This is a genomic window from Ruegeria sp. SATB045 (genome assembly GCF_059613525.1).
Window position 1 is genome coordinate 55506 of the sequence record NZ_JBXWSR010000034.1, and the last position, 57671, is coordinate 113176.

At 56.6% G+C, this 57671-nt stretch carries 51 protein-coding genes, 1 tRNA gene and 1 pseudogene (2 of these 53 cut by a window edge); 16 read left to right on the forward strand and 37 right to left on the reverse strand.

The window, feature by feature from the left end:
• Positions 1-276 carry the 3' end of a 4-hydroxythreonine-4-phosphate dehydrogenase PdxA gene (locus AC2FNR_RS18225; protein ID WP_496850575.1) on the forward strand. It extends 720 nt beyond the left edge of the window, so 276 of the gene's 996 nt are visible here — the last part of the coding sequence; its start codon lies off the left edge, out of view; its stop codon occupies positions 274-276.
• A gap of 3 nt (positions 277-279) precedes the next feature.
• Positions 280-1788: an aldehyde dehydrogenase (NADP(+)) gene (locus AC2FNR_RS18230; protein ID WP_496850577.1), complete on the forward strand. Its 1509-nt coding sequence runs from the start codon at positions 280-282 to the stop codon at positions 1786-1788.
• Between the two features lie 951 nt (positions 1789-2739).
• Here the strand turns inward: AC2FNR_RS18230 and AC2FNR_RS18235 are convergent.
• The 18 genes and pseudogenes from AC2FNR_RS18235 to AC2FNR_RS18320 form a co-directional block, all read right to left on the reverse strand.
• Positions 2740-3636 carry an FAD:protein FMN transferase gene (locus AC2FNR_RS18235; RefSeq protein ID WP_496850578.1) on the reverse strand — a complete coding sequence of 299 codons (897 nt, stop codon included), beginning with the start codon at positions 3634-3636 and terminating at the stop codon, positions 2740-2742.
• Complete coding sequence (locus tag AC2FNR_RS18240; RefSeq protein ID WP_496850580.1) at positions 3633-4148, reverse strand: nitrous oxide reductase accessory protein NosL; 516 nt, start codon at positions 4146-4148, stop codon at positions 3633-3635. Before AC2FNR_RS18240 ends, AC2FNR_RS18235 begins: the two co-directional genes overlap by 4 nt.
• The gene (locus AC2FNR_RS18245) at positions 4145-4966 is read right to left on the reverse strand and encodes an ABC transporter permease (protein ID WP_496850582.1); all 822 of its coding nucleotides are present in this window, start codon (positions 4964-4966) and stop codon (positions 4145-4147) included. Before AC2FNR_RS18245 ends, AC2FNR_RS18240 begins: the two co-directional genes overlap by 4 nt.
• Positions 4963-5856, reverse strand: coding sequence for an ABC transporter ATP-binding protein (locus tag AC2FNR_RS18250; protein WP_496850584.1), 894 nt, complete (start codon positions 5854-5856; stop codon positions 4963-4965). Before AC2FNR_RS18250 ends, AC2FNR_RS18245 begins: the two co-directional genes overlap by 4 nt.
• Positions 5846-7102: a nitrous oxide reductase family maturation protein NosD gene (locus AC2FNR_RS18255; RefSeq protein WP_496850586.1), complete on the reverse strand. Its 1257-nt coding sequence runs from the start codon at positions 7100-7102 to the stop codon at positions 5846-5848. The genes AC2FNR_RS18250 and AC2FNR_RS18255 overlap by 11 nt, the downstream gene beginning before the upstream one ends.
• A 2-nt stretch (positions 7103-7104) precedes the next feature.
• A complete protein-coding gene (gene nosZ, locus AC2FNR_RS18260) occupies positions 7105-9012 on the reverse strand; it encodes a TAT-dependent nitrous-oxide reductase (RefSeq protein WP_496850587.1) in 1908 nt (635 codons plus the stop codon).
• Between the two features lie 15 nt (positions 9013-9027).
• The gene (locus AC2FNR_RS18265; RefSeq protein ID WP_496850660.1) at positions 9028-11151 is read right to left on the reverse strand and encodes a 4Fe-4S binding protein; all 2124 of its coding nucleotides are present in this window, start codon (positions 11149-11151) and stop codon (positions 9028-9030) included.
• 44 nt (positions 11152-11195) lie between these two features.
• On the reverse strand, positions 11196-11660 hold the full coding sequence (locus tag AC2FNR_RS18270) for a DUF2946 family protein (protein ID WP_496850589.1): 465 nt from the start codon (positions 11658-11660) through the stop codon (positions 11196-11198).
• A 353-nt stretch (positions 11661-12013) separates the two neighbouring features.
• Complete coding sequence (locus AC2FNR_RS18275; protein ID WP_496850591.1) at positions 12014-12754, reverse strand: hypothetical protein; 741 nt, start codon at positions 12752-12754, stop codon at positions 12014-12016.
• Positions 12755-12975: 221 nt separating this feature from the next.
• Positions 12976-14841 (reverse strand): AMP-binding protein, encoded by a 1866-nt coding sequence (locus AC2FNR_RS18280; RefSeq protein WP_496850593.1) that lies wholly within the window; start codon positions 14839-14841, stop codon positions 12976-12978.
• Positions 14842-15044: 203 nt separating this feature from the next.
• Positions 15045-15875: a class I SAM-dependent methyltransferase gene (locus AC2FNR_RS18285; protein ID WP_496850595.1), complete on the reverse strand. Its 831-nt coding sequence runs from the start codon at positions 15873-15875 to the stop codon at positions 15045-15047.
• Positions 15876-16734: 859 nt separating this feature from the next.
• Positions 16735-18279, reverse strand: a pseudogene (locus tag AC2FNR_RS18290) (AAA family ATPase); the annotation flags it as partial.
• A complete protein-coding gene (locus AC2FNR_RS18295; protein WP_496850597.1) occupies positions 18176-18412 on the reverse strand; it encodes a hypothetical protein in 237 nt (78 codons plus the stop codon). The pseudogene AC2FNR_RS18290 and the gene AC2FNR_RS18295, both read right to left, overlap by 104 nt.
• A gap of 117 nt (positions 18413-18529) precedes the next feature.
• On the reverse strand, positions 18530-19102 hold the full coding sequence (locus AC2FNR_RS18300; protein WP_496850598.1) for a hypothetical protein: 573 nt from the start codon (positions 19100-19102) through the stop codon (positions 18530-18532).
• Positions 19103-19260: 158 nt separating this feature from the next.
• Entirely contained in the window at positions 19261-19443 is a 183-nt protein-coding gene (locus AC2FNR_RS18305) for a helix-turn-helix transcriptional regulator (protein WP_496850600.1), read from the reverse strand.
• A gap of 76 nt (positions 19444-19519) precedes the next feature.
• On the reverse strand, positions 19520-19921 hold the full coding sequence (locus AC2FNR_RS18310) for a hypothetical protein (RefSeq protein ID WP_496850602.1): 402 nt from the start codon (positions 19919-19921) through the stop codon (positions 19520-19522).
• Positions 19918-21117, reverse strand: a complete 1200-nt coding sequence (locus tag AC2FNR_RS18315) for a tyrosine-type recombinase/integrase (protein ID WP_496850604.1) — start codon at positions 21115-21117, stop codon at positions 19918-19920. The genes AC2FNR_RS18310 and AC2FNR_RS18315 overlap by 4 nt, the downstream gene beginning before the upstream one ends.
• 293 nt (positions 21118-21410) lie before the next feature.
• Positions 21411-22904: a BCCT family transporter gene (locus tag AC2FNR_RS18320; RefSeq protein ID WP_496850606.1), complete on the reverse strand. Its 1494-nt coding sequence runs from the start codon at positions 22902-22904 to the stop codon at positions 21411-21413.
• Between the two features lie 336 nt (positions 22905-23240).
• Here AC2FNR_RS18320 and AC2FNR_RS18325 point away from each other — a divergent pair, with 336 nt between their 5' ends.
• The 3 genes from AC2FNR_RS18325 (at position 23241) to AC2FNR_RS18335 (ending at position 27350) form a co-directional block, all read left to right on the forward strand.
• Positions 23241-24209: a TAXI family TRAP transporter solute-binding subunit gene (locus AC2FNR_RS18325; RefSeq protein WP_170354262.1), complete on the forward strand. Its 969-nt coding sequence runs from the start codon at positions 23241-23243 to the stop codon at positions 24207-24209.
• A gap of 103 nt (positions 24210-24312) precedes the next feature.
• Complete coding sequence (locus AC2FNR_RS18330; RefSeq protein WP_170354261.1) at positions 24313-26922, forward strand: TRAP transporter permease; 2610 nt, start codon at positions 24313-24315, stop codon at positions 26920-26922.
• Positions 26919-27350, forward strand: a complete 432-nt coding sequence (locus tag AC2FNR_RS18335) for a universal stress protein (RefSeq protein ID WP_170354260.1) — start codon at positions 26919-26921, stop codon at positions 27348-27350. Before AC2FNR_RS18330 ends, AC2FNR_RS18335 begins: the two co-directional genes overlap by 4 nt.
• Here AC2FNR_RS18335 and AC2FNR_RS18340 read toward each other — a convergent pair whose 3' ends face one another.
• The 3 genes from AC2FNR_RS18340 to AC2FNR_RS18350 are packed head-to-tail and all read right to left on the reverse strand — an operon-like array spanning position 27351 to position 31439.
• Positions 27351-28391, reverse strand: a complete 1041-nt coding sequence (locus AC2FNR_RS18340) for a lipocalin-like domain-containing protein (RefSeq protein WP_496850609.1) — start codon at positions 28389-28391, stop codon at positions 27351-27353.
• The gene (locus tag AC2FNR_RS18345; protein WP_496850611.1) at positions 28381-30795 is read right to left on the reverse strand and encodes an ABC transporter permease; all 2415 of its coding nucleotides are present in this window, start codon (positions 30793-30795) and stop codon (positions 28381-28383) included. The genes AC2FNR_RS18340 and AC2FNR_RS18345 overlap by 11 nt, the downstream gene beginning before the upstream one ends.
• A complete protein-coding gene (locus tag AC2FNR_RS18350; RefSeq protein WP_170354257.1) occupies positions 30792-31439 on the reverse strand; it encodes an ABC transporter ATP-binding protein in 648 nt (215 codons plus the stop codon). The genes AC2FNR_RS18345 and AC2FNR_RS18350 overlap by 4 nt, the downstream gene beginning before the upstream one ends.
• 170 nt (positions 31440-31609) lie before the next feature.
• Between AC2FNR_RS18350 and AC2FNR_RS18355 the strand changes: the two genes are divergently transcribed.
• The gene (locus AC2FNR_RS18355; RefSeq protein WP_170354256.1) at positions 31610-32044 is read left to right on the forward strand and encodes an ion channel; all 435 of its coding nucleotides are present in this window, start codon (positions 31610-31612) and stop codon (positions 32042-32044) included.
• On the opposite strand, the gene cls is transcribed toward AC2FNR_RS18355, so the two are convergent.
• The 3 genes from cls to AC2FNR_RS18370 all read right to left on the reverse strand — a co-directional run bounded on the left by cls (position 32041) and on the right by AC2FNR_RS18370 (position 36137).
• Entirely contained in the window at positions 32041-33453 is a 1413-nt protein-coding gene (gene cls / locus AC2FNR_RS18360) for a cardiolipin synthase (RefSeq protein WP_480865603.1), read from the reverse strand. The two genes, AC2FNR_RS18355 and cls, sit on opposite strands and share 4 nt — an antisense overlap.
• Before the next feature lie 23 nt (positions 33454-33476).
• Positions 33477-34451: an HAD family hydrolase gene (locus tag AC2FNR_RS18365; RefSeq protein ID WP_170751336.1), complete on the reverse strand. Its 975-nt coding sequence runs from the start codon at positions 34449-34451 to the stop codon at positions 33477-33479.
• A gap of 75 nt (positions 34452-34526) precedes the next feature.
• A complete protein-coding gene (locus AC2FNR_RS18370) occupies positions 34527-36137 on the reverse strand; it encodes an arylsulfatase (RefSeq protein ID WP_496850614.1) in 1611 nt (536 codons plus the stop codon).
• A 197-nt stretch (positions 36138-36334) separates the two neighbouring features.
• Between AC2FNR_RS18370 and AC2FNR_RS18375 the strand changes: the two genes are divergently transcribed.
• Complete coding sequence (locus AC2FNR_RS18375; RefSeq protein WP_170751334.1) at positions 36335-37015, forward strand: Crp/Fnr family transcriptional regulator; 681 nt, start codon at positions 36335-36337, stop codon at positions 37013-37015.
• Positions 37016-37017: 2 nt separating this feature from the next.
• Here the strand turns inward: AC2FNR_RS18375 and AC2FNR_RS18380 are convergent, their stop codons facing one another.
• The 8 genes from AC2FNR_RS18380 to AC2FNR_RS18415 form a co-directional block, all read right to left on the reverse strand.
• Positions 37018-38169 (reverse strand): hypothetical protein, encoded by a 1152-nt coding sequence (locus AC2FNR_RS18380; protein ID WP_496850616.1) that lies wholly within the window; start codon positions 38167-38169, stop codon positions 37018-37020.
• A 77-nt stretch (positions 38170-38246) separates the two neighbouring features.
• On the reverse strand, positions 38247-39752 hold the full coding sequence (locus AC2FNR_RS18385; RefSeq protein ID WP_496850618.1) for a VWA domain-containing protein: 1506 nt from the start codon (positions 39750-39752) through the stop codon (positions 38247-38249).
• A complete protein-coding gene (locus AC2FNR_RS18390) occupies positions 39749-40735 on the reverse strand; it encodes a vWA domain-containing protein (RefSeq protein WP_496850620.1) in 987 nt (328 codons plus the stop codon). The genes AC2FNR_RS18385 and AC2FNR_RS18390 overlap by 4 nt, the downstream gene beginning before the upstream one ends.
• Entirely contained in the window at positions 40729-41202 is a 474-nt protein-coding gene (locus AC2FNR_RS18395) for a DUF4381 domain-containing protein (protein ID WP_496850622.1), read from the reverse strand. Before AC2FNR_RS18395 ends, AC2FNR_RS18390 begins: the two co-directional genes overlap by 7 nt.
• Entirely contained in the window at positions 41199-42146 is a 948-nt protein-coding gene (locus AC2FNR_RS18400; RefSeq protein ID WP_496850624.1) for a DUF58 domain-containing protein, read from the reverse strand. Before AC2FNR_RS18400 ends, AC2FNR_RS18395 begins: the two co-directional genes overlap by 4 nt.
• Positions 42147-42155: 9 nt before the next feature.
• Positions 42156-43133 (reverse strand): AAA family ATPase, encoded by a 978-nt coding sequence (locus AC2FNR_RS18405; protein ID WP_496850626.1) that lies wholly within the window; start codon positions 43131-43133, stop codon positions 42156-42158.
• 111 nt (positions 43134-43244) lie between these two features.
• Positions 43245-44384, reverse strand: coding sequence for an acetoin utilization protein AcuC (locus AC2FNR_RS18410; protein WP_496850628.1), 1140 nt, complete (start codon positions 44382-44384; stop codon positions 43245-43247).
• Positions 44359-45441, reverse strand: a complete 1083-nt coding sequence (locus AC2FNR_RS18415; protein WP_496850629.1) for an AI-2E family transporter — start codon at positions 45439-45441, stop codon at positions 44359-44361. The genes AC2FNR_RS18410 and AC2FNR_RS18415 overlap by 26 nt, the downstream gene beginning before the upstream one ends.
• Positions 45442-45591: 150 nt before the next feature.
• Between AC2FNR_RS18415 and AC2FNR_RS18420 the strand changes: the two genes are divergently transcribed.
• From AC2FNR_RS18420 to AC2FNR_RS18430, 3 genes are all read left to right on the forward strand, one after another.
• Positions 45592-46458, forward strand: a complete 867-nt coding sequence (locus AC2FNR_RS18420; RefSeq protein WP_496850631.1) for a YihY/virulence factor BrkB family protein — start codon at positions 45592-45594, stop codon at positions 46456-46458.
• On the forward strand, positions 46455-48353 hold the full coding sequence (locus AC2FNR_RS18425) for a cytochrome c3 family protein (protein WP_496850633.1): 1899 nt from the start codon (positions 46455-46457) through the stop codon (positions 48351-48353). Before AC2FNR_RS18420 ends, AC2FNR_RS18425 begins: the two co-directional genes overlap by 4 nt.
• 98 nt (positions 48354-48451) lie before the next feature.
• Positions 48452-48640 carry a hypothetical protein gene (locus tag AC2FNR_RS18430; protein ID WP_170751314.1) on the forward strand — a complete coding sequence of 63 codons (189 nt, stop codon included), beginning with the start codon at positions 48452-48454 and terminating at the stop codon, positions 48638-48640.
• 2 nt (positions 48641-48642) lie between these two features.
• Here the strand turns inward: AC2FNR_RS18430 and AC2FNR_RS18435 are convergent, their stop codons facing one another.
• Genes AC2FNR_RS18435 through AC2FNR_RS18445 form a run of 3 tightly spaced genes read right to left on the reverse strand, consistent with a single transcriptional unit; the run spans position 48643 to position 50870 of the window.
• Positions 48643-49359: an RlmE family RNA methyltransferase gene (locus tag AC2FNR_RS18435; protein ID WP_496850635.1), complete on the reverse strand. Its 717-nt coding sequence runs from the start codon at positions 49357-49359 to the stop codon at positions 48643-48645.
• Positions 49360-49408: 49 nt separating this feature from the next.
• Positions 49409-49744, reverse strand: coding sequence for a hypothetical protein (locus tag AC2FNR_RS18440; protein WP_480865592.1), 336 nt, complete (start codon positions 49742-49744; stop codon positions 49409-49411).
• 13 nt (positions 49745-49757) lie between these two features.
• Positions 49758-50870, reverse strand: coding sequence for a Ppx/GppA phosphatase family protein (locus tag AC2FNR_RS18445; RefSeq protein ID WP_496850637.1), 1113 nt, complete (start codon positions 50868-50870; stop codon positions 49758-49760).
• 241 nt (positions 50871-51111) lie between these two features.
• Between AC2FNR_RS18445 and AC2FNR_RS18450 the strand changes: the two genes are divergently transcribed.
• The 5 genes from AC2FNR_RS18450 to AC2FNR_RS18470 all read left to right on the forward strand — a co-directional run bounded on the left by AC2FNR_RS18450 (position 51112) and on the right by AC2FNR_RS18470 (position 54525).
• Positions 51112-51408: a virulence factor gene (locus tag AC2FNR_RS18450; protein ID WP_170354240.1), complete on the forward strand. Its 297-nt coding sequence runs from the start codon at positions 51112-51114 to the stop codon at positions 51406-51408.
• 26 nt (positions 51409-51434) lie between these two features.
• Positions 51435-52361: a methylenetetrahydrofolate reductase gene (locus tag AC2FNR_RS18455; protein ID WP_496850639.1), complete on the forward strand. Its 927-nt coding sequence runs from the start codon at positions 51435-51437 to the stop codon at positions 52359-52361.
• Between the two features lie 9 nt (positions 52362-52370).
• The gene (locus AC2FNR_RS18460) at positions 52371-53432 is read left to right on the forward strand and encodes a methyltetrahydrofolate cobalamin methyltransferase (RefSeq protein ID WP_170354238.1); all 1062 of its coding nucleotides are present in this window, start codon (positions 52371-52373) and stop codon (positions 53430-53432) included.
• Between the two features lie 125 nt (positions 53433-53557).
• Positions 53558-54385: a polyphosphate kinase 2 family protein gene (locus AC2FNR_RS18465; RefSeq protein ID WP_496850641.1), complete on the forward strand. Its 828-nt coding sequence runs from the start codon at positions 53558-53560 to the stop codon at positions 54383-54385.
• A 66-nt stretch (positions 54386-54451) separates the two neighbouring features.
• Positions 54452-54525 (forward strand) — tRNA-Gly (locus AC2FNR_RS18470).
• A 2-nt stretch (positions 54526-54527) separates the two neighbouring features.
• Here the strand turns inward: AC2FNR_RS18470 and AC2FNR_RS18475 are convergent.
• Positions 54528-55385, reverse strand: coding sequence for a class I SAM-dependent methyltransferase (locus AC2FNR_RS18475; protein ID WP_496850643.1), 858 nt, complete (start codon positions 55383-55385; stop codon positions 54528-54530).
• An 18-nt stretch (positions 55386-55403) separates the two neighbouring features.
• On the reverse strand, positions 55404-57449 hold the full coding sequence (locus tag AC2FNR_RS18480; protein WP_496850645.1) for an ASKHA domain-containing protein: 2046 nt from the start codon (positions 57447-57449) through the stop codon (positions 55404-55406).
• Positions 57450-57666: 217 nt separating this feature from the next.
• On the opposite strand from AC2FNR_RS18480, the gene guaB reads away from it, so the two are divergent.
• Positions 57667-57671 carry the beginning of an IMP dehydrogenase gene (gene guaB, locus AC2FNR_RS18485; RefSeq protein ID WP_480865586.1) on the forward strand. 1444 nt of this gene lie beyond the right edge of the window, so 5 of the gene's 1449 nt are visible here — the first part of the coding sequence; its start codon is at positions 57667-57669; its stop codon lies beyond the right edge, outside the window.

Genomic DNA, 57671 nt, shown 5'->3' on the forward strand with positions numbered 1-57671 from the left:
GTTGATGGCCCGTGGCCGTCCGATACAGTGTTCCTCAAGGCGGTTGCCAAGGAAATCGACGCGGTAGTGACCATGTATCACGACCAAGGTCAGATTGCGCTTAAACTGCTTGGCTTTGACCGTGGTGTGACGGTGCAAGGTGGTCTGCCGTTCCCTGTTTCCACCCCGGCCCACGGAACGGCCTTTGATATCGCAGGACAGGGCTGTGCAGACGTCGGGGCAACCCGCGCTGCTTTTGATATCGCATGTGACATGGTCACGCATTGGGAAAACTGAAACATGACTTTTAAGCCGCACGGGAAGCACCTGATTGCAGGTGAATGGGTCGCTGGCGACGCGCAATTCTCATCCTCCCCGGCGAGTGGGGACGCACATGAGTTCTCATCAGGAACCGCCGCCCATATCGACACAGCAGTCCAAGCCGCCGAAGAGGCATTTTGGAGCTTTGGGTATTCCACCCGCGAAGACCGCGCGGCTCTGCTGAATGCGATTGCTGATGAGATCGACGCGCGCGGCGATGTCATCACCGAAATTGGAACGCAGGAAACCGGCCTTCCCGAAGCTCGGCTTCAGGGAGAGCGCGGTCGTACAGTAGGCCAGTTGCGCCTGTTTGCCTCTCACATAGTGTCAGGGGACTATCTGGACCGTCGCCATGACGAAGCGTTGCCAGATCGAGCCCCTTTTCCGCGTCCGGACCTGAAAATAGTACAGCGCCCCATAGGGCCGGTTGCCGTTTTCGGTGCATCGAACTTTCCGCTTGCGTTCTCAACCGCCGGCGGCGACACGGCTTCGGCGCTAGCCGCCGGTTGTCCTGTTGTGGTCAAAGGCCATCCCGCGCATCCGGGTACAGGAGAGATCGTCGGAGAAGCCATCAAGGGCGCAATCGACAAGACGGGCACGCATCCTGGCGCTTTCTCATTCGTACACGGTGACACGATGGCGGCAGGGCAGGCGTTGGTAAAACACCCGCTGATCCGAGCGGTAGGGTTTACCGGATCTCTGACCGGTGGCCGGGCACTGTTCGATCTTTGTGCACAGCGTCCTGAACCTATTCCGTTCTTTGGTGAGCTGGGCTCAATCAACCCGATGTTCATCCTGCCGGCTGCCGCTGCCACCCGGGGTGCTGAAATTGGTGCCGGCTGGGCAGGTTCGCTTACGATGGGTGTGGGCCAATTCTGTACCAACCCTGGCGTTGCAGTCGTATTGAAGGACCACGCCGAAGCAATTGCCAAGGCAGCAGTCGAAGGTTTGAAGGATACCGCCCCTCAACCGATGCTGACGGACGGCATTGCGGCGGCTTATCGCAGCGGTCAGTCTGCGCTTGCTGCAGAACCGTCTGTTACCGAATTGCTGGCAAGCGTGTCCGACGGGCGCACAGCAGCCCCATTCCTATACCAGGTCTCGGCACAGGATTGGCTGGGTAATGAAACACTGGGACACGAAGTTTTCGGGCCATTGGGGCTTCTCGTAGTCGCAGAAAACATGGGGCAGATGCGTGAAGTCTCAATGTCGCTGCAGGGGCAGCTCACGTGCACGCTACACATGGATCCAGATGACGCAGAAATTGCCCAAATGTTGATGCCAATTCTTGAACGAAAAGCTGGCCGGGTTCTTGTAAATGGCTTCCCGACTGGAGTGGAAGTCAGCGACACGATGGTACATGGAGGTCCATACCCAGCTTCCACAAACTTTGGGGCAACATCCGTAGGCACACTGGCCATCCGACGCTTCTTGCGGCCTGTTTGTTTCCAGAACGTACCAGTAGGAATGTTGCCGGAGCGGTTCTAGCCTTGTCTGATGTTTTTTTGGGTTAGCAGATCAGCAATCTGTTTCCGTTGAGTTCGCCAAAGTTTGGGTTTGGCCTTCAGGTAGGTTGATCTGAGAGAACCGGTCTGACCAGTTTCTCCGACTTTTCTGGTTCAGCTGTCCGACGGTACCGCCCGCAGAGCGGTCGCTCATCTCCCCATCTAGCAGGTAAGGCTCCTCGTACCCACATGCATTGCAGGCAGCTTTCTCACCCGTAATCACCGTATCCGGCGATCCGCATTCCGGGCATCGTGCCTGGACGTCATCGTTGAACATATCGCTAACTCTCCTCCGTTTAGCGATTGCCAGAACCGGGTCCGCCCGCCAGCATCGCTGATTGGCGCATCCGTTTGAACTCGTCTGGGGTGACGGCTCCGCTGCTGACATCGATACCTTTGGGGATCCGAGCCCTCTTGTGTCCGATCGCGCGAACGCTGCCCCTTGTAATCTCCAGACAGGTCGACTCGTAACATGTCAGCCCGCTTGAGTTGATTTGGATGGCAGTCTGACCGTTCGCGTCAGTGACCAATGGAGCCTTGGGAGGTGGGCTGCACGCTGAAACCAGCAACGCGAACCCAAAATAAATCCATCTGTTCATACGAAGTTCCCTTTTTCTCTAAAATAGGCTGGCAGCTGTTCAGTCAAATCTGTCAGGTGTCAGCTTTGATCGCATAGAAGACGCTTACGAAATATCATCGCATGACCGCATCGAGCCCGCTTTGACCGATGATGCGCGATGCCCCAATGACAGCAATGCGCAGAAAGCCACTTTGCAAAGTCGTGGTATTTGGCAATGAACCGACATCAAGCTTGATCCGGGGAACTCCGACCGCAGCACCAATCTCGATCGGCCAGAACAAAGCTATGAAAGCTTAGTATCTAACTTGGTCGGTTGGGAAAGCGACGTTTTTTGCGATCAGCCAACCCGTCTAATCAAACCAAAATTTCAAGACTTGCGTCCGGGAATCGGGACAGCACCAAGTCGATCCGTTCGGCTGGAATCATACACAATGTAGTGGAAAGCCCATCTGCCATCGCAGCGGTCGGGGCAGAAACTGAAACTGCATCGTGAAACACCAGTAGGGACCTTGGATCAAAGATATGGCCGGCCCTGTCCTTCAGGTGCATCGCGCCAGGAACTGAAGTGGCCACGGCGCGGTTGTGCAGTTCTATGCTGGTCAGCACCACGTCATTTGGGCCGGCCAGCCCGACCTGCCAAGCGGCACCGTCAATGCGGTTGCCCAGCCCGGCAATTTCGCCCATGTTCACCAACACATTCTGCAAACCGAACGACCGTAACAGCTTGGCGATGCGATCCGTTATTTCACCTTGAGCAATGCCATTCAGAGTTATTGCAGCGATACCGGGGACAGGCAATTGGATTTCGTTTCTTTTCACTATCACCTTCTGCCAACCAACTGCTTCATGGGCCGTTTGCAGCTCCAATTCACCAGATCCATTTGCGAGCGCGCTCCACAAAGGTTGAATTGTCGGATCAAACGCGCCTTTCGATACGTCGTTAAGAACGGCACAGAGGCTAAGCAGGCCCAACAGCTCGGACGAAGGGTGTCTCAGCAGTCCAGACGCGTTTAGGCGGTTCAATTCAGACTCGGGCCGATAGAGGCTAAATATCGCCTCTAGTCGATCCAACTCGGCTTCAACTGCAGCAAAGATCGGGGCGGCGTCGGTGTTGGTCATACCTTCAAGCCGCAAGCTGGCTGGAGCACCCAATGCACTGCCGCGCCAATGTGCTACGGTACCAGCGGTCGCAGGCATGGCGGCGCAGGCGGCTGAGATCGTCAGGAAACGGCGACGTGTGAGAACGGTCATGCGGGGGTCTCCAGTTGCAGATCCAGATCGACGGGACCCAGAACCTCAGTATCTGGGATACCGGACAGCGGCAGCGCCTTGCCACCGTAATCCGCGATGAAGGCTTCGGCCGCCATGGGATTGCCAAAGGGCACCACTTCGCGCGCGCCCATGCCCCCGGCGACATTTGCGCCGACGACAAAGCTGGCGACGTTTGCGTCAATCCAGTTGGAAATCCCTGGTTGCCGCCAACTGGACGCGACGCTCATGTCGCTGACGTAAACGGCGGTGATCTTGGCATCGCGTTCGGGGCTTTTCAGATAGGCCAGCATGTCGCGCACCTGAGCGAAAAACAGCGGCGTGGGGTAGCCTTCCAGATGGATTTGCCCCTTTGGTCCGCCGTGTTCGGCGATATTCATCTGGCAGAAAAAGCTAAGCGCATCCGGGGTCAAATCGACCGGGTCAGGTGCCTCGGCGACTTCTTCCTTACAGGCGCTCAACGCGATCAGCGCGATCAGGGCAAGGCGTTTCATGGCTCAACTTTCCGGAAAGCAAGCCGCGCTAGGGCAAAACCCAGCACCGGCCAGATCAGCAGCGACGCGGGCGCAGCCCAGACGGGCAGGGCCTGTACGGCTCCGCTCATGCCGGACGCCATCGCAACGCCCTCGGTCGCGGCAATGTTCCACAGACGGAATGCGTCGGCCGGGTTGGCAACCATCACCCACGGAAAGACGGATTGGGTGAATGTGCCGCCCTCATCCATGACGACGGCTCCCAACAAGCCCAGATCATAGAGGACGACAAAGACCAGCCAGAGCCCGGCCGACAGACCTGCCGCCGCCGTTGCGCCCCTCGCCAGGGCGGACAGTAGGTATCCCAGCGCCAAAAACACGGCACCCAACATGATGGACGTGAGGATGAGACGGACCAATGCCATCAGGCTTTCAGGCCCAGCGCCGCCGAACCACGCGGCAATCGCGCCGGCGGTGCCGAAACCAACGGTCATGGCAAAGGCCAGCGCGGCGAGGTGGGCGGTGAACTTGCCCAACAGGATTTCTCCGCGCCCGGCAGGGTAGGACAGCAGCAGCGACAGGCTGCCCCGGTCCACATCGCCCGCGATGGCGTCGAAGGAAATCATTAGCGCCAAAAGAGGAGCGAGGTAGACCGACAGCGTGGTCATCGAGGCGACCGAGACGGTCAGCATATCGACTCCTAGCGTGCCGGTGGGCGCGCTGCCTGCAAATGTCAGCGCCAAAGCGAACAGCACCATGATCAGCGTGGCAACCACCAGCCAGCGGTTGCGGCGCAGGATTAGCATCTCGGTGCGGGTGATGGCGAGGAAGCGGGTCATTGCAAATCCTCCTTTGCGTAGTGGCGATAGAGGTCTTCCAACTTGGGCGGGGTCATTTCCACATCCGAGACCGCGTCGCCCAACCCGGCGATGCGGCGAAGGGCCTCCATCTTGTCATCGGGGGTGCAGAGCAGTTCGACCGACGAACCGTTGATCCGGTTGCCGCCCAATTCGGCGGCAAGCGCTTCGGGGTTGGCACTGGCGCGGACCTGCAGGCGGATCGGCAGGCCAGCCAGCGCGGATAGGTTAGTCAGCGTGTCATTGGCGACCATCCGGCCCTTGCGCATGATGGCGATGCGGTCAGTGCGGGCCTCAACCTCGGTCAGGGCGTGGGACGCAATCAGAATGGCGGTACCTTGCCCGGCCAATTCGTCGATGATGGCATAGAGATCCTGCCGCGAGATCGGGTCCAATCCGCTGGTCGGCTCGTCCAACAGCGCCACTTTCGGCTGCCCAAGCAGAACCTGCGCCAGACCCAGACGTTGCCGCATGCCTTTAGAATAAGCGCCGATCCGGCGGTCCAAAGCGTCGCTCAAGCCAACGCGCTCCAACAGGCCGAGCACATCGGTTTTTGCACCCGAAAGCTGCGCAAACAGGGTCAGTTGTTCGCGTCCGGTCAGGGCTGGGTGAAACGACACTGCCTCGGGCAGATACGCTGTCTCGCGCCGCGCTTGAGCGCTGCCTGGAGTGGTGTTTCCGATCCGAATGGCTCCGCCGTTGATTGGCGTCAGGCCGAGAATGGATTTGATCAGCGTCGACTTGCCCGCGCCGTTATGGCCTAGCAGCGCTACGCGCTGGCCGGGGGCAAGAGACAGGGTGATATCGTCGAGAACGCGGGTTTTGCCCCGGTCCTTGAAAACATGGTCAATCGTCAGGGCCTTATCCATCATGAGGAACCATTTTTATAGCTGGGGGTTCAGAGGCTTGCATCAATGGGTTGCTGTCCATCACACCGCCCGGCAATAGAGCCGGGAAAGCGGATTGCGACCAGCGCACCAGCTGCACGGCGGGGGAGCCGAGCAGAAGTTTGGCTGCGGGTTGGGTCCACAGCACATGGTCCATCGAGTCATTGGGGCGATAGGGGGAATCTGCGATGCCGTTGGCATCCACATCATATGCGGCAAAATCGGACCAGTAGTTGCCGCGCCCGTCTTCGGACCACTCGACCCATTTGGTCGAGACGTATTTGACCTGCGTCCGGTTCCCGACGAATGAGTTGCCGACGATTCGGTTACGCTCGCTGCCAGCGGTAAAATGTATTCCGATGCCGCATCCCTGGAACCAGTTGTCGGTGAATTTGTTCTTGTTCGAATTATAGATGAAAGTACATTTCTCTTTCGCGCCCTTTACAACGTTTCCTGAGATTACACTCTTGTTGGCATAGTTCAGCATCACGCCATGCTCGCGGTCGCCAATTGACACATTGCCGGTGACCTTCACGTTGGACGTAAACATGACGGCATAGCCCAGATCATTGCCGATCGAGACATTGTCGCTAACCACCGAGTCGTCGGCATACATGTAGTGCACGGCAAAGCGCAGATCGCGGAACAGATTGCCGGTGAAGATGTTCTTTCTGGACGAGTTCACAAAGATCCCGTCACGGCCATAGCGGATATCGTTGCCTTCAACCACAGCCCCCGGCGCGTTCCAGACATAGACGCCATTGCCACGGTCATTCACCCGCCGGTCTTGCCGCCCTTCAATCCGGTTGCCGCGCACGATACTGTCTTTTGCACCGTGGATGTCGATGCCGTAGAGATTGCCCAGCAGCACGTTATCCTCGACCACCGGCGCTTTGGCCGTCTTGGTCAGTTGGATGCCGCTGTCGATCCCGTCATGGTTCGAGCCTGAGCCGATCACTGTCAGCCCGCGCAGGGTCACGCCGGGCCCGGTCACGGTGATGACGCTGCCCTCACCTTGTCCGTCAATGGTGGCCTGTCCCAGCCCGTCGAGGGTAACGGGCCGGTCCAGAACCAGCGTTTCAGTGTAAACGCCAGGGCTCAGGCGGAGGGTGTCTCCATCCTCCGCCTGCGCCAGTATCTCGTTGATGGCCCCCGCCCGATTGGGCACATTCCAGTCCGCCGCCCAAAGGGGTGAGCCGAGCAGGAGCGGTATGAGCAGGGACCAACGCATGATTACGCGCTCCGCGGCTCAACGAACATCCGGCCGCGCATTTCCATGTGCAGCGCGTGGCAGAACCACTGGCAATAGAACCAATGCACGCCCGGACGATCAGCGATGAACGTGACCGAGGCGGTGGCCTGCGGCGCTACCTCCATCGCGATGCCGAAGTTCGACAGGCAGAAGCCGTGGGTCACGTCGTCCACGTCATCCAGGTTGGTGACGTAAACAGTGACTTCATCGCCTTGCTTGACGGTGAACTTCTCTATGCTGAACACAGGCGCGACCGAGGTCATGTAGACCCGCACCTTGTTGCCATCGCGGATCGGCTCATCCGCGCCATAGTCCAGATCGACGCCATCGGCTTCGGCCTGTTTGCGCGCATCTTCCCATATCGGGTCGTTGCGATCCCAGACATTGACCGGGTTCACCTTGGATCGGTGCACAAGGATCGAGTCATGCGGCTCGGCAAAGGTCGGGCCGTCATGAACCACCTTCATCTTATCCCCCGAGATGTCGATCAACTGCTCGTTTTCAGGCTTCAACGGGCCCACGTTCAGGAAGCGGTCTTTCGAGAACTTGTTCATCGAAATCAGCCACTTGCCGTCAGCCTCGGCGGTTTCACCCATCGAGGTCGAGTTGTGACCGGGCTGATAATGCACGTCCACCTTGTCGAGGATCGGATCAACGTCTGCGCCACCATAAGCTTCGATCGCTTTGGCGATGTCCCATTTCACCACCTGGCTGTCCAAGAAAAGGGTGGTGTAGGCGTTGCCCTTGCCATCGAACGCAGTGTGAAGCGGGCCAAGGCCCAACTGCGGTTCGGCCACGATGGCAGAACGCGGATCAGCGTTGTCGGTAAACAGCGCGTCGACCTTCTCAACGTCGATCACGGACACGGTCGGCGACAGTTTACCGTTAATCATGATATGTTTCTTGTCGGGCGCTGCGTTCACACCGTGCGGCGAGTTCGGGATCGGGATGTAGCGGGTCAGGTTGCCACCTGCCTCTTTGCGGCCATCCACGACCTTGACGCCGTTCAGTTCCTGATAGTTGCCCGCGGCGATCGCGTCTTCGATGCCTTTGAGGTTGAACACGACCACATGGTCCAGTTCATTCTCGGTCATCTCGGCCAGGTTCATGCCCATTTCCGAGTTATATGAGGTCGAGAATGCGTATTTGCCCTGATAGTCACAGTCGGTGTTGTCGAGGTTGCCCGACACCATTACCTGCCACGCAATCTCCATCGTATCACCGTCGATGGCGGTGAAAATGTTCACATATTGCGACGGATCGTCGAGGATCTGGCCGTCATTCACCAGCGGTGCTTCGTGCTCACCATTCGCAAAGATATAGCCGGTGCGCGGATATTTCTGCGGACGCAAACCGTGAATGTCATGCGCGTTCGGGATCTCGATGATCTTGTCGCATTTCATCACGTCGCAGCGCACACGGGCCACGCGGGTGTTGGCCTTGTCGTTCATGAACAGATAGCGGCCATCATAGGTGCCATCGGTGAAGGACATGTGCGGGTGGTGCAGGTCGCCATTGTCATAGGTGACCTTGCCGTTTGCGGCCAGAAACTCCTTGGTTTCCGGCAGCAGGCCTTCGGTCAGAACCTTCAGCGACTCATTGGTCTGGCCCCAGCCAGTGGCCGAGCAGCGGTTGAACACAGGCACCCGCATCAGCTCCCGCATCGAGGGAACGCCCAGAATGCGCAGCTCACCGGTCTGGCCCGAGGACCAGAAGCCGTAATATTCGTCCAGCTCACCCGGCTCCAGATGCGCATTTGCGGCAGCGCTTGCCTCGCGCGCGGTCATCAAGGTCGAGCTGAGCCCGGTCCCGGCCAGAACGGCACCGGTGGCAGTGGCCCCCAGCATTCCGCGGCGCGTGATGTTCAGTTTGTTTTCAGTATCCGACATGATCTTCCCTCCTTTTTAGGAAGCGGTTTGCGGTTTGGCGTTTGGATGGTTCGCCGGTGGTTGTCCGAGTGGGGTCTTCATCTGGACCGACCCTGTCTTGGCCCGCCGTTTCAGCTGGCGGATAACGACGGGACATTTGTCCTCGGACTGGTAGAGCACCTGACAATGCAGGCAGGTGACGCACTCGTTCGGATTGATCTCGCCGGTGGGGTGGATGGCCTGAACGGGGCATTCGTTGGCGCAGGTCTGACAAGGGGTGCCGCAATCCTTGTAGCGGCGCAGCCAGTCGAACATGCGGATACGGGCGGGGATCGCCAGCGCTCCGCCCAGCGGGCAGAGATAGCGACAGTAGAACCGTTCAATGAACAGCCCGATCCCCAGAAGGGCCAGCGCGAAGACCACAAAAGGCCAGTCGCGTATGAATTTCAGGATGATCGCGGTCTTGAACGGTTCGACCTCGGCATATTTTTCGGCCAACGGGATCGAAACGAAGCTGATGCCGAAGAGTACGAGGAAGATCATGTATTTCGCGGGCCAAAGCCGCTCGTTCAACCCCCAGGGCAGCGTCCATTGCGGCACCTTGAAGGCGCGAGCAATCTTGTTGGTCAGCTCCTGCAGCGCACCGAACGGGCACAGCCAGCCGCAATAGGCACCGCGGCCCCAAAACAGCAGCGCGGCAGCAACGGCGAACCACTGAATGAAGACCAGCGGGTCAAGCAGAAAAGCATCCCACGAGAAGCCGGTGCGCAGGCTGCCGGCCAATGCCATCAGGTTCACCACACTGAGCTGCGCGTTGGCGTACCAGCCGATGAAGAACAGAGTCACCGTCAGGAAGCCGATGCGGAACCAGTAGAAAACCCGCGCATTCATCGTGGCGTGGAACTGGAAGAAGAAGGTGGCCGTCAGTACCAGCAGCATCACGCCCAGAACCGCGATCTCAAACACGCGGTCTTTCCAGATACGTTGCCACAGGACGGCCTTGGCAGCGGCTTCATCGGTTGCGTCATCCACGACCTTAGGCGCTGCGACCGGCAGTAGATAGTGTTCGGGCAGCTTGTAGCCCAAATCGAAGGTCAAAAAGGTTTTCTCAACCGCTCCCACCGCACGCTGTACTAGCAGTTGCAAGCGGAACGGCTCTGTCGGATCGAACTCGGCATCGGCGGGGATTTTGAAGATATCCAATTCGGTGAAGCTGGGCGCGTCCGGCGCAGCCACTTCTCCTAGGCGGCGTTGTTGCTTGTCAAAGAACCGCACCGAACTGTCGCCCTGGATCAACTGGATCCGGTCGAAAATACCCCCGCGAACATAGCCCGAGCCTTTGAAACTATAGGCTCCGCGCCCGAGCACCAGAACGGCTTGTTCGCCTTCGTCCAACCAGTCCACAAGGTTCTGAAACTCGGCCTCTCCCAGTAGCGACTTGCCGATGGATGGGACCGAGACAAGCGCCATGTGCATGTCGATGAACGTCTCGTCGGGTTCGCCCGGCTCAGGCCGACTGATAGCGCGCTGATCGCCCGTGGCCTCGAATGCAGTATTCAACTGTCCGATATCCAGCGTCAGTCGCCGTACCGAGCCGTCGCCGGATAGGGTGGTCCAGTCATAGACCGCGCCCTGCGCCAGATCGACTTCGCGCTTCGGCCCGTCAGCCTGTAGCGGAGATAAGCCTCCCAGACCCAGCGCCCGCGCCACTTTGATCCCGCCACGTACGAGGCTGTCGTCGATCACCATGATCGTGACTGTTGCGCCCGAGATGATGTCGAGGTCATGTCCCTCACCACCGGTTTCGGCCTCACGCTTCAGGTCCAGACCAGTATAGCCTTCGGTCAGCTCGACCATGCGCGAATTGGGAATGCCGACCAGCACGATGGGTTCAGAGTGTTTGACCAGTTGGACGCCGGTCAGCACTGCATCCTGATCGATGCCTGCAACGACATGGATTGGCTTGCCAGAATACCCGGTGGTGCCCACGAAATCAGAGGTCAGAAAGGCCCAGGCGACGGTCTCACCGCCTTTCAGGACCGGGGCAACCGGAATGTCATTGCGGACCGGACCAAAAGCATCGGCACCGGGGGCCAGATCGGCGGGTTCTATTTCAGGGAGGAAGCTGGCAAGGCTGTCTGCATGGGCACTGATCGCCATCAGGCAGGACAGGGCAAGGGCCAGCAGGAAATGGATTGCGCGACTTACGACCACGGCGCACCTCCGGTATTTAGGGTAGACGCCATGGACGCGCGTAGGGAGCGTTCAGTTGCTTCTTGGGTCGCGCACGGGGGTCCTCGGGTTTCGGGCCACAGGCGTGTTGCATCGCGGTGCCGCAGCTGATCGACGCATTGTGCAACTGCCAGGTGGGTTACGGCGGGCTGCGTCATAGTGGGTAGGTCCGGCACTGGGGCCGCGGCTGTGACCGCGCATAGGGCGCAGTCGGCGCATTTCGGGCAGGGCGCGATAGGGTCTTCGGTCTCCTCCTCAAGGTCCACCTGAACCCAGACCGCCCCCGCCTCCGAGCAGATCTCCACCCACATGCTTTCACCGGTACTCGCCAGAACCGGGCTCAGCATTTGCAACAACAGCAGGAAGATACCCGCCAAAGCAAAAGCCACGCGGGACGCGCGAACAGGGAGGTTGTGCAGAGGGTTAGAGGCGGGCATGGAGAATCCAACTCGGCATTCCTTCCTAAATTTTAGGGGATTCTCGCAGCGAGATACTTGATTTAAGTCATTTGTTCCAAAACGGAGTAAAAATTAAGGTCTTGTCAGAAGAACTTGGGTAGAGGCGGGCACGCACCCAATTTACCGAGAGACATTGATTTGGGTAGTGGATTTTGTCCAGTTACATAGGGTGGTTGCGCAGTTATCTATTATACAGAAACGCCCCTCAGAGACGGTGTTTGCACGTAATTTGGTGAACGTCTGCACCAAGCACAATTGAGACACCGGCGCGGTCGACGACATGGAACGATTATTGCGACGCGCTAGGAGCGAGACCGGTGCGTAGGGCAGTCTTATCCATCGACGATTGGCTGGATTGCGTTGCTTGCGTCGACGCGTCTTCGGACTATTTCGGCGATCAGGATGCCGGCAGGCGCTGATCCCCAAATACAGATTAGGATTGCAAGGGCTTCGATGTCGCGAAAGAGCGGGTCGATTACGAACAGCAAGACACGAAACAGCCAGAACGACCCCCACATCGAGCCAACAAAGCGCCACATCCATATACGATGCTGAGTTGTGTCTTGGCGGCGGATCGCAAACACGCCTAGTACAGCTGTGGTGTACACGAACATCGACATTGAGACAAAGCCCCAGGTCGACAGTGCTCCACCATACTCACTTACTGATCCGTGCTGGGCAGCAAGTACCACGGAACACCCGACACCAACTGTCAGTATCCCAAAGCAGACTCGGCCAATCAATGCATGGTTTCGCGCCTGACCACCGGGGAAAAACACCTGCACATGCATTAACACAAAGACGATTGTATTGCAGACAACATGCCCCAGCAGGAGTGCGGATCGTATTTCCGGACCATTTGCGAAACGGTTATAGAACGCAACACCCCATGCCGGATGATTGGAAAATGTTTCACCCCAGGCGGAGCAAGAATTGTTAGGGCATTTGGAGACGGCGGCGGCGCTTGCAGGATCGCTTAATCCCAAATTGATCAACACGTCGTAGATGCCAACGAAATTGGCGATCGACGCCGCGGGACCGTAAATGACGTAGCCCGCGTTCAGGTAGAGCATCAAGAAAATGCCGAATAGCAGAACTGGCATATACTTACGTCGCAGTACCGCATGAACAGCAAGACATGCCCAGATGGTCAGACCAGCGAAGACCGATATTACTCCAAACGGAACTGTCACTTCGCTCTCCCAACCTAAACAATCAAAAGGCTCGCACAATGGCCACCGGCAACACAATATACTTTGCGATTGGCAATTTGAGCCATGTTGAGAGTTGTCCCCTACGATCCGACTTCAACGCGCGTCTCGAAAAGAAAGTCTTGAAGCTTCTGTTCAACGCTGGAACTAGACGACGCGTCTGTCTCAGAAAGGCTCACTGTGACGCAAAGTCCGCGTGGCCCACCGGCCTCCACTTGCACGTGAGCGTCGGGCAACTTCAGTTGTTCACGAAGCAGATTTGATACTACCAGCTTTGCAGCATCGCACCGCAGACTGGGCTTGAAGATTTTGCCGACTGACGTCAGGGGTATTTCATCAACAATCTTGATGATCTTCGGCCAAGCTGGTCTCTCATCGATAGTGTTCTGAGCATGTGCCATTAGTTCTTCAACGGTAACCTCAACGGATGTGTGGACTTGAATGAAACACATCGGCAGTTCTCCGGCATAAGTATCGGGCATGCCGACCGCCGCTGCCAACGCGACAGCAGGGTGGGTACTCATCGCATTTTCAATCATGACCGGATCGATATTGTGGCCGCTTCGGATAATCAGATCTTTCGAGCGTCCGGCAACATAAAGGCACCCATTCGCATCTTTATACCCCAGGTCGCCCGAATTCAGGACGCCGCCTACGAACACCTCACTGTTGAATTCTGGATCGCTGTAACCGGGCGATAAGTGGGGCCCTTTGATGGCTACAACACCGATTTCGCCTATTTCACACACCGCCCCGAGACCACCATCGCTTTCCAGCTTGAGAACTTCGACATTTGTATAAGGTAACGCCCAGCCAACTGAGCCTGTTGTGCCAGAGCCGCAGAGTGGATCGATACTAATTAGTCCGGAAGCTTCCGTCATGCCCAGAATTTCAAAAAGAGTGCAACCAGTCACTTCCTCGAACTTCTGCCCAACTGCAGGCGGTAGCAATGAAGCGCCAGTCGCGCCCGCCCGTACACGCGAGATGTCATGATCACCGACTGGCGTTTGCAAGATCGCCCCAATAGCAGTTGGTACGCCGCCAACAATTGTAACCTTGTAATCTGCAACAAGTCGCCAAAAGCTTGCGACAACTGCTGGATTTCGCAAACCGGCAGGAGTCATGACGAGCAGTTCAACGCCTGCCATAAAGCAACTGAGACCGCCGACAATCGTTCCGGCGACGTGAAAAAGAGGAAAAGTAGCGGTAAATACGTCATCAGAGCGAAAGCCGCACATGACAGCTCCCCCGAATGCTGCGACCAGTTGGCTGCGGTGGGTGTGCGCAACGAGCTTTGGCACACCGGTTGTGCCCCCGGTGTGAAAATAGGCCGCCAGATCTGAACCCCTGCGCGCCTCCCCAAACGTCAGATGATCATCAGGTTGGGCTATCAAAGCATTAGCAAGATCAATAACTCCTTCTTCGGGCGGTGTGCCCGGCGGAGAAACGCGCACAAGTATGAGACCCGGAATCTGCTCCCGCATTGTTAGAGCTTTCTCCCAGATATCCAGCTGTGGATGAGGGCCAAGAGCAACTAGAATCTTTGCCTCGGAGGCTTTGAGAAGTTCTGCTATGCTCTCAGGCTGTAAAAGAAAATTGATCGGAACAGCATAACCAGCCGTTTCCGCACCCCACAAAGTGACGTGGGTTTCAATCAAAGCAGGCAGCATAAACGCGACGCCCGGAGCATCACCTCCAATCGCTGCAAACAGATTTGCAGCGCGCATTATCTGTCCCAGCAACTGTTTATAGGTTACACGGCGCGGCTCTTCGTCCTCAGATCCGGTCATCAGCATTGTTAGCGCAGTCGCATCAGGATAGCGCTCACCGCTGTTGATAAAGACATCCAAGATGCTTTGCTCCGGCAAACGCTCTTCAAGCGTCATTTCTTTTTCGAACTCAGAAATATCACTTTGAGTCCTGATCGGCTGTGTGCCCAGATTGGCCATGGGATCTCCTTCAACTCCAGGAAAGTGTTACCTGAGCTTTGGTCGAGTAGCCGAACTTTGCAACTCCAACATACGGGATAAAGCCCAAAAACAAGCCAATCTACGAAAGGCCGCTTTGTCCGCATTGCAGACGTTCAAGCAAGTTCCAGCGAGCGACCGCTAAGCGGGACGAAGCTGCCGTTGCCACACCTTTTGCAGGACGCCTATCTAGGTTTGTAACAAACGATCTGAACCGGGTGGGTTCTACCCTCTTCGATGTTTCGCGCGGCATTTCGGACAATTTGTGGTGCGAGTTTGCCCAAAAGGATATGCACCCCAAACTCCGGCGCTTCACCCTTTTCCGCAAGAGCAATCGCTGCCTTGTAGCCTTGTAGATATTTTTCACCCGTATCGGTCACCTTGATGTCTGAGAAGCCAGCCCTCTCAAGAGCTGTAACTGTCTCTGAAGGGCGCATCAGATAGGCACCGCTCCCGTCCTCGGACCATGGGACAGGGTGATGTGGTTCACCCGCCTCGCCGAGCCCGTGTTCAGTCAGTGCAAAGAACGCACCGGGCTTGAGTACCCGAAAGGCTTCCGTGAAAAAGGCATCGCGGTCAGGCACGTTCATAGTGACATGTTGCGCGTAACCACCATCAAATTGTTCATCAGTGTATGGCAACTTTTGACCGTCGCCGTGTCGGAACTGAACGCTGTTCTCCATTCCGACAAGTGCGCTCAGCTTGTTCCCCGCCTCAACGAAGGGGCCTGTTATGTCGACGCCATCCACGTGACAGCGGAACCGTTTGGCCAAGTATCGGGCGGGGCCGCCGATGCCACTTCCTATATCAACAAGGCGGTCCCCTTCTTTGATCGGTAATTCTTCGGCAAGATCGACTGTCGCCGGGAAGCCCCTTGCATGGAAATGATCTACCGGCGCGAGGTCTTCGATAGTCGCAGTCCCAGGATCGATCCCAGCCCTTTTCATGGCTTCCAGGATTCGCGCAAAGACGTCACCCTTACCCCAATGGTCGGAAATGGATTGAGCTTCTGTCATGCGTGGACCTCCAGCTTCACCGTACCTGAATACCATATCTTGCTCGTTTTAGTAGATGGCTTCAAAAACGCCACTCAGGGCTCGAAGCGGTCATTGAAGCCAATTCAGTGAAAGTCAGTTTCTCTGCTCAAACACGCCGTTCGCCCGCCATTTCGCACAACTTATGACAGCGAGAGCGCGAGCCCGAGGGCTTTGCCCGGGCTCGCGCTCTCGCCCCTGTTGCAATGGTTCAAGCAACGCGCGAGATGCGAGTTTATCTATAGGGACCTCGCGCCAAACCTCGCGCCCGCGAGAAACCGCGATCTCGCGCGTTTCTCGCGTATCTCGCTCACGTTTAAACAAGCCAAATCCAATCTCTGTTTGTTCCTACGCGACCCGCAGTCTGCAGTGCATCTATCATCCGGGTAATTTCTCGTTTTTGGTCGCGATCGCGCGATGCTTTGGAGATGCCCAACTTCGAAGCGTACGCAATGAGCTCCTCCTGGTTAACAATCCGGTGCATTTCCGGTTCGGGCCATTCTTCGCCTCCGGGATTCCAGCTGCCATGCTCATCGATGTAGAGCGAAAGAGCCTCAATGAGATTTTGCTGTTTGTCGGGCAGTTGTACCGCCGCGTCAGCAGCTTCATGCGGTGAGTTGGGCATCGGCTCGATATAGCATGACGTGACATGCTCCCCGTCGCTGTCGAGACCCAGCGCCACCTGCTGGAGTTGGTAAGAGAATTTAGCCCCGTCTTCTCCATCCCGCACTTTCTCTGCTACTGCCGTGATTATATCGCCATCACGTGTGATTGAGATTTCTGCATCGACGGCGCCTTTGAGAGAAGAATGCCCGCGTGCTCCACGCGACGTGTCCTTGCCAGTATGATGAACAAGCAGGACCAGCCCATCGATTGCGTTCTCGATCGTGCTAGCGCCCTTCAGAGCCGCCCCCATGCCCTCTGGCGAGTTTTCGTCACGCCCGCCGATTGCACGAGCCAATGTGTCTATGAAGATAGATTGTACGGCCTGGCCAGCTTCCCGACCGAGCGTTCGGATTTGCTTTATCAAAATAGAAACAGCTTCCTCATCGCAAAGATCAAGGCCACCATTGAGAACGTACATCGGAGCGGGTCCAACCTTTCTCAAAAGAGGCACTAGGCGGTTGCGCACCCCGCCCACACCTTCGAACGCGACATAGACAACCGGCCCGCCTTGCGTGCGGTGAGAATACCATGGCTGGTTTGCAGCAAGATGTGCTGCCATGTCCAACGCCAACCATGTTTTTCCGGAACCCGGCGGTCCAAACAGCGTTGCGATTCCACGTTTCGGCAACCAACCCCGGATCGCATCAGCGTTTTTAAGTATGGGTTCAACTTCTCCCAACCAGAAGCCATCTGTCGCCACCCGCTCTGGCGTTTCGCTGCCTGCGACTGCGCGTTGAGCGCGCCTTAAACGATCCCAGAGTTGCGTTGGGCCATCTTCTATTAGAATTTCGTTTGCGTCCTTGCGTGGCGACGGATCAAAAATACGCCCGCCGCAGGAAACCGCGGCATCGCGTGCTGCTACGACACTGTCCGCGTCCGCGCAGAATATCGCGCCGGGAAAATCTTTCACTGCTCGAGACCATCGTTGGCCAAGCATTGCGACCAACCGGACGTCAGGTGTGGAGATGTCCTCTTTCATCGCTCGCCAGATCGCCAAAGCATCCTCTGCGCCCTCCGCAACCAGAGTATGAGCCGGTTCGGCATCTGAGACCTCGAACCAACCTTCGCCAATTGGCCCAAGTGATTTTCGATCACCGACACGCACACCATCAGTTGAAAGCGGAACACGTTGCACGCCACAGATTTCGCCCATTGAATCCAACACTGGAAAAACGCAGCAGGGACGGCCATCCACAGCGTTCGGATGAAAGCGGGCTGCATTTTCTGGAAGGTGTCTTAAGATGCCGCGTGCTTCGAGATACTTCTGGGCAGGCGTACCTTCGATCGGAAGAGCCTTTGACCAAAGCTGTCGGGCCTTTTCACGGTTAGGTTTTTCCATTTTGCTGTTGCCCAATCTGAATGTTCTGTCGCCCTGGGCTGCAAGCTGATCAAAATCCGCATCGGGAATGCGAAGGTAGCCACCGTCTTGAGCCTCATGATCATAGAAGGATCCGCGTTTTTCACCGTGCAGAACGACAGACTTGGATCCCCGTTGGCCGAATCTGAGGTCGCCTTGGTTCGAAAGGGTCAAGTTGGGCTCACCGAAGGCTTCAGTTGCCGCGTCGCGAAGAAGCTCATTGGACGCCGTCGCCCAAAACGCTGCTCGATCGATTGGACTAAAACGGGATTTCGTCATCCAGAAACTTGTTCCGGCGGTCCCGGTCCACTCTCTGTTGCCGCAGCTCGTAATACGCGCCCAACGCGACCTGCAATCCTTCATAGCCGAGGTCTGGCCCAATCTGGCGAACCGCGTCAGTAAGTCCTTCTTGCTTCCAGAACAACGCCATGCGGCCCGCGGCCACCCGCAGGTCTTCGCGTTCGCCGTCGGTGAAATCGATCAACGTATCACTCATATTTGTGCTCGCTTATTGCTATTTCGCAGGAAGGTCGTGGCAAGACGATGCAGGCGGCTCGGGTTTGATTCTCGGTACAAATCAGAACCCGAGCGTTTGTACTTGCCTGCGGTGACCTCAGGCCCAGGCATCCGGATCTTCGGTACCATCATCTCCGGACTTAGGATCGGATCCCGATGAACCGACATCAGACGCAAATGTTGAAAGGTCAGGCCATTTGCTCTTTGGCGCAATTTCAAACTTGATTTCGGTCGACGTGCCTCGTCCAAATTTCACGGTGTCGACCGCAAGAATGCGAACTCGAACAGCCTTTCCGTTTGGAATCTCACCTGCCTCTTTTGCGACGGATGCGATGAAAGAGGTGATGGCACGTGAACCGCCACGTAGTTCGCGGACTGCAGGTTCACCCCAGGCTTCACTTCTGAGGTCCAGCGATACGGCGGGCGAGTATTCCGGAGATGGGCTTGGTGTTCCGTTCCAATCATCTCGCTTGGCTAAGGGTACAAAATCCGCGCCTTGTTGATCCACTTTCAGCCAGCCCTGTTCTGCGTCAGCAAGATCCAGGTCTGAGACCTTACCAATCAAATCGACGGCGATTGCATCTCTGTCTACGCAGGACGCCTTGAATGTCGCTGTTCTGGCGTCGAGGCGGATGTATGGGCGGCCTGTGCCGCTGTTAGGAAATTGCATTGTGTTTCTCCTTTTCGGCTTGATGCGTTTGAGTTTCGGGTTTCGGCATGTGTTTTCGACGCCAATCGTGTTCGAGTATTCGAAAGGTCAGATGAGGCATGTCTTCTCCGTTCGCGGGCTGTTGAGCTCGCGTTTTAGGTTTTCGGTTTTTGGGGTGTTTAAGTTCGCTCGGCTTTCAAGCTTTCGACTGCAGTCTGAATATCGCTTTCCGGCCAGCGGGCGGCATATCCAAGCTTGACGGGTTTTGGTAGCAATCCGGCCTTGGCATGTCGCCAGACTGTAGCCTTGGACACGCCAAGGCGCTCGGCAACTTCGCGGTCAGTTAAAAGTCGGTCGATCATTTTTTACTCCATGAATTCTGAAGTCATGGAGTGAGTCTGCCCTCAAAGGCTTGCTTTAGGAACCGGGGCCGAAGGGCTATGATTTAGGGCCCAGCCATTCTCGCATCTTTGCCTTGAATGTGCCGCTGTCAGAGGCAAGGTATCGCCCGGTTTGTTCTTGGTATCGTTCCGCGACTTTGCAGCGCAGCGCCGTTCGGTTGCTCTCATCGTGAGCAAGTTCGCGCGCTGTCTTCTCAATCAACGTCCAGTCGTGCCGAACTGGTCGACCAGGGTCGGGATCAAGCACACCATTCCAAATCGCATCGGCCCGCCTACAGTCTGCTTCGAGAATAAAGCCTTCCGCCGTATTGCACCCTTTCCAACCCTCGGTGCCTTCAGCACAAAGCCGAAGCACTCGTTTGGCATCGGACTTGGACCGCAGCCTTGGTTTAAACACGGTCACGTTTCCCAAACCTTCAGGCACCTTAACTTCGCTCATCCCCGCCCCCCAATGATCGACACAACCTCAGCCTCGCCATTTCCTGTTACATGATCAGCCCACGCGGCCATTAAAACGCGACGCTTCTCAATCAGGTCGGATCGCTGATACGCCCGCTCCACCGCATTGCCGACAACATGACCAAGTGCTGTTTCAGCGACTTCGTACGGCTGGCCGGTTTCCTCAGCCCAAGTCCGCAAGCTCGATCGGAAACCATGCGGACGGGCCGCCATTCCCCGGTCGCGCATGAGTTTGCTCATCGTCATATCGCTGATCGGTTTTCCGCGCTGCCCCGGAAACAACACTTCACCACCGCGACGCAGAGCATCCTCTACGACCATCACAGCCTCGTCGGTCAGTGGTACTCGAAAATCTCCCGTCGCACCTTTGCGACTCTTCACAAGCTCGGCGGGGATCGTCCAGATACGCGCGCCTAGATCGATTTGATCCGGTCTTGCGTGGCGGATCGGGGCAGATCGAACCCCGGTGAGGATCAACATGCGTAACGCGAGTTCAGTTATGCCCTGACCTAGCGATGCATAGAAACCCGGCACCTCTTGCCACGGCAGAGCCGGAATGCTCTTCGCTTCATGCTGTTGCTTGCCGAGAAGAGCGCGGGCCTTGTCCACCGCCTGTAAATCCACATTCAGGCCCAAAGCGGCTGCATGCTTCAAAACGAGATTCAGGCGGTTCGCAGCTTTACGAGCCGTCTCCGCCTTTTCATGCCAGATCGGCGCCAGCGTGTCTCGCACGGAGACCTGATCCACCTCAGCGATGGGCATCTTTCCAAGCTTGGGCAAGATGTGGATTTCCAACGGCGAGAACCAGCGTCCCGCAGTTCCATCACCTTTCAGTTCTGCCTTGCGGGCTTCAAAGCAATCCTGTGCCACATCCCGAACCACGTGTAGATTACGGATGGCTTCCCGCTTCTCTGCTTCGCGCTTGGCTATAGGATCGATACCGCGCTTGGCCTGTTGCCTGTACTCGGCCGCCATTTCTCGCGCAGCCTTGAGGGAAACATCGGGGTAGGGGCCAAGACCCATTTCCCTGCGTCTGCCATGGATCGTGAAGCGAAATACCCAAGCTGTCGTACCATCCTGACGCCGCACGAACCGTAGTCCGCCTCCATCTTCGTGCTTACCAGGAGGGAGCGATTTCAAACCGGCTGCTGAAAGCTTGTGTAGTTTGCCCAGCATTAATCGTCCCCCATCTCGTCCCCCAATACATATTGCGGTACGGTGACACGAGTTGAGACTATCTGCAAGGTGGAAATATTGGAATAATATTTAGTTACAGAAACATGGGTGTATCTATGACACTACATGATGTGAACTGATACTTTTGTCATGTGCCCTCCTTGGGCACCACATCTTCCGTTAAGCAAAGTGTGTTGGCGACCCTTAAGGGTCCGGTCGGAGGCTGAGCCAGACCAGAAAGCCGATGAACAGGAACACATTGATGTTTAGAAGCGTGTCAATCAGGGAAGTGCTCATGAGTGGTCCTCGCGGGCCAGTGATTTGATCAGGCAGATAACCAGTACCGGAACGATGAAAACAAAGGCTATGGCCGACAAGGCTATGATCGACCGGACAAGCCCAATGTCACCGACAAATATCATAGCCAGCCCTAAAGCTCCGAGAATCGCCCCCCAGATTGTGCGTATGCGGGGCGAGGGGTTCTCGTCCCCACCGGTTCCGATCATCGCCAAGGTGAATCCGGCGCTGACCACACTGGTAATGACGAACAGAAATGCCGCCAAAACCGTTGCGGCCCTCGTCAAGCCGTCCAATGGAAACCGTTCCAGCAGAGCAAAGGTCGTGGCGTCCAGATTTTGCGCGTTTATCGCAGACAGTTCTGCGTCTTGGCGCAGGGCGTCGTAAAAGCCTAAGCCTCCGAAGATTCCGAACCACAAGATCGAAAACAGGGTGGGTGCGACGATAACGCCTACCAGAAACTCACGAATGGTTCGCCCGCGCGAAATACGAGCGATAAAGATACCCACAAAGGGCGACCAAGCTAACCACCAGATCATGTAGTTCAGCGTCCAGCCCTGAAACCAGTCGACGATGATATCATCGAAAAACTCGGCGGTCGAAAACCCGGCGGGTAGAACTTCGAACAGGTACCGGCCAAACCCGGCGACGATGTCGTTCATAAGGAACGATGTTGGGCCAAGCAGCAGCAGATAGATCATCATACTGACAGCAATCAGCATCGCGGCGTTTGACAGCAGCGCCATCCCGTCGCCAAGGTCCTTGCGCAGCGGAATAATGAACGCAACACAAAGCGCGACAAAGACCGGTATCGTCAGGGTGTCGGGGTTTTCAACTCCGATCAGCCCCGCCAACCCTGTTTGTATCTGGAAAACCCCCATGGCCATTGACCCGGCCAACCCCACAGCGATCGCAACGATTGACAAAAGATCGAACAGCCAGCCTAAGGACCGGGTCCAGCGCATATCGCCAAAAGTGTCCAGCACTGGTGCGCTCAAAAGCAAGGCCCTGCCTTTGCGATAGGCGAAATAGGCGATAACCAACGCCACGATTCCGTAAATGGCCCATGCGTGAAACCCCCAGTTAAGGTAGGTAACGAACATGGCGTAGCTGGCCGCATCCGGCTCGTCGCGGTATTGCCGCAGAACTTCGAAGTGGGTCAACGGCTCGGCAGCTCCGTAAAATAACAGGCCGACGCCCATCCCGGCGGCAAAAAGCATAGCGATCCAAGCCGGGGTGGAAAATTCGGGCGTATCCGTGTCTTTGCCCAACCGAGTGTTCCCGAACCGGGAAAAGGCTAGAAAGAGCGCGACGACCAGCAACCCGCTGACCTCGAGCATGATAAACCAGCCGCGGCTGTTGAATTGAGTCGCCACTGCGGCAGCGGCCAATTTGCCCAGCCCTTGCGGGTCGGCAAGCCCCCAAACTGCGATGGCGGCACTTAGGGCAAGCGCAATGGCCAGCAGCGGGCTGAACGATGTTTTGTTCACGGCTTTTCGCCCTTTCTACTCCGGGTTTGAACGAACCAACCAAACCATTCCGTTAGGACCGGCCAATGGCTGAGTTTGAAGCGGTATACACTCAAATTCGACCAATGGGGAAACTTTGGCAGGTTCCGTCATATATGCGGATTGAGGACGTTACGTCATGTGCAGGGGTTGACAAGATGAGTGTCTGAATGAAACGTCGTCTAAGTTGGGAGATTTTGGAATTTCAGATGCTTGACCCTGTTGCATGATAGGGTGGCTTGCCGTACCGGCATGGTCCCAGATGGGGGGCCGCTGACATGTCTCTCATCCACAATAAGAGTTTGGGAGTTCTCAAAAATGAAAAACAGCAGCAAGCTAAGCCTTGGCGCGTTTGTCACGGCAGCCATGATGGCTCCGGCGGCTTATGCGGAAGAATTCATCACCATCGGTACCGGCGGTGTGACTGGCGTGTACTACCCGACCGGTGGCGCGATCTGCCGTCTGGTGAACAAAGGACGCAAAGAGCATGGCGTTCGGTGCTCGGTCGAGTCAACCGGCGGATCGGTTTACAACATCAACACCATCCGCGAAGGCGAGCTGGAGTTCGGTGTGGCCCAGTCCGACTGGCAGTACCATGCCTATAACGGCACCTCGAAATTCGAAGATGCTGGTGCGTTTGAAAATCTGCGCGCTGTGTTCTCGGTCCACCCCGAGCCGTTCACTGTTGTCGCCCGTGCCGATTCCGGCATCAGCAGCTTTGAAGACCTTAAGGGCAAGCGCGTGAACATCGGCAACCCCGGTTCCGGTCAGCGCGGCACCATGGATGTGGTTCTGGACGCCATGGGCTGGACGATCGATGATTTCGCCCTGGCATCCGAACTGAAAGCAGCCGAACAGTCGGCAGCCCTGTGCGACAACCAGATCGACGCGATGATCTACACCGTGGGCCACCCGTCGGGCTCGATCCAGGAAGCCACCACCGCCTGTGACTCTGTTCTGGTCAACGTAACCGGCGACGCGATTGACGGCCTGATCGACGGCAACTCGTATTACCGCACCGCGACCATTCCGGGCGGCATGTATCGCGGGTCTGACGGTGACACCACGACCTTTGGTGTTGGCGCGACTTTCGTGACCTCGGCGGATGTGTCGGAAGACGCGGTCTATGCGGTTGTCAGCTCGGTTTTTGAAAACTTCGACGATTTCAAAAAGCTGCACCCGGCTTTCGCCAACCTCAAGCCCGAAGAAATGATTTCTGACGGTCTGTCGGCTCCGCTGCATCCGGGCGCCGAGAAGTACTACAAAGAAAAAGGCTGGATTCAATAATCCAGACCTGATGCGGAGTGCCTTCGGGCGCTCCGCCACCCAAGCCCGGCGTAACCGGGTAGCGAATAAGGCCAAAAAGGTCGCATGACGGGGAGACATCCTGATGAGTTCCGACACCCAATCCAATCGCCCTCTATCCGAAGAAGAGCTACAGGAGCTTGTAGCCTCGTCCGATGCAGGGGGGCGTAATCCGGTTGGCAGTGTCGGGATTTTTCTGGCTGTCGTTGCAGCGCTTTGGTCGGTGTTTCAGGTCGTTCTGGCCTCGCCGATTTCCAACGTGGCTCTGCCGGGCAGCGTGGTGAACAACTCGCGCCAGATCCATCTGGCTTTTGCGATGTTCCTGGCCTTTGCGGCCTATCCGGCACTGAAATCTAGTCCGCGAAACTACATTCCCATTCAAGACTGGATCATGGGCGCTCTTGGGGCGTTTGTGGCGCTTTACGGGTATTTCTTCTACGACAAGATCGTAAACGCCGGTGGTCTGGCGGATGATACCGACAAGTGGATCGCGCTGGGTGGCCTTTTGCTGCTGTTCGAGGCCGCACGCCGCGCGCTTGGCCCGGCTATGGCAATCATCGCGACGATCTTCCTGCTCTATGTGTTCTTCGGTTCCTCGGAATGGGTGCCCGAGGTGATCCGCTGGAAGGGCGCAAGCTTGAAAAAAGCCATGAGCCACATGTGGATCACGTCCGAGGGTGTGTTTGGCATCGCGCTTGGTGTGTCTACGAAATTCGTTTTCCTCTTCGTGCTGTTCGGCGCATTGCTGGATAAGGCCGGGGCAGGGAATTACTTTATCAAGATGGCCTTTGGTGCGCTTGGCCACCTGCGGGGTGGTCCGGCCAAAGCGGCTGTTGTTGGGTCGGCCGCAACCGGCCTGATTTCGGGCTCGTCGATTGCGAACGTGGTGACCACCGGCACCTTCACCATACCGCTGATGAAGCGGGTGGGCTTTTCCAGTGAACAGGCGGGTTCGGTCGAGGTGGCGAGTTCGGTGAACGGACAGATCATGCCGCCGGTGATGGGGGCTGCGGCCTTCCTGATGGTGGAATATGTGGGCATCTCCTATGTCGAGGTGATCACCCACGCCTTCCTGCCCGCCGCGATTTCCTACATCGCGCTGGTCTATATCGTTCACCTCGAAGCCGTGAAGCGCAACATGCCGACGCTGGGCAATCGCGAGGTGCATCTGGCGCGGACCGTTGTCGGGATGCTGTCCTTTTTCCTAGTGTTTGCAGGGCTGTGCTATAGCTCGCAATTCCCGGTCGAGGCGGTCACGGCGTGGGCTCCGTCTGCGGCGGGTCTGATCCTTAGCCTGATTGTGTGTGCGGTTTATGTGGTCCTTCTTTATTTGGCTTCTCAGGTCCCGGATCTGGAGCCGGACGATCCAAATGCCAAAGAGGTAGAGCTGCCCGTTATCGCCGAAATTTACAAAGCGGGTCTGCACTATCTGCTGCCGATCATCGTGTTGGTCTATTTCCTGATGATCGAACAGAAATCGCCCGGCTTATCGGCGTTTTGGGCCACCGCGCTGCTGTTTGTAATTCTTGTGACGCAGAAGCCGCTCAAGGCAATCTTCCGGGGTCAGAGCAACCTTTACGATACGTTCATCGACGGCGTGGCCGATCTATGGCAGGGCCTGATTGACGGCGCGCGGAACATGATCGGCATCGCGCTGGCCACCGCCACGGCGGGCGTGATCGTGGGCACCGTGACGCTGACCGGCGTGGGGCAGGTGATGGCTGATCTGGTCGAGTTCCTGTCGGGCGGCAACCTGATTCTGATGCTGGTGATGGTCGGACTGCTTAGCCTGATTCTGGGCATGGGCCTGCCGACCACTGCGAACTATATCGTCGTCAGTTCTTTGATGGCCGGAGTGGTGGTTGAGCTGGGCGCGCAAAGCGGGCTGATCGTGCCGCTAATCGCCGTGCATCTGTTCGTGTTCTATTTCGGTATCATGGCCGATGTGACGCCGCCTGTGGGTTTGGCCAGCTTCGCTGCAGCCGCCGTTTCTGGGGGTGACGCGATCAAGACAGGCTTCACCGCGTTTTTCTACAGCCTGCGCACCGTAGCGCTGCCATTTGTGTTCATCTTCAACACGGATCTGCTGTTGATCGACGTCACTTGGGTCGAGGGCATAATCGTCGCTATATTCGCGACCATTGCCATCCTCGTCTTCACTGCGGGGACAATGGGCTATTTCCTGACCCACAGCCGTATCTATGAAAGCATCGCGCTGATCGCTGTGGCTTTTGCACTGTTCCGACCGGACTACTTCATGGATCGGATCGCGCCTCCGTACACATCGGTCGAACCGGCTGCTTTGGTCGAAACGATCGGCCAAACCCCACCGGGAACCGAGATGCGACTGGTCGTTGCTGGCCCCGATTTTGACACGCTTGAGATGACTGATACCACGGTCGTCGTGACCGTCGGCGACGAAGAGGGCGGCGAAGCGCGGGTTGAAGCTTTGGGGCTGTTGCTGATCCCAGAGGATGGGTTGGTCAAATTGGAAGAACCCTTGTTCGGTGCGCCGGTTGCCGATGATCTGGACATCTTTGACTATTACGGGGATGAGGCGGTCCGTCTGACCTCGGTCAGTGTGCCGTCCAGCCAGCCTCCGAAACAACTGATCTATATCCCGGCGATGATATTCCTGGGTCTGATCGCCTTCCTGCAACGTGGCCGTGCCACCAGACAAGAGGTGCCCGCATGACAAACTCTGTCCTCTGTGCCGTTGACATCAGCAATGGTGATCTGGATGTCCATGTCCTCAAAAAAGCGGCTGCCTTAGCCCAGATGGAAGACGCGCAGCTTGATGTTGTAACTGTTCTGCCGGATTTCGGCGAAAGCTGGGTGTCCGGTTTCTTTCAAGCCGATTTCCATGAAAAAGCGTTGGAAGAAGCGCAGACGAAACTGACCGATATGTGTGTCGCGGCGCTGGGTGCGGAACGGAACGAGACTGTCCGCCATGTGGTTGCAACCGGTACAGCCTATCAGGAAATCCTGAAAACGGCCGATAGTGCCGGGTCAGATCTGATCGTGATCGGAGCGCACAAACCGGATTTCAAGGACTACCTTCTGGGTCCGAATGCGGCGCGGGTAGTGCGACACTCTAACGTCTCGGTTTTTGTCGTTCGCTAGTCAGTATCCGGTCATTTCAAGGTAGCCACGACCACTGTGGCTGCCAGTGACGGTAACCGGACCCTCCCAATATTCAAACATCGTCGCCATCCATGAATCCGGTGTCATAGCCGATACCTCTACATCAAGATCGCGATCCGGCAGCGTGACCTGCCACCGAATGGGCACATCACGATCAGCCACCTGTGCCGTGTCCAACGGAAGGACCCGTACAGCACCATCGGGCAAAGAGATGGTTGTACCGTCAGGGGCAATCCACGTGGCGGCGGTAAAGTCCCCACGGCCCCCCCTTAGGCGGAAGGCCATCAGCTTGTCACCGTCATCGAAGCTGAGGGAAAACCAATCCCACCCGGTCTGGTCGGCAGCCAGCGGCTGCGATGACCATTCGCGGTCCAGCCAGGCTTGCCCCGTGACAGCGATATCGCCGTCAGGCAGCCGCAGCGTCCCTTCAACGGTGTAGAAAGGTTGCGAGTAGTAGTAACTGGCTTGCCCGTCTGCGGATTTGACGGAATACCCGCCGTTTCCATGGAAAACCAACGGACCCTGCGCCTCGAGGGACACATCATACCCAAAATCCACCCCCTGAGCGCGAAGGTTCAGGCGATCCAGATCGTCCCCCTGCATGTACCATTCATCGATCCACGCCACGAACGGGTCGGCTGTGACGCCCGCCTGACCAATACCGCCACGCGAAAGGCGCTCTGCGAAGAAATGCGCTTCGGGTGTGGTGACAGCTGCGTGGCCCATCCAGATTTGAGGGCTTTGCCACCCTTCGATTTCGTTTGGTCTGAGGGCCGATCTGAACAGGGTCCATTGCAAACCATAGCTGCGCCCATCCTCTCCGGTCAGGTTTGCCGTTAGATACCACCATTCGATCCGGTATGACGGGTGCGGACCGTGATCTTGCGGAAAGCTGAAATCATAACCTGCTTGAGGTACGTCGAACCCTTCGGCCGAGCCGCCCAAACCGGCATAGCCTTGGCTCTGTGCCGTGCTTGGCAACAGCAAAGTCAGTATCAAGAGGACATATTTAACGCTCATTGGCGAACACCCTTAAAAGGTCGGCTGGCGGCAGGCGTAACAGGCGAAGTGCAGGCAGGGCAGCCGCGATGAGAGCGGCCACAAGGGTGAGCACCAGAAGATAGACCCAATCCGATGGAAACAGATACATCGGCAATCGCCAGCCGAAGGCCTCGACATTTATGACCGCAAGTAGGGTCCATGCCAACACCAACCCAAGCGGCAGCGCGAAAACCGCCGTCAGCGCCGCAAGCAACACGCTGCGCAACAGCTCTAGCCGGGCCAGACGCGCTCGTGTTAACCCCAGCGCCCAGATCGGCGCAATTTGCGGCAAGCGCTGCGTCCACAGTGTTAGCAGGCTTGTCAGAATCGCAAATCCTGCGACACCAAGTGTCAGGATGTTCAGCGCCGAAGTGACGACGAATGTTTTTTCAAAAACCGCCACGGATTGCGCCTTCATCGCCGCCTGTTGAACGACCGACCGCGATGGCAGATCAAAGCGGTCACGCAAGGTCTGGGCCAGTTCCGTTGCCCGATCTTCAGGGACTCGGATGCCAAAGCCACGGATTTTCGCCCCGGGGGCGATTTTATCAAGGCGATCCATCGAAACGATGGCTTGTCCGGTGGGGTTGCCATAATCAGAATACACCCCTGCTATGGGCAAACTGAGGTTCGCGCCAAGGCTTAGAACGTCACCCGGCCAAAGGTCTTCGCGCCGGGCCAATTGTTCGTTGATCAAGATTGCAGTTCCGTCCATCACACGGTCCCACGTTTCTGATGAAGATGCGATCAGGGGCCAATTTTCGCGATAGGTCTGATCGTCGACAACGCCGTACAAAAACAAAGGTCCCGAGCTATGCGACAGCTCCACGTTGCGAATAGGAAGTAATGCGTGCACTTGTGGGGCAAGCCATTCGGCAATCTCTTGCGCCTGTTGTTGATCGGAAGGTGTCAGGTACAGTTCGGACGTCAGGCGTTGATCCAGCCATCCGGTAAAGGTCAGTCGAAAGCTGGACACCATCGTGCCCACACCGACATTGGCAGCCAGGGCCAGCAACAGGGCCATCAAGGCCAAGGACAGACCGGGAAGCTGAGCGCGCATGTCGGACCATACCCATTGGGCGATCGGGCCTGTTGCACGGCGTTGCAGCACTTGCAGCGCGAGGGATAACAACGTTGGCAAAATGAGCGCGGCACCGACCAGAAAGCCGGCGACCATGGCAAAACCGCTTACCAGGCCTCCGACCAGAAGGTGCGCTGCGACAGCGCCGAGGATCGCCAAAGCGCCCGCAATAGGGGAAAGCCACCTGTCTGACGAAGCTACACGCCACGTCTGAAGCCCAGCGCCCGACAGCAATGGCATTCGGGACAAGCGGAACAGGGCTTGCCCGCTGGCCAGCAAGGTGCCACCGACGGCCATCGCAAGGCCCGCCAGAACCCATTCAGGTTGCAAGGCGATCTGGCCACTCACAGGTGCCCCGTACAAACCGCGCAAAGTGGCTGCAACATCAGGCAGCAAAGCGCCCGCAATGAAGAACCCAAGCATCAGGCCAAGAATGCCTCCGACGATGGCAAAAAGGGTCAGTTCCGCCATGATCATCCAGACCAGTCGCCGCATCGAGACCCCAAGTGCCCGTAAGGTGCGGATCATTGCGCGCCGCTGAGCAAAGGCAAGCCCGACCGTACCGTGGACGATGAACAGCCCAACTGCAAAGGACAGCAATCCAAAAGCTGTCAGGTTCAGATGGAAACTGTCGGTCAGTTGGGCCGTGTCCAGTTGCGAGGCTGCGTCTATCCGTTCCAGAGACGGAGCGACGGCGGCAAGATCTGGCAGGTTGCGTGGTTGGTTCGGTAAGATGATGACACGGGACAAAAGACCGGGGCGGTTCAGCAAAACCTCGGCCACACCAATATCTGTAAGGATCAGGTCTGATGGAAGGTTATCTGTCACCACCATTGGTGGCAGGTCCTGGGCTCCAGTTAGCAACGTTGCCAGCGCAGGGTGTACCAGCAATCGGCCTGGAGCGGTCAGTATCTGGGCCGGATCAGGAGGGGTTTCGCCTTCCTCCATCTGGGTAACTGCGGGCAGGGCAGGGTAGCTAAGCATATCTACACCCAGCACTCGAACTGTGCGGCCGTTTATGCGCATAGAGCCCTCTAGCGCGGCGGCCACTTGCCATCCTGCACGCCTCAGCTCGGTGTAGCGCGCTAAGGGAAACAGGCCCGAGGGGTCTTGAAGGGTTTCGAATTGCCCCAGAGCCAACTGGTTGTTCGCCCTTTGATAACTGGCCCTGGCTTCGGCATTGATGGCTTGTACAGCCGACCAGAGCGCTGTCGCCAGCGCGATCCCGATCAGAAGGGTGGCGAGTTGTATTCGATGTGCGCGCCAATGGGACAACAGGGCCTGAATAACGGCTTGCGTCATGCTATGCGACCACCGCTGAGATGTGCGCGCTTGTCCAGCCGGTCTGCAATCTCGCTTGAGTGTGTCACCAAAAGCAGAGCGGTCCCTGTCTCGGAGACCAGCGACAACATCAGGTCCAGAACATTCGCGCTGGCGGTTTCGTCGAGATTGCCCGTCGGTTCGTCGGCAAGCAGCAGCTTGGGTCGAGACGCCAGCGCGCGCCCGATAGCGACGCGTTGTTGTTGGCCGCCCGAAAGCGTCTCGGGGTAGCGATCCAAAAGATCAGACAGGCCCAACCGGTCGGCCAGATGGGCGTTCCAGTCTTTATCCTCTTGCCCCGCAAGCCGGGCGTGGAAGGATAGGTTTTGCCTGACCGTCAAAGATGGGATCAGATTGAACTGCTGGAAAACAATCGACAGGCTATGCCGGCGTAGATCGGCCCGGCCGGGGTCGTCGAGCGACGACAAACCTGTGCCATCCAACGTGATCTCTCCGTCTTCGAAACTGTCCATCGCCGCCGCGAGGTTCAGAAGGGTGCTTTTGCCGCTGCCGCTTTCACCGGTCAGCGCCAAAGTTTGGGCCGTGTCCAAGTCAAGCGAAACACCCTGAAGCACCGGACGTCCTCCAGGATAGGATTTTCGAACATTCTCGATTTTCAGCAGCATTCTGATCGCTCTCTTACCGTGCGCCACAATGTGGACCCAACGCAGTCGGAGTCCAGCACTGACACGGATTCGTTTCCATTCGTCGCAGCGGATCACGCAGGGTTGTCCCGATGGGCCTAACCAGTCATTGTTGCAGAGCTTTTTCAGAAGGCAAAACGAGATACGGACACATGACCTTACTTGAACAGATCGTATGGGGCAGCATCTATCTTGGGATTTGCTTCGTTTTGGAAATCATTCTGCTGACGTGGTGCACGCAGGTAATCCGCATCTTTGCGTTGCGACTGGAGAACAGCAAAAGGTTTTTCACCATTGCAGCTCCGTTATGTGTGGCATTGGTGTTTATCGTCGCGATCCATACGTTTCAGGTCTGGCTATGGGCGGTGGTCTGGATTCTGGGGGATATTCTGCCCGACTGGAACACAGCGCTGTATTTCTCGTTGGTGACGTTCACGACGCTCGGGTATGGCGACATCGTCTTGGGCGAACCCCTGCGTATCTTCGGTGCTTTCGCGTCGGTGACAGGTTTGTTGGCCTTTGGTCTGTCCACAGCCTTCATGGTGGCCGTGATGACGCAGGTCTTCAAAGAAGAGCTTATGGGTTAAAGGATCGGCGCAAACAGGCGCGCCAGGGGCGATCCGAACCGGATATAAGCGCGCTGGTCGGGCAAGTTCCGTTCGAGCTCATAACTGTTGTCAAAATCGTTCTTAAGCATTTCGGCGACGGCCTCGGCGGCCCGGCTGTCAAAAAACAGGGCCATCGCTTCGAAATTCAGCCGGAATGAACGGTTGTCCAGATTTGTCGTGCCCACGGCAGCAAGAGTGTCGTCCACCACGAATACCTTTTGATGCATAAACCCGTCCGTGTAGCGAAAAACACGAGCACCGCAGTCCCGGATTTCGTCGAAATAAGCAAAGGCAGCCAGCCATGGAAGGCGGTGGTCAATGACTTCGGGGACCAGAATGCGCACATCGACGCCGCGAAGGGCGGCGTGTTGAAGGGCCGTCATCACATCGATATCGGGAACGAAGTATGGCGATGCGATCCACAGGCGTGTTTTGGCCTCGGCGATGGCGGCAAAAAACATCATGGCTCCGGTCTCGGTCTCGTCGCCTGGGCCGGTTGCTACAAGAAGGGCGTTCATGTCTTGATCGGACTCCGGCCCTGCCCAGACCAGTTCGTCAATCAAGTCTTCTTCATGCGCCCAGTGCCAGTCTTCCGTGAAAATCAGTTGCAGCTGGCGGACAATGTGACCGGTCATCCGGATATGCGTGTCCCGCCAATGGCCAAAATGATTGTCCTGGCCCAAATACTCGACACCGACGTTGTGGCCGCCGATGAACCCGATCTCACCATCAATAATCACTGTCTTTCGGTGATTGCGATAGTTCAGCTGAAACCGATGCTGGGGGCCGCGGCGATCACGCGGGTTGGCGATTTCGACACCTGCCTCGCGCAACTTGTCCAAATAGGCTGTCGGCAAACTGTAGCTGCCAACCGAGTCCGTCATAAAGCGAACACTGACGCCTCTTTCCGCTGCAGCGATCAACTTGGCTTGCAAACGCTGCCCCAAAGCGTCGTCGCGAACGATATAGAACTGTATAAGAACGTAGCTGCGCGCTGCGTCAATGGCCTCGAAGATCGCATCGAATGTGGCCTGTCCGTCGACCAGCAACTGTGCACCGTTGCCGCGCGACACAGGCAGATGGGCCAAAGCCTCGAACGGCTTTGGGTTTATGTTCATTGTTTTGGGGTCGGGTTTAGAAAAATCAGCGAAGGTCTTGATCCCCTCGACCACGCTTTCGCTTTGCTTGCGCGCGATGCGGTAGCCCCGAAACCGGTGATGGCCCAGAAACAAATACAGCGGGACACCAAAAACAGGGGCCGAGATCAGGAAAACCACCCAACCGACGGCCCCTTGTGGTGTTCTTGCAGTTTGGGCCGCGCGTAAAGCAAAGATGGCCGCCGTCACGTAAAGGCAAAAGACGGCGACAGAAACAAGCAGTGTCCACATCGTGTTAGCGGCCCTTCTTCAATCTAGTCGGAGCCAGTGTAGACGCGTTTCCAATCCTCGGCCATATCTACGATCACCCAACCCATATCCGGCCCCTTGTCCAACCCGTCCACCAGTTTCCCGATTGGACTTTCACGGTCATAGGCCCATTCACGCGCTGCGTCTGTATGATGGATCAACACTCCTAACCTTGGTCCGTCTCCGGCAGTTGTCCATTCAAGCATTGCGAAATCTCCGTCGGAGTTGCCCGCGGCAAAGATCGGCCGCCGCCCGATAGTGCGTTCGATGTTGATGGGCTTGCCTTCCTTGTCGTCGATGAAGGCGATGCCCGGCGATTTGACGATAGCCGGTTTGCCATCCAACGTTTCGTAGGTCGAAGCAGAATAGGTACCCAACACCTGTTCCGGCGGAATGCCATAAGCTTCTTCGGCGAAGACACGCATGAAATGCAACCCACCTCCGGACACGATATAAGTTCGAAATCCTTCATCTCTGAGGTAGCGAAGAAGCTCCACCATCGGTTGATAGGTCATCGCATCATAGTTTAGGCCGGTTTCAGGATGTTGTGCGGTGTTTAGCCATTCCTCGACCGCCACCTGGAATGCGTCGACGCTTGTACCAGAATGCGACGCGTTGATCACTTCGATCAGCGCGTCATGCCCACCTTCCGCGATGGCTTGCACATCGCGTTTGGCGGCGGCTTCCAGAACAGGGCTGCTCAGAATTGTCGGATCTGCTTCAGCCATTTCTGACAGACGGTCCATTGCAAAAATGAGCTGAAAATAGACAGGCTGTTCCGCCCAAAGGGTGCCGTCATTGTCAAAAACGGCAATTCGGTCGGCCGGTGTTACATAGTCCATCCCCTGGGGGTCAGTGACAGAGCGTACAAAATCGATAATGCGGGCCTTGGAGTCGGCATCCTGCCAACTGGGCAGCGGATCAGCATAAGCAAAAACCGCTGAAACCGAGAGAAGCCCAGAGAGAAGAACGGCTTTCATGATCAATTCCTTATGTCTGAAAATCGCAAGGGGCCGTTGTTATTGAAACGGCCCCCTGAAGTATTGCTGTCGACATTAGTTGTTTGTCGGAGTGGCCAATTTCTCCATCACCTGATCCAGATTGAAGCTGGCAGCTTTCTGGCGTGGAGGGAACTCTTGGAATGTTGCCAAGAAGTTACCGACATATTGCTGGGCAGGTACCAAGAAGTACGCTCGATCCAGCAGCCAGTCGTAATAGGTGTTGGACGTCCGATAGGCGCGTTCATATGGGTCGCGACGCAGGTTGATGATCAGAGGGATACGAAGCTCTGTCCACGGTTCGATCCATGCGCGCAGGGTTGCCCATGCTTTCTGCTCAAGGAAGATCAGCTTCCAATCATCAAAACGCAGTGCCGTAAGGTCGCCATCATCCGAGAAATAGAAGATTTCACGACGTGGGCTTTCAGCCGCCTCACCAGTCAACAACGGTAAGATGTTGTATCCATCCAGATGCACTTTGTAGTCACGGCCCATAGCAGCCGAGCTATATCCGGCTTTCAGCTTTTCTTTGATATCTGCGTCACCGGCGACCGCCAGATAGGTTGGCAACCAATCCATATGATGCACGATTTCGTTTGTGACGGAACCGGCTTCGATTTTGCCAGGCCACCGCACCATCGACGGCACGCGCCAGCCACCTTCCCAGTTCGTGTTCTTTTCACCCCAGAATGGCGTTGCGGCCGCGTCTGGCCACGTGTTCATGTGTGGGCCGTTGTCGGTCGAGTAATGCACGATCGTGTTGTCGGCGATGCCAAGCTCATCCAGTAAATCCAGCAATTGGCCGACATGCATGTCATGCTCGATCATACCAGCAGTGTACTCGTCTGCCACACCGCCAAAGATCTCGTTCGCCTGGGCGCGCATTTCGTCTTTGACATGGGTTCGGAAGTGCATGCGAGTACCATTCCACCAAACATAGAAGGGTTGACCCTGTTCGTTCGCGCGCTTGATGAAATCAATCGCCGCAGCGACCGTTTCTTCGTCAACCGTCTCCATACGCTTTTTAGTTAGCGGGCCGGTGTCTTCGATTGTTCCATCGGCTTTGGACTTAATGACGCCTCGGGGACCGTAGGCTTCGCGGAACGTGCGACCGTCAGCAAGAACAGCATCACCGGGGTAGTCTTCATTTTCCGGTTCTTCTTCGGCGTTCAAATGATACAAGTTTCCGAAAAACTCATCAAAACCGTGGTTTGTGGGAAGATGTTCGTCCTTATCACCAAGGTGGTTTTTTCCGAACTGCCCGGTTACATAGCCGTGGTCCTTCAAAAGTCCGGCTATGGTGGGGTCTTCGACCTGCATACCCAGATCAGCACCCGGCAAGCCAACTTTTGACAATCCAGTCCGGAATACCGACTGACCCATAATGTAGGACGAGCGGCCGGCCGTACAGGATTGTTCGCCGTAATAGTCGGTGAAGATCATGCCTTCCTTGGCTACACGGTCAATATTCGGAGTTTGATACCCCATCAGTCCCATGGTGTAGGCTGAGATGTTGGACTGGCCAATGTCATCGCCCCAGATCACCAGAATATTGGGCTTTTCGTCCTGCGCCCAAGCTGGCAGCGCCAAGGCCACGGCGAAAGTCGCCACAGCAATCCGGCGAAGCCCAATTCGCCAATTCTTGGTCGTCAAACGTGGTGGTGACATGGTTTTCTCCCGATCTATATGGGTCAGAAAGACCCAAAGAGTCTTGTTGAAAAAAAGGTTCAACATAAGGAAATTGAACCGTTTTAGAAAATTTGCTCGACCTTTTGGCAGAGTAGCTCGTGAAGGAATCGAACTCTTTTACTGTATGGTAAAAGGTGGACTTTAAATTTATCATATGATCACATTGGAAATTACTAATGTTTGATAAAGTTAATAATATGAACCTCTTGCGGGAAGCCACTTGGTTTGCCGAGCGCTCGCAATGTTTCCAGGAAGATTTATTGAGCTGCGGGATGGTGCGGGCGTTTGAAACTGGTGAAACGCTTTACCATCACGGTGATCCGGTCAATGGGCTGTACGCAGTGTTGGATGGTGGGGTTTTGTTGGCCGTTCCTGCGGATGATGGACAGGACTTAGTCTTTCACCGCCAAGGCGTTGGTTTCTGGTTTGGTGATCTGGCAATGTTCGCGAACTCATTCAGATTGATGAGTGTCGTGACAACTTGCGAGACCACAGTACTGTTTTTTCCAAGTGCGCGGATCAATAGCCTTGTACAGAAACATCCGGACTACATCCGAGATTTCTACGCATTGACCCACTACAATATGCGGACTGCTTTGAGGGTTATTGCCAACCTTCTTGTAACCGGGGCCGAGAAAAGGGTGGCTCTTCGTTTGCTTCATCTGGACGAGGGAACGTCCAAATCCGATGGCTGGATCATAGTATCTCAGGAAGAATTGGCAGAGATGGTGGCTGTTTCCCGTCCTACGCTACACAGAAGCCTTCACCGATTAGAGGATTTGGATTTAATTGAAATCGGTTACGGCCGCATCCTGATAAAAGACAGGGCGGCCCTGTTTGCAAATTGCCAAACCTGAACTCAAGGATTTAGCGGCGGAAGTGCCGTCGGTTTACGCTGTGTGCTCTTTGACAACGAGCCGATAGCCGCGATGGCACCTGACCAATCCGGCTCAGACCCCGATTTCGTCGCAGCGTATCTTGTTGCGGATATCGCAGCCAAGTGGCGTTCCATGACACTGGTATCGACCGTTTCCACCGTGCGCGACTTCCATAAATCCAATGCTGAATAGGCTTTTGACAGGTCCTGTTCATTTAGCGCAGTTCTTAGTTGCGCTAACGCGAACTCCGGCGACGCATTGTAGATTTGTGCTTGCACCTTGCGCCTGCGTCGATACCACGGAACCATCAAACGAAATACGGCAGCCAAGACTAACGTAAAAAATATAACGTAGGGAGTGACCTGCAGGAGGTTCCGTATGTCAAATTGTTGCTTGGCTGGCCCTGTCAATTGCAGGTCTATTGCTGGTACCTCGGCTGTTTCAACACTGTCGGATTCAAGGTTGTACCAACGCAAGGTTACAGGCGGCAGCGTCGTTTTCCCTGCTGCTTGGGCAAGATAAACCACCTCGTCAACGCGCTGGCCCGAAAGGATCCCACGGTCCTCGGATTCCGAAAACCGCGGGTCTTTCGGGTAAGCCTTCAGCAGCGGATCGTCCGTATCCACCAAAAGCGGGGGTATTAGTATTGAGCTGGTTCCATAAATATTTGCCGTTAACTTGCGCGTAATGGCGTCTCCCGCATGTAGTTCGGAAGGCCCTTCAATGTCTTGGTTTAGTTCAAAGCCGTTGGCGATGATCAGCGGGTCCAACCCTTGTGCGCCCTCAGGCACTTCGACTGACAAAGAGATTTTCGGAAGCGTTACGGTGCTTTGCACGGGCTTATTCGTGTCAGGATCCGCAAAAGTGACTTCGACATCTTGCTCGCCAAAATCCAATTGGCCGGGTGTCAAAGGGTAAAGTCGATAACTGCGCTGGACCCCGGACCAAGTATTACCATCAACTGTTTCGCTTACTGGGCCCGAGGCGCGCTCAGGCAAACGAACCAGTAGATTTTCTTGTTCAAGGGACGGAAACACCGGTGGAGACGGCATGAAGGTTGGAACAAGAACTTTCACACGAACCAGGGCGGGCTGGCCGACGATAACACCTTCTTCTGGAACTTCGACAGACACGCGTGGTTCACCGGAGCTTTCCGATTGTGGTAGCGCGACTGAGGGAGCGACCAAACATATGAGAAGAAACAAGTATCTCATTGTTCTTGAACCTGATTGTCCAGAAGGAAACGGTTGCGCAAGAAATCCTGCATGTCAGTGTCAATCGCACTGATCCATTGATCCGCTGGCAACGGAGCAGACCCGTCTACAGGCGCTTGGGCGGTCGTATCTTGGCCGCGTCCATCCTCATTATCGAAAACGGTGTCGTCCGCTCCGATACCTGCTTCTTCTCCGGTGTCGGACTGCTCTCTGGTGGTTTCAACATAAGCAAGAATAGCCTGTGAAACTTCAAGGTTGTGTTGTGCCTCAGGCCAGCCTGGTCGCCTCTCCAGAGCAGTTTCGAACGCGGGAATTGCAGGCCGGTATTCTCGGTTTCGAATTCTTGCCAAGCCTTCTGCAAATGCGGCCTCTGGGGTGTTTAACTGGGTCAAAACGGTGATCGCCTCGGGGTATTTTCCCGCTTTCAACAGTGCATAACCTTGGTGGTACGGGTCTTCGAATAGGTCAGCAGCCTTTGCAAACTCTTTGTTATTCAACGCGATTTGCCCCTGTTGATCCGGTGTCAGGAACCAATCTCGCCAACCTTCGGCCTGGGCTGGACCTGACGGAGAAGCTAAAAAGCAAACCAGCAATACCCATTGTATTACCCAACCGCGCCTGAACCACAGCAAACACATCAAGGCCGCGGGCCAAGCAAAAATCCACCCCTGATCGCGCCATTTCACAAGGTCGTTGTCGTCCAGCGCGTTGGAATAGGCAGACTTGATAAACCTTTGTAATTGCCTGATGTCTTGATCATCGTTTGAGAATTGAACGACTTGTGCACGTTCAAGATTGTCCAATTGAACGATTGTGTCACCCTCAGGAAGCATGGTCAGAAACAAAAGCTGGGCTTCGGTTGTTTTCATGTTTTGCAGCTGCGACGGCTCTATATCATCCAAGACAAAAAGGATGGCTCCTGCCGTTGTGTTGCCTTTCAGTATGTCTTCGCCAATTGCCAAAGCGTCAGTGGCTGAATCCCCGTCTTTGGGCATGACAGCCGGTTCCAAACCTTCAAGCAAGGGGCGTAGGATATTGGCGTCCTCAGTCAAAGGGGCTACGCGGTGCGGTGACCCGGCATAAGCCACGAGCGCGGTCTGAGCACCGGCGCGAGCGTTGATGAGATCGGTGATTTTGAACTTTGCGCGCTCTAACCTGGAGGGCGTTAAGTCAGAATTCTCCATACTTTCCGTTACCTTCAGCGTAATTACTAAAGGAGCGGTATCAGCAATCAATGGGTTTTCCATTCGAGACCAGGTCGGGCCTGCCGCAGCCAATACAATAAACGCGCTCGCTATCATCGCGATGTCAGCTGGGTAAACTCCGCGGGTTTCTGCAGCGCCAACCCGCAACGCTTCTGCAAGGTGCGGGGCGATACTTTCGGAGAAATCCTGTTTCTGTGATTTCTTGGGGCGGGTTATCCCCCAAAGAAAGAGTACTGGGATAAGAAAAAGCAGCCAATACGCTCGAATAAAATGAAATTCCGCCAGTGCCTCAATCATTGGGGCCACCTGCGGTGCTGAAAAACGCTGAGATAGGTTGAGATAGCAAGTATCACAATCACCGCGGCCAACAGTGGGTATTGACCGAGGTTTTCCCTTGGGCGGAAACTTTGTGTTTCTACGATCCTTGGGTTTTGCGCATCGATCTGCTGGTAGACGTCCGTTAGGGCGTCTTCATCGTCTGCAAAAAAGTACTGGCCACCGGTGCGTTCCGCGATATCCCGCAACGCCTGAAGATCTACACGGTCTTCTCCGGTCGCGCTCGGATCGCCGACGCCAATCGTGTACACGACAACACCTTTTTCGGCCGCAATGGCGGCTGCATTGATCGGGGTCATCCTGCTGGATGTGTCAGCTCCGTCGCTTAGGACGATCATCATACGCAGATCAACGTCGCTGGATTCGAACGTACGAATGCCCAAGCCAATAGCGTCACCAAGTGCGGTGTTGGGGCCTGCCATTCCAACCGTGGTCTGATCAAGAAAGCCGTTTAAGCTTTTGGTATCCCGCGTAAATGGGGCTTGTATGAAGGCTCTGGTGCCGAAGACTATCAAAGCCATTCGATCACCTTCACGTTCGGATATGAAAGTGCGCATGACATCCTTCACAGCCTCCAACCGTTGTTTCGGCGTGCCGTCGGTTGACGTGAAGTCTCGCTGATCCATTGATCCGGAAATATCGAGCGCCAGAACAACGTCGCGCGCGGATTTTTCGAGTGTTATCGGGTCAGCCAGTCTTTCAGGTCGCGCAAGTGCCAGTACCAGAAGAAACCAGATTAGTATGATTGTAAGCTTGGGTAGTCTGGCGCGATTGCGTATCGACGAACCGGACCGAGGCTCTACGCCACTCGCTTTAGCCACGCGGCGGAAAAAGGGTATTCGGATCGAAGCCGCTTTTTCGCGATATGGCGGAGCGAACCAATAAACGACCGCAGGTACCGGTAAAAGAAGGAAGACCCAAGGCGCAGCGAAGGAGATCACCATGACACTCCTTCAACACGATGTGTTTTTATCCATTTTTTCGCAATTTCAGCAACTTCTGGGTCATTCCTCGTCGTTTTGTAGGGCGCTTCGGTAAGAACATGTCCTAGGGCATCGGGAAAGACCGCAGCCGAAGATCGGTTCAGGAAATCAATCCACTCTCGACCATAAAGACCTGCAACCAGCGAGCGCGGGTATACCGCCAGTGCCGTTCGGCGCAAAACGTCGGCAATTTGGGCTACATCGCCTTGAGCGTCGTCAATATTTGCTAGAGCCAATCGGCGGTATGCATTCAACTTGCGGCGCCGACGTATCAGTAGCGCCGCGCAAAGAACTGCAAAGATTAGTAAAACCGCCAAAATTAACCACCCCACGGTTTGCGGTGTCATCGCGATCACCTGTGGCTCTGGCGCGGGTTTCAGCATGTCCAGCAGCTCGACAAGGGACTTGCCTCCGACGTCGGCACTCATCTCGGACCTCCGCCATGACCGAACAGTTTCAGAAGTTGTCCCAGCGCTGGTTCAGCAGTTGTCAACGGAACGATGGGGAACCCATATCTTAGGGACCATTTGGACAACTGGGCCAGCCGATCTTCCATAGCCTCTCGGATTCGCTGTGCTAGATCGGGGGTCGAGCCATCGATTTCGATCTGCTGGTCTCCGTCCGAGACGGTCAGCCTTGCCTCGGTCGGAACTGTATGTGCGCTGGGATCAGAAATGTTAAACAGGATCAGGTCGTTTGCGTGTGACAGTCTGCGAAACAGGCTTTCCGAGTTCTGGTCCACACCGTCGAAATCAGAAAATACGCAGACAAGCGCATTGGTATGAGCGATACGCGCTGCCTGCTTCAAAACTTCGTTCAACGTAACGGACGTTTCGAACCGCAAATCTGCATTCAGATTGCAGTTCATGGCTCCGACAGAAGTTAGAAATCGCATAAGCGCCGCCGCACGTCTTTGAGGGCGGTGTTCTGCTAGACCAGTGTCACCGAACACAATACCTCCTACGCGGTCGCCCTGCGCCAATACTCGATGCGCTGCGATTGCTGCTGCCTCTGCGGCCACAACAGATTTCATGAAATCCTTGGTTCCGAAGAACATCGAAACCCTTTGATCAACCAACAACAGGACAGGGCGGTCACGCTCTTCGGTGTAAACGCGGACGTGGGGGGCACCTGTTCTGGCTGTGACTTTCCAATCAATGGTTCGAATATCGTCGCCGGGCAGGTAGTTGCGCAGTTCTTCGAAATTAAGACCACGTCCGCGCAATCGCGAGGAATGCCGCCCGTTAAGGATCGAACGGGCTGGTTGTTTTGGCAGCAAGCTAAGCCCGGTAGACCTGCCACCAAGTTGCAGCAAGTGCTGCGCAGTCACATGGATGCGGGGATCAGAGGGATATGTGGCATTTCGGGCCACGGCGCCAGCTTAGGGCAGGGCCACAAGGCGAAGAATTTCTGCGACAACATTGTCAGCCGTTGTCGCCTCGCCTTCGGCTTCGAAACTAAGTGTAATGCGGTGTCTGAAAACGTCATGCGCGATGGCCCGGATATCAGCTGGGTCCACATAGTCGCGCCCGTTCATCCAGGCTTGCGCACGCCCGCATTTGTCAAGTGCCAGCGAAGCGCGCGGGCTTGCACCTATCTCGATCAAGTTGGCCAAGTCCTCGCTGAACTTGTCGGGCGTTCGTGTCGCTTGCACCAGATCGGCCATATACCTGTCCATTGCGTCTGACACATGTATTTGTGCAATTTCCGCCCTTGCGGTGAACACAGCGTCTTGAGGGATCGGCGCAGGAGCTTCGGTTCGGGATGAAGAAGCGGTGGCGTTGTCTTCACCGCGCACAAGCCGAATGACCTCGACTTCGTCTTCGACGGGTGGATAAGTGATCTGTACGTGCATAAGGAAGCGGTCCATCTGCGCTTCGGGCAGGGGGTAGGTCCCTTCTTGCTCGATGGGGTTCTGGGTTGCCATCACTATGAATAACGGGTCCATCGTGTGGGTCGTACCCGATACCGTGACCTGACGCTCTTCCATGGCTTCAAGCAACGCGGCCTGAACCTTTGCCGGCGCTCGGTTAATTTCGTCCGCCAGAACAATATTGGCAAAGATGGGGCCCGGCTCGAAGCGGAATGTTCCGCCGTCCGGTGTTTGTTGAAACACTTCAGTTCCGGTGACGTCAGACGGCAATAGGTCTGGAGTAAACTGAATTCGGCTGAAGTGGGCATCCAAATTACGGGCCATTGCTTTGACGGCTCGGGTTTTCGCCAAGCCTGGCAAACCTTCGATTAGCAAGTTTCCGTTCGCCAAAAGTCCGATCAATAGGCGGTCGATTACGTCGGACTGGCCGATAATAGACTGCCCCATCCGAGATTTCAGATCATTTATTTGATTGTGTGCATTCATTGCTTATTCCAGTTGAAGCTTCATGCTGCAGGGATGCAATTGGGATAGTAACGGTTGCTCGGAATTGCGCTGTGCTAGCATCAGGTTAGCAGCCCGCTACGTTTCGTTCCACTATGGAATTCTTGCCCTGATGCGAGCCAGACGAGCGGACAATTCAGAACGAACTGGTCCAAGGTGTGGCTTGTCCCGAAGCGTTTTTACCCAGTGTTCGGGCGGCTGTTTTCCCCCTCCGCGGCTCCATGTCAGGGATTTGAGGATGATCTGCGCATTTGCATCCAGAGCGTCCGGTATTTCATACCCATTTAGCGTTGCCCAAACGCCGCTCCATAGGCGGGCAACTGACCACGGGTTGTAGCCGCCGCCACCTAAAACGAGGAACCGCGGCGCCAATTTCTGCAAACTCGACACTGCCCTCCAATGCGCATTATTGGACAAGGTCAAACGCGAGAGGGGATCTTCGGCCACAGCATCGGCACCGCATTGAAGAAGGATGGCTTGAGGGCGAAACGCAGCGGCGGCGGGTAGTATCAGCTCTTCCAGGATGGCAAAGAATTCGTCGTCATTGAGGCCCCGAGGAACGGGCAGGTTGAAAGCCGCTCCTCCCGCAGTGTCATCCAGTGTTCCACTGAATGGCCAGCGGCGCTCTTCGTGAATTGATATCATTCTGACCTTAGTGGAGCCGTGGAACGCAGCCTCGACTCCGTCGCAATGATGGGCGTCGATATCGACGTAGACTATCCGGCTCGATCCGTGACGGATGAGGGACTGAATCGCCAAGACAGGATCATTGAGGTAGCAAAACCCGTTGGCTCGGTCGGATAGACCGTGATGAGTGCCGCCGGCAGGGTTAAAGACAACACCGCCATCGCGGATTAGTTCCGCGCCCAGCATCGAACCACCGGCAGCGGTGGCTGGTCGACGATACATCTCGGGGAAAACCGGGTTGGACAGGGTGCCCAGCCCGTGTTTTTGTCGGGTTTCGTCTGATACGTATTGCGACGCCTCTGCCTTTTGCAGCGCATCGATGTATGCAGGCGTATGAAACGCGTGCAGCGCCTTTGGTTTGGCGCAGGGGCTCACGCGATAATTTTCAGCCTTCAGCCAGCCCAACGCGCGACACAGATCAATAACTGTTGAAACGCGGGGAATCGCTAGCGGATGTTTCGCACCGTAGGTGGACTTCCGATAGATTTCGGCACCAATGAAAAGAGGGTGCTGCATCGCTTCAGGTTTCTGTGTTGTCCTGATCATCCCAAATCCGACCGTCCAGCGACATCAAAACCGCGATTGGGCGCAAGGCGGAAATGTGGCTGAATACGATCAGGATGCAGACCGTTAAAGGCACACTCAGGAACGCTCCTATCATGCCCCAAACTGTTGTCCAGAAAGTCAGAGCCAGGATCACGAGGAAGGTCGACATATTGAGTGACCGGCCCAGCATCGCAGGGTCCAGGAAGTTGCCGATAGCGAACTGAATCGTCCCGCAACCGAATACGATGATCAGGAAAGGGCCGATGGTTTCGAATTGAACCAATGCAATCATTGCCGGAAACACCACCGCAATAATCGACCCGATTGAAGGGATGAAGTTCAGTGCAAATGTCAACACGGCCCATGTTTCGGAATATTCTAGGCCAAGAACTCGGAACACCGAGTAACTGATCCCCGCCGTAATTAGACTGATGAAGGTTTTCACGCCCACATAGCGTTGAAGGCTGAACGAGATCGCATCCAACACCGCAGCGAACTCGGCACCGGTTTCTGGGTTCCCGGCGGCTAGCCGGATTTTCTTGCGAAAGGCCAGTCTTTCGGCCATCAAAAATGCGACGTAAAGGCTGATCAGGAAGAATTGGTTCAGCAGTGATGTGGCGCTGCCTAGCAGTACGCGCGCGACATAGGTCATGTCGATATTGATCAGATTGTCGCGTATGAAGGTTGTTACATTGTTGCCCACAAGTCCGGTGATCCGATTGACGGCTCCGTCGAACTGGCTTTCGTAGTCGCTGATCGAGCGTGCGAACTGCGTCGCCTGACTGCCCAGAATATACATGATCATGAACAACCCTGCCAAAACCACGGTAACGCCTGCAATATTGGCCAACCAGACAGGCGCGCGGGTCAGGGCGATCACACGGTCGCTAAGCGCCATGATCAGAACGTTGATCAAGAGGGCCATGGTCAACGGGATTAAAAACGCCGCCCCCGCATAAAGCGCAAGCACTGTCAGCGTCGCCACAATGGCCGCATCGCGCACGACAGCCAATTTTATACGCGGCGAGGACGCGGAGTTTTCTGGATCCAGGGTCATTTAGCTGCCTGTGACGTTGCAGGTAGGATTACCTTGATCCTGCACAGACCAGAAAATTATGCAATGCATCCAGATGTTTGGGGAAGTTAATTTGCCCATTTTGAGGTTTTGACGGTTCTGTGATCGCGTTGGGCGGGTTAGGCTTTGATCATGATTTCTCAAGTGATTCCTTCGCTGAGTCGCCCAATCCAGGCTTTGTGGCTGGCCATTGGACGGTTCGGTGGCAAAAACGGCCTTGTCATGAGTAGCCATGTCGCCATGTCGTTGATGTTGGCACTGTTCCCATTTGTTCTGTTCACAGTGGCATTTGCCGGGTCCTTGTCACAAGGTTATGTCACCGAAGAACTGATCGAATTGATCTTTGGCGCATGGCCCAAGGATGTAGCCGATCCCATCGTATCCGAACTTCGCGCAGTGCTAGAGCAGTCGGGGTCGGGCGTGATTACTTTGGGCGGCCTTTTGGCGATCTTCTTTGCCTCGAACGGGGTGGTTGCTGTCAGGGCGGCTATGAATCAGGCTTATCATGATCAAGACAGTTGGCCATTTTGGAAAACGCGGCTGCTGTGCCTTGGTCTGGTGATCATCGGTGGGGCGACAATTCTGGCCATCGCTGCAGTCGAGGTCATCTTGCCGGTTTACACCAAACTGGTTTCGGAAAAGACAGATGTAAACGTATCGCATTGGTTGTCCGTGGACCGCCTGCGCTGGACGTTTACCGTAGCAGTTCCAGCCGGAACTGTCTTTTTGGCGCATTTGATCCTGCCCACTCGGCGCCATTCCATGTCACAAATTCTGCCGGGGGTCTTGTTGACTTTGGCGCTTTGGGCCGCGGGCGGGTGGGGCTTTTCGATCTACATCAGCCAATTCGCATCCTACAGTGCCACCTATGCAGGCTTGGCCGGAGCGATGGCTGCCCTGATCTTTTTGTATCTGTGCGCGGCGATCCTGATATTGGGCGCGGAATACAATGGCGCGCTCATGGATTTGCAAGTTGGCGATGATGGGGACCAACCGTGAAAGCTCTTTGGATTATCCTTGGTCTGATGCTGCCGACCTTTGCCGCAGCCCAGGTGCCCGTCTATGTCGGTTCCGATCAATGCAAAGATTGTCACGAGGCTGAGGCCGCGGCGTGGTCGCAATCTCATCACGCCTTGGCCTGGACAGATGTGGAGGACGGTCATGTTGTTGCAGATTTCAATGGTACGCAGTTCGACCATGATGGGATGTCTGTCCATTTCTCCGATGACGGAGATCTGCGCGCCAGGGTCACGGAGAAAGACGGGGTATCAAACGATTACACGGTACACTCGGTAGTCGGTATCGAACCCCTGCAACAATATCTGTTCGAAACCCGACCGGGGCAATTGCAAAGCTTTGATGTCGTTTGGGACACTGAAGAAAACCGTTGGTTCCACTTATACCCGGATCAGGACCTGCCGCCCGATGATGGGTTGCACTGGACCGGCCCCTATAAAAACTGGAATGCGCGTTGTGCCGAGTGTCACGCCACTGGCTTTGACAAGAACTATGACGCGGGCACGCGCTCATATGCGTCTACCCAGGCGGAAATCGGGGTTGGATGTGAAGCATGCCATGGGCCAGGCTCGGCGCATATTGGCTGGACGAACGGGCAGGGGGGCAGCCCCGACCTGACGGAATATGGCTTCACGATGGAATGGGGCGCGGGGCAGACTGAGGCTGAGATACAGCAATGTGCCGGTTGCCATTCCCGCCGCGAGGCGCATGGGGATGGCAACCCGTTGCCGGGCACGGCGTATCACGATGCCTACAACCTGGCGGTTTTACGGCCGGGGCTCTACCACCCGGATGGCCAAATTCTGGACGAGGTCTACGTCTATGGCTCATTCCTGCAGTCGCGAATGTACGCGCAAGGGGTCGGCTGCATGGATTGCCACGAGCCACATAGCGCGATGCTTAAGGCCGAAGGAAACGGGCTGTGTACGCAATGCCATTCGGGTGCGGGGAATGACCGCTTTCCGACCCTCGCCCGCGGAGAATACGACACGTCTGCGCATCATAACCATCCCGATGGCAGCGCAGGGGCACAGTGCAAATCGTGCCACATGATTGAACGGGTTTACATGGGTGTGGATGGCCGTCGCGATCACAGTTTTCGCGTCCCGCGTCCCGATCTGGCACTGGGTCAGGATGCCTGCACCGATTGCCATACGGATCAAAACCAATCCTGGGCTGCCGCACAAACAGCCGATTGGTTTCCGGAATCGTCTCACCGTGGTCCCCATTATGGAACTGTATTCAACGCTGCAGTGACGGGCCAGGCCGAAGGACCATCGGCGCTGTTGGGTATTGCGGGTGATCAGACGCAACCGGGTATTGTCAGGGCGACAGCTGCATATCTATTGCAGAACTACGGCTCGGCCGAAGTTGCTGCACAGACTGCAGGGTTGCTGTCTGACCAAGATCCTTTGGTCCGTGCAAACGCTGTGGTGCTGCAACGTTCCGCCGAGCTCCGCGATCAGATTGAGCGGCTGGAACCTTTGTTGTCCGATCCGTTGTTGAACGTGCGTATTGCTGTCGCCAAAGAGCTTCTGACCATTCCGCAACAAGCCCTGACCGCCGGGCAACAGTCAAAGGCTGGTCAGGTGATGGCAGAATGGCAGGATGCCATTGCCAATCGGCTGGACTTTCCAGAAACCCATATGGCGCTGGGCGGGATGGCTTTGACCTTTCGGAACGCGCCAGCGGCCGAACGCGCCTTTCGCGAGGTGATACAACTGGATCCACAGAGAGCTGAGGCATGGCCCATTCTGGTGCAACTGGTCCAACTCAACAGCGGAACTGAAGCGGCTCTGGACGTCCTAAGCCAAGGGTTGGACCGGGTACCCGATCACCCGGATCTGCTGCAACTGCAAAGGCAGTTGACCCGCTAAAACGGCACCGCTTCGCCCGGTTTCGGCCATTTTAGCGGCAAATTTCACCTGTAACAGGACGGGGCGGGTAGAAAACCCGTCGTGTTAAAAGGTGCTCCATGTCCGACAAACCGGTCCATACGTCGCAACTGCAACGGCCACTTTCCCTATCCCAACGGATCGAGGATCTGCGAACGCGCAAGCCGGAATACTTGAACCATGGTGAGGCGCTGTTGATGCAGGGGATTGCTACGGCGTCACTGCGTCAACAGGTACTGGCGGGTGATTTTATTTCGCTCGAAGATTAAGGTCAGCCACGAAAGCCTGTTGCTACAACAAATTTTTCGGAACTGTCCGACCGTGAAGCGGACGGTTTTACGTTGGCGACCTTGTTGAACTTCTGTTTTAGCAATTTTTGCAAGTCGCCTTCTGCGCCCCCGGCAAGCACCTTGGCCACAAAGGTTCCACCTTCCTCAAGGACATCAAAGGCGAAATAGGCGGCGGCCTCGCACAACGCCATGATACGCAAATGGTCTGTCTGCTTGTGCCCAGATGAGGCTGCGGCCATGTCCGACATGACCACATCGGCCTTGCCGTCCAACCACTCTTTGACCTTGTCGTCCGCGTCGTCTTCCATGAAGTCCAAAACGTGGGCGATCGCACCTGCGACCGGTTCGACCTCTTGCAGGTCCACACCCAGAACTGTTCCGATGCGCTTACCGCTTTTCTCACCCAGCGCATTCACTCGTTTGACGGCGACCTGCAGCCAGCCGCCGGGAGCACAGCCCAAGTCAACGACACGAGCGCCGGGGACCAAAAAACGGAATTTGTCGTCCAGTTCCAATATTTTGAACGCCGCGCGCCCCCGATACCCCTCGGCCTGCGCACGCTTGACATACGGATCGTTCAACTGCCGCTCGAGCCAGCGGGTCGAGCTGAGTTTGCGTCCTCGGGCGGTCTTTACCTTAACCTTCAGATCGCGTTGTCCGCGTCCCGAGTTGCTTTTTCCAGTCGGTGTTTTGGCCATGTGTGGTCTCCTGAAGACTGGGGGCGTTTACCGGCTTGGTCTAGGGTTATCAAGTTGATCCTGTCGGTGCGTCCATCAATAGCAGATCTGGCCAAGGAGAAGAAACACCAAAGCCCAGCCAGCCCAGACAGTTTGCCCCCGTGGACAAAACGGAGGACTTCGGAACATCAGGGTGCGAAACCTCGTTCAAAAACGCCAGCGCATCCAGACCTTGGTTGTAGGGCACTGACAGCGCAATTCCCCCTATGGCCAGTGCATAATGCGGTAGGGCGTTTGCAATCTGAAAGCCGGGGCAGAACACGTCAAATCCGGCTGCTTCCAGACAACAAATCGTGGTTGCTGCGGTCGATGTGCGATAGGCTAGGGCAACGACGGTCAGCGGCATCGAAGATATGGTCCTAAAAAGGTCCGTCTTCCAACACACCGTCCGCGCTCATTTGCGCGTACAGCAGACCTTCGCGAAGTCCGCGATCGGCTACCGAAAGACGGTCGGTGGGCCAGCAGCGCAGCAACGCCTGCAAAATGGCCGAGCCCGACATGATCAAAGCCTGTCGGTCATCGCCGATCCTTGGGTCACGGCGCCGTCCCTGAGGACCAAGCTCCAGATACCCGCGTATTACCTTGTCAATCTGATCGCTGGTCATACGCAGACCGTCCACTTTGGTTCGGTCATAGCGCTTTAATCCCAGATGTGATGCGGCAACAGTTGTAACCGTTCCGCTGGTGCCAACGATCTGGAGGCCTTCTCGTGTCTGTTCGTCCTTGTAAGGGGCAAAATCTGCAAGGTTTTCCTCGAAAAACCAGCTCATAAGAGCAAAGCGGGCCGAGTCGTCTTCGACATCGTTGAACTGATCGCGAAGGGTTGCGACACCCAAGGGAACACTGATCCAGTCCACAACTTTGGCAGACGGAAAGGGGTTGTCGGCGGTTTGAAACCCGTGATGCAGTCGCATGATCGCTGCGGGCCTATCGCGGCGCAACACCGAAGAAAGGTCGATCCACACAAGCTCTGTCGAACCGCCGCCGATATCAACGACCAGCAACTGCTCGGTCTTGGTCGACACAAGCGGCGCGCATGAGATAACGGCTAGACGGGCCTCTTCTTCGGGCTTGATGATCTCAAGGGTCAGGCCGGTTTCCCGTTTGACCTGTCGGATGAAATCGCGCGAATTCTTTGCGCGGCGGCACGCTTCGGTAGCAACCAGTCGCATCCGTTTGACTTTGTTACGTTTCAGCTTCTGCTGGCAGATGCGCAATGCCTGAATGGTGCGAGCCATCGAAGACCGAGACAGCCGTCCGGTCCGTTCGAGCCCCGCGCCAAGCTGCACGGATTTCGAGAAACTGTCTACCACATGAAAGCCGCTGCCCTTGGGCTGGGCGATCAACATGCGACAACTATTTGTACCCAGATCCAGCGCTGCGTATAGCGCATCGGGATCGGGCCTTGCCGGCGCGGGGCTTTCGACCGCTTTCGGGAACGCGCCCGCACCTTTGGGACGCTTGGGCGCCATTCGTAACGCCCTCCGATTTTCGAGTTACCCCGACCATAGGTCGCGTGTTCTGATCGCGCAAGACACTCATTATAGTGATGAGAATTTTGATATGCGTGAACGTTGAACTATTCGTTACAAACCCGCTATCCCATCGTGAGCCAAAAGGTCGTTTGAAATACGCCTTGTGTCGAAAACCGACCGACTTGTGCCCATATAGAAGTCTAGAACCGGTCCATCTGGTTAGGAGGAATCAACAGCGATGCCTGACGTCACCATCGTATACTGGCGCGATATTCCCGCCCAAGTCATCGTCGGCAAAGGTCGGCGGGGCGCAAAGCGGCAATTGGAGGAACGGTTCGAGCAAGCCATCGACCGGGCGGCCATGAAGGTGAACGCCAAGGATAGCGATGCCTACCTGGCCGAATGGCGCAAAGCCGAGCCTTTTGCGGTTGAGGGCGATCCGTCCGACATTGCCGAGGCCGAGGCAGCGCGCTTGGAAGCTGAATATGATCAGGATCGCATCAAAGCTCTGATCGCGAATGATGGTTGGGCATGAGCCCGAGATCTTTATGGGAGGCCACGATGGCTCTGTTGAACTTCAAGAAACGTGCTGCCGTCGAAAACGGCCCTGTGAACCCGACCGTCGAAGCCTTTTTGCAGGGCTACTCGATTGAAGTGATGCCCCGCACCGCCGAAAAGGTCGAAGACTTCAAAGCGCTGCTGCCCGAAGGCACCCGCGTCTACATCGCTCATATCGAGGGCACGCCCATCGAGGACATGGTCAAAACGGCCAAACGTCTGGCCGATGACGGCTATCCGGTCATGCCGCATTTTCCTGCGCGGATCATCAAGGACGCAGCCATGCTGGAAAACTGGATTTCGATGTATCAGGGCGAAGCAGGTGTTGAGCAGGCTTTGCTGCTGGCTGGCGGTGTCGAAAAACCACATGGCGATTTCGAAAGCTCAATGCAGTTGCTGGAATCTGGCCTGTTCGACAAAGCTGGTTTCAAACGCCTGCACGTGGCTGGCCACCCCGAAGGCAACAAGGACATCGACCCTGACGGCTCGACCAAAAATGTCGATGACGCGCTGCGCTGGAAACAGAAATTCAGCGAAACGACGGATGCCGAAATGGCGCTGGCCACACAGTTCGCCTTTGATGCCAAGCCGATCATTGCATGGGCGGATGGCTTAAAAGAGGCGGGCATCGACCTGCCGATCCATATCGGTATCGCGGGCCCGGCCAAGCTGCAGACTCTGATCAAATTCGCTATCGCGTGCGGCGTTGGCCCCTCGCTGAAGGTGCTGCAGAAGCGTGCCATGGACGTGTCCAAGCTGCTGTTGCCCTATGAGCCTACCGATGTTCTGACCGAGTTGGCCAACCGCAAGGCGGCCAACCCCGATTTCAACATTACCAACGTACACTTCTTCCCGCTGGGTGGCATCAAGACCAACGCCACCTGGGCGATCAATAACGGTGGCGCTTCGGCAAAGCCTGCAAACTCCTAAGGAACGGATATGACCCGTACAGTCGTAGAATCAAAAACAAAAACCGCCGTTCTGGGCTTTGATGAACCGTTCTGCGTGATCGGTGAACGGATCAATCCCACCGGCCGCAAGAAACTGGCTGCGGAACTGGAAGCGGGCGATTTCTCCACTGTCGAGAAAGACGCCATCGCGCAGGTTGCAGCAGGGGCAACCGTTCTGGATATCAATGCGGGCGTCGTCTACAACTCGAACCCCAACCCGAACGAGACCGAGCCACCGCTGATGACCAAGATCGTCGAGCTGGTGCAGGGTCTGGTCGATGTGCCGCTGTGTATCGACAGCTCGGTTCCTGGTGCGCTTGAGGCGGGCCTTGAGGCGGCTGAAGGCCGTCCGCTGCTGAACTCGGTCACGGGAGAGGAAGAGCGTCTGGAGCTAGTGTTGCCGCTGGTCAAGAAGTACAACGTACCGGTTGTGGCGATCTCGAACGACGACACTGGGATTTCCGAAGACCCGGATGTGCGGTTTGCCGTGGCAAAAACCATTGTTGAACGGGCTGCCGATTACGGGATCCCCGCCCATGACATCGTGGTTGACCCGTTGGTCATGCCGATCGGTGCGATGGCGACCGCTGGCCAGCAGGTGTTTGCTCTGGTCCGTCGTCTGCGCGAAGAACTGGGCGTGAACACCACCTGCGGTGCGTCCAACATCTCGTTCGGTCTACCCAACCGTCATGGCATCAACAACGCGTTCCTGCCGATGGCGATGGGCGCTGGCATGACTTCGGCGATCATGAACCCGGTGGCCTTGCCGGTTGGCCCCAAGAAACTGGCTGAAAAGAAGGCCGAGGTTGAAGCCAAGGGCATCGTGCTGCCCGCGGATATGGACGATGAGACCTTCTGCCAGTTGTTCGGACTGGGCTCGACCCAACCGCGTGCCGGTAAGGAAATGGAGGCCATCCGCGCCGCCAATCTGTTGACCAACAATGACCCGCATGGCGGGGCGTGGATCAAATTCAACAAGTCGCCTGAAGAAGCCGCTGCAGCCGGTGGGGCAGGTGGCCGTCGCGGCGGTGGCCGCCGGCGCCGCGCCTGATCTGCCGGGAACGACCTTCAAGGCCGGGCCAAGTGCCCGGCCTTTTTCGTTTTGACACCGATCAAGGCTGCTTGCGGTCGTTATTGCGACACTGCCCATGATTATTACCAGATCAGGGCATTGAAATGACCAAACACTTTCCTCCGAAACTGGCCGAGGCCGATCTGTCGCTGCGGTTGGGCAAGAAAGAATATTTCGAAGAGCTGGTCGATCTGCAGGCGCAGCTGGCACTGATTCAGCAGGCATTTCTGTTTCACGGGCTCAAGGGCGTGTTGGTGTTCGAAGGCTGGGACGCGGCGGGCAAGGGCGGCACGATCCGCCGTATCAGTCAGGCTTTGGACCCGCGCAGTTTCAAGGTCTGGCCCATCGGGGCACCCCGCAATTATTATCTGAACCGTCACTACCTGTTGAGGTTTTGGGAGAGGTTGCCGCCCGAGGGCGCGATCTCGGCCTTTGACCGCAGTTGGTACGGGCGGGTCCTGGTCGAGCGGTTGGAAAAGTTCACGCCGGAACACCGCTGGCGTGCCGCCTATGCCGAGATTAACGATTTCGAACGGATGCTGGTGGATGACGGAACGCGGATCGTAAAGCTTTTCTTTCACATCTCACCCGAGGAACAGATGGCGCGGTTCACTGTACGACTGCGCAATCCGATGAAACGCTGGAAACTGACCTATGAGGATTTCCGCAACCGCGAGCGCTGGGCCGAGGCCGAGGTGGCAGTGGATGAGATGTTGGCGCGCACCTCAACGGAAATCGCGCCGTGGCATGTGATCCCGGCCAACAACAAGAAATACGCGCGGATCAAAGCGATGCGCGCGATTGTTGATGCGTTCTCGGACGGGATCGACCTGAACCCGCAGCATCTGGATCGGCGCACGCTGGACGCGGCCAGCGAGGCCTTGGACGTGGAACAATCGTTGATAGACAGCCTGCGTGCCCGTACGGAATAATCGCGTGTTAGTCTGCGGAATGGCGCTTGCGGTCTGGTCGCGCGGGATGTTATCCCGATCCAAGCGGCGGGTATGGTGAAAAGGTATCACACGAGCTTCCCAAGCTCTTGTTACGGGTTCGATTCCCGTTACCCGCTCCAGATCAGCCCGGCCTGCGTGCCTGAAACAGATTTATCAGGGCCGGTATTGCAACAACATCTCCAGCGACATAGGGCCTGAACTCCTCGGCCACAGCCTGCCGAATTGCAGAGACTTCTTCCGGCGTTCCGTCGAAATGGGCGATCACCCGTGCGGCGGGTCCGATCCGCGTACATAGCGCTGCGCTGTCTTCAAGCGTGCCTCGAACGAGCAGGGTGAGGGGTACGGCATCGACAGTGATGTCGGTCAGGCCAGCCTCGGCCAGCAACCCGCTGACTCGATCCTGATCGTGAAATGCCAAAGGGCCGGGGGCATTGCGGTCGACCTTGGGCGGGGTGCCAAGCCGTTCGGTCGCTGCGATATGGGGCAGGCGGAACCACGGGTTGCCAGATAGCGGCCCCCAAGCGGCGAAACACATCCGACCGCCGGGTTTCAGCGCGCGCGCCATGTTGGCAAAGGCGGCTACGGTGTCCTCAAAGAACATCACCCCAAAGCGCGAGATCATGATATCGCGGTCGCCCTCCTCAAACGGATGGGTCTGCGCATCGGCGAATTGAAAGCCAATATTCGCGTGCCCGTCTGCCAGCGCGCGCTCGGCGGCGCGATCCAGAAAAGGCTGCGAGACATCGGCGGCGAGAACATGCCCATCCGGACCAACAGCCTTCGCCGCCAGAACCGTGCTGGCCCCTGTGCCGCAGCCGATATCCAGCACGCGCTGCCCCGGTTGCAGGGCGGCGCGCTCTAGCACCAGATCAAGGACCGGGGCCAGAAGCGCATCCATCTGGTCCTCATAGGTCAGCCATTTCGCACCCGAGGGTGAGTGGCCCCAGTATTCGGCCTGTTCTTCGTTTGCTATGGTCATGGTGCCTCCTTCCGGGGACTATGACCTGCGGCGACGGCGACGGCCAGATTTTTCCTCATCCCCGCCGCCAGTGTTGAACGAGGGTGAGGGCAGCGTGACCACCTGCGCCAGTTCCGGGAACGGGTCGGTCTTGTGCGGGATAGCGTTGGCGGCGACGAAATGGTCCTGAAACTTGGGCTCGATGGCGGTTTCGACCTTGGTGATCTCGCGCACAACGCGTTCGATTTCCTTGCGCGATCCGATGTTGCACAGCGCGATCCGCGCGCCGGTGCCAGCGGCGTTGCCCGCGCTTGAGACCTTGTCCAGTGGTGCGTCGGGTATCATGCCCAGCACCATCGCGTGTTTGGTCGAGATATGCGCGCCAAACGCCCCGGCCAGAACCACGCGATCCACGGCGTCGACCTTCATCTCGTCCATAAGCAGGCGCGCACCGGCATAAAGCGCCGATTTCGCCAGTTGGATGGCGCGGATATCGCCTTGGGTTACGGTGATACGCGGGCCGCCTTCGGCGCTGGCATCGTGGATCAGATAGGAATGCGTGCGGCCTTCGGGGATGCAGCGCGCGGTGCCGGTTTGTTCAGCCGAGCCAATCAGGCCGCTTTCATCCAGCAGCCCGGCGATACGCATTTCGGCAACAGCCTCGATAATGCCCGAGCCACAGATGCCGGTGATCCCGGTGGTGGCGATATCAAGATCGAACCCGTCCTCATCGGACCACTTGTCGGACCCGATGATGCGGAAACGCGGTTCCTTGGTGGCGGGATCAATCTCGATCCGTTCAATCGCACCGGGGGCGGCGCGTTGGCCGGAACTGATCTGCGCGCCTTCAAACGCGGGGCCCGTGGGCGAGGAACAGGCGAGCACGCGTGTGGTGTTGCCCAGCAGAATTTCGGCATTGGTGCCCACATCGACGATCAACACGAGGTCTTCGGACTTGCCGGGTTCCTCGGAGAGCGCAACGGCGGCACAGTCGGCGCCCACATGTCCCGCAATACAGGGTAGGATATAAACCTGCGCGCGCGGGTTCATCTTAGTCAGATCCATCTCACGTGCGGGCAAGGACATGCTCTCGGATGTGGCCAACGCGAAGGGGGCCTGCCCCAGCTCGACCGGGTCCAGACCCAGCAGCAGGTGGTGCATGACCGGGTTGCAGACGAAAACCGTCTCCACGATAAGCGCGGTGTCGATCCCGGCCTCCTCGGCGATGGAGATGGTCAGATCGTTGATCGCCTCGCGCACCGCGCGGGTCATTTCCTGATCACCACCGGGGTTCATCATGGCGTAGGACACGCGGCTCATCAGGTCTTCACCAAAGCGGATTTGTGGGTTCATCAGGCCAGACGAGGCCTTGACCTCACCGGTCTCCAGATCGGTCAGGTGGGCAGCGATGGTGGTTGAGCCAAGGTCGATGGCCAGACCGTACAGCCCTTGTTCATGCAGGCCGGGCCAGATTTCCACGATCCGTGCGACCTCATCCTTGTGGCCTTTGTGGACGGCTACCGTGACCTCCCATTTGCCTTTGCGCAGCACCGGTTGCAGCTTGGCCATCAGCGACAGATCGGCGGTGACGGCCTCAATGTTCCACTGCTGGCGCAGGGCGCGTTCCAACCGCTCCAGATCGCCGGTGGGCGAGTGCATGTCGGGTTCCTCGACCACCACGAAATACAGCCGCGTCGCCGGGTCCATGGTGATAGCGCGTGCGGCAGCCGCTTTGCGGACGACCTGACGATGGACCTGAGACTCAGGCGGCACGTCGATCACAATATCGCCCTGAACCGTCGCCTGACAGCCCAGACGGCGGCCAGGCTTGAGCCCGCGTTTGTCGTCATAGCGTTGTTCGACCGCGTTCCATTCGCTCAGCGCGTCCTCAGATACGGTGACACCGTGCTTGGGAAACTCACCATAGCTGGGCGTGATCTGGCACTTCGAACAAATCCCGCGTCCGCCGCAGACCGAATCCAGATCGACACCCAACTGCCGGGCGGCGGTCAGAACCGGGGTGCCAACGGGGAAATGCCCGCGTTTGCCCGAGGGGGTAAAGACAACAAGGGGGTCGGTGGTCATGTCGGGCCTGCCTTTTGTATTCGCGCGTATGCCGGGGAAGATATGGGTTTGTGCGCAAAGGGAAAGGCCAATCAGCGGCAGGTTTTGCGCAACTTGCGTCGTTTTTCAGCGTGGCATCGGCTCGCATTGGACAACTAGTTTAGGTCAGGGGCTTTTCCTTAGCTGCAATCCATGTCATAGGGTCGCCGTCAAACGGGGTTTTGCATGGGGTTAGCAGATGCA

Bases quoted from the DNA above. Each gene is read 5' to 3' on its own strand.
- AC2FNR_RS18230 (WP_496850577.1), top strand. From the start codon at position 280: ATGACTTTTAAGCCGCACGGGAAGCACCTGATTGCAGGTGAATGGGTC.
- AC2FNR_RS18235 (WP_496850578.1), bottom strand. From the start codon at position 3,636: ATGACCGTTCTCACACGTCGCCGTTTCCTGACGATCTCAGCCGCCTGC.
- AC2FNR_RS18240 (WP_496850580.1), bottom strand. From the start codon at position 4,148: ATGAAACGCCTTGCCCTGATCGCGCTGATCGCGTTGAGCGCCTGTAAG.
- AC2FNR_RS18245 (WP_496850582.1), bottom strand. From the start codon at position 4,966: ATGACCCGCTTCCTCGCCATCACCCGCACCGAGATGCTAATCCTGCGC.
- AC2FNR_RS18250 (WP_496850584.1), bottom strand. From the start codon at position 5,856: ATGATGGATAAGGCCCTGACGATTGACCATGTTTTCAAGGACCGGGGC.
- AC2FNR_RS18255 (WP_496850586.1), bottom strand. From the start codon at position 7,102: ATGCGTTGGTCCCTGCTCATACCGCTCCTGCTCGGCTCACCCCTTTGG.
- nosZ (WP_496850587.1), bottom strand. From the start codon at position 9,012: ATGTCGGATACTGAAAACAAACTGAACATCACGCGCCGCGGAATGCTG.
- AC2FNR_RS18265 (WP_496850660.1), bottom strand. From the start codon at position 11,151: ATGGCGATCAGTGCCCATGCAGACAGCCTTGCCAGCTTCCTCCCTGAA.
- AC2FNR_RS18270 (WP_496850589.1), bottom strand. From the start codon at position 11,660: ATGCCCGCCTCTAACCCTCTGCACAACCTCCCTGTTCGCGCGTCCCGC.
- AC2FNR_RS18275 (WP_496850591.1), bottom strand. From the start codon at position 12,754: ATGCTCTACCTGAACGCGGGCTACGTCATTTACGGTCCCGCGGCGTCG.
- AC2FNR_RS18280 (WP_496850593.1), bottom strand. From the start codon at position 14,841: ATGGCCAATCTGGGCACACAGCCGATCAGGACTCAAAGTGATATTTCT.
- AC2FNR_RS18285 (WP_496850595.1), bottom strand. From the start codon at position 15,875: ATGACAGAAGCTCAATCCATTTCCGACCATTGGGGTAAGGGTGACGTC.
- AC2FNR_RS18295 (WP_496850597.1), bottom strand. From the start codon at position 18,412: ATGAGTGATACGTTGATCGATTTCACCGACGGCGAACGCGAAGACCTG.
- AC2FNR_RS18300 (WP_496850598.1), bottom strand. From the start codon at position 19,102: ATGCAATTTCCTAACAGCGGCACAGGCCGCCCATACATCCGCCTCGAC.
- AC2FNR_RS18305 (WP_496850600.1), bottom strand. From the start codon at position 19,443: ATGATCGACCGACTTTTAACTGACCGCGAAGTTGCCGAGCGCCTTGGC.
- AC2FNR_RS18310 (WP_496850602.1), bottom strand. From the start codon at position 19,921: ATGAGCGAAGTTAAGGTGCCTGAAGGTTTGGGAAACGTGACCGTGTTT.
- AC2FNR_RS18315 (WP_496850604.1), bottom strand. From the start codon at position 21,117: ATGCTGGGCAAACTACACAAGCTTTCAGCAGCCGGTTTGAAATCGCTC.
- AC2FNR_RS18325 (WP_170354262.1), top strand. From the start codon at position 23,241: ATGAAAAACAGCAGCAAGCTAAGCCTTGGCGCGTTTGTCACGGCAGCC.
- AC2FNR_RS18330 (WP_170354261.1), top strand. From the start codon at position 24,313: ATGAGTTCCGACACCCAATCCAATCGCCCTCTATCCGAAGAAGAGCTA.
- AC2FNR_RS18335 (WP_170354260.1), top strand. From the start codon at position 26,919: ATGACAAACTCTGTCCTCTGTGCCGTTGACATCAGCAATGGTGATCTG.
- AC2FNR_RS18340 (WP_496850609.1), bottom strand. From the start codon at position 28,391: ATGAGCGTTAAATATGTCCTCTTGATACTGACTTTGCTGTTGCCAAGC.
- AC2FNR_RS18345 (WP_496850611.1), bottom strand. From the start codon at position 30,795: ATGACGCAAGCCGTTATTCAGGCCCTGTTGTCCCATTGGCGCGCACAT.
- AC2FNR_RS18350 (WP_170354257.1), bottom strand. From the start codon at position 31,439: ATGCTGCTGAAAATCGAGAATGTTCGAAAATCCTATCCTGGAGGACGT.
- AC2FNR_RS18355 (WP_170354256.1), top strand. From the start codon at position 31,610: ATGACCTTACTTGAACAGATCGTATGGGGCAGCATCTATCTTGGGATT.
- cls (WP_480865603.1), bottom strand. From the start codon at position 33,453: ATGTGGACACTGCTTGTTTCTGTCGCCGTCTTTTGCCTTTACGTGACG.
- AC2FNR_RS18365 (WP_170751336.1), bottom strand. From the start codon at position 34,451: ATGAAAGCCGTTCTTCTCTCTGGGCTTCTCTCGGTTTCAGCGGTTTTT.
- AC2FNR_RS18370 (WP_496850614.1), bottom strand. From the start codon at position 36,137: ATGTCACCACCACGTTTGACGACCAAGAATTGGCGAATTGGGCTTCGC.
- AC2FNR_RS18375 (WP_170751334.1), top strand. From the start codon at position 36,335: ATGTTTGATAAAGTTAATAATATGAACCTCTTGCGGGAAGCCACTTGG.
- AC2FNR_RS18385 (WP_496850618.1), bottom strand. From the start codon at position 39,752: ATGATTGAGGCACTGGCGGAATTTCATTTTATTCGAGCGTATTGGCTG.
- AC2FNR_RS18390 (WP_496850620.1), bottom strand. From the start codon at position 40,735: ATGGTGATCTCCTTCGCTGCGCCTTGGGTCTTCCTTCTTTTACCGGTA.
- AC2FNR_RS18395 (WP_496850622.1), bottom strand. From the start codon at position 41,202: ATGAGTGCCGACGTCGGAGGCAAGTCCCTTGTCGAGCTGCTGGACATG.
- AC2FNR_RS18405 (WP_496850626.1), bottom strand. From the start codon at position 43,133: ATGAATGCACACAATCAAATAAATGATCTGAAATCTCGGATGGGGCAG.
- AC2FNR_RS18410 (WP_496850628.1), bottom strand. From the start codon at position 44,384: ATGATCAGGACAACACAGAAACCTGAAGCGATGCAGCACCCTCTTTTC.
- AC2FNR_RS18415 (WP_496850629.1), bottom strand. From the start codon at position 45,441: ATGACCCTGGATCCAGAAAACTCCGCGTCCTCGCCGCGTATAAAATTG.
- AC2FNR_RS18420 (WP_496850631.1), top strand. From the start codon at position 45,592: ATGATTTCTCAAGTGATTCCTTCGCTGAGTCGCCCAATCCAGGCTTTG.
- AC2FNR_RS18430 (WP_170751314.1), top strand. From the start codon at position 48,452: ATGTCCGACAAACCGGTCCATACGTCGCAACTGCAACGGCCACTTTCC.
- AC2FNR_RS18435 (WP_496850635.1), bottom strand. From the start codon at position 49,359: ATGGCCAAAACACCGACTGGAAAAAGCAACTCGGGACGCGGACAACGC.
- AC2FNR_RS18440 (WP_480865592.1), bottom strand. From the start codon at position 49,744: ATGCCGCTGACCGTCGTTGCCCTAGCCTATCGCACATCGACCGCAGCA.
- AC2FNR_RS18445 (WP_496850637.1), bottom strand. From the start codon at position 50,870: ATGGCGCCCAAGCGTCCCAAAGGTGCGGGCGCGTTCCCGAAAGCGGTC.
- AC2FNR_RS18450 (WP_170354240.1), top strand. From the start codon at position 51,112: ATGCCTGACGTCACCATCGTATACTGGCGCGATATTCCCGCCCAAGTC.
- AC2FNR_RS18455 (WP_496850639.1), top strand. From the start codon at position 51,435: ATGGCTCTGTTGAACTTCAAGAAACGTGCTGCCGTCGAAAACGGCCCT.
- AC2FNR_RS18460 (WP_170354238.1), top strand. From the start codon at position 52,371: ATGACCCGTACAGTCGTAGAATCAAAAACAAAAACCGCCGTTCTGGGC.
- AC2FNR_RS18465 (WP_496850641.1), top strand. From the start codon at position 53,558: ATGACCAAACACTTTCCTCCGAAACTGGCCGAGGCCGATCTGTCGCTG.
- AC2FNR_RS18475 (WP_496850643.1), bottom strand. From the start codon at position 55,385: ATGACCATAGCAAACGAAGAACAGGCCGAATACTGGGGCCACTCACCC.
- AC2FNR_RS18480 (WP_496850645.1), bottom strand. From the start codon at position 57,449: ATGACCACCGACCCCCTTGTTGTCTTTACCCCCTCGGGCAAACGCGGG.